Origin of the sequence: Paracoccus fontiphilus (genome assembly GCF_017356265.1) — a bacterium.
In the GTDB taxonomy this organism is placed as follows: domain Bacteria; phylum Pseudomonadota; class Alphaproteobacteria; order Rhodobacterales; family Rhodobacteraceae; genus Paracoccus; species Paracoccus fontiphilus.
In genome coordinates this window covers 1-42,955 of sequence record NZ_JAFNAW010000031.1, presented here as the reverse complement: position 1 = coordinate 42,955, position 42,955 = coordinate 1, and the positions used below count along the sequence as shown (strand labels likewise).

Below are 42,955 nucleotides of genomic sequence, written 5' to 3'. Positions count from 1 at the left end.
GCCCCGGCCCCCGCCGCGAACCGCAACCGTGCGCCGCTGGCCGCCATCGCCGCCGCGCTGACGGCTGCGGTGGTGGGCATCGGCTGGTGGCAGATGGGCGGCGCCCCCGGCGGCCTGCCGCAGGCCGAGGTTGCCGTGCTGGACAGCCTTCCCTCGGGCGAGGCGGTGACGCTTGATGACGGGCGCGACCTGACGATGATCGCGTCCTATCGCACGGCGGCGGGCGATTTCTGCCGGGAATACGAGACCGTGCGAGACGAGGCCCTGACGGTCAGCGTCGCCTGCCGCGACAACGGCATCTGGCGGCAGCAATTCGCCAGCAACCTGGATGCGGGCGACGGCTATGTCCCGGCCTCGGGCGACATCGAGGCGCTGGACACCTGGCTTTCCGAAACCGGCGCGGGCGATCCGCTGACCCCTGCCGACGAAGCCGCCGCCCTGGCCGGGGAATAGATCGCGGCGTCAGGCGTAATCCTGCAACCACAGCAGGAGAACACGCCATGACCGCCGCCACCGAACCCGCCCCGCTGACGCCCCGCCTTCGTCCACGGCACCTTGCCACGACGCTTCTGGCCCTGGCGGCGGTGGCGGCGGGGCTGTTCCTGCCCGGCGACCTGGACCGCGATGCACGGCTGTCGCTGATCGCGGTCGTCCTGGCGATGCTGGGCTGGATCGGCACGCGCCTGCCGGAATCGGTGGTGGCGCTGGCGGTGGTCCTTGGCCTTGTCCTGACCGGCACCCTGCCCGAGGAGGCGCTGTTCTTAGCCTTGGGCAGCGAGCTGGTCTGGCTGCTGCTGTCGGCCTTCGTCATCGCCGCGGTCCTGAAGGATGCAGGCCTTGCCGAGCGGTTGATCGCGCCGCTGCTGGTCCGCCCCCTGCGCTTCGATGTCCTGCTTCTGGCGCTGACCCTTGCCGTGGCCGCGACGGCCTTCGTGCTGCCCTCGACCTCGGGGCGGGCGGCGCTGCTGATGCCGGTGTTCACAGGACTGGCGGCGGCCATGCCGGACCGGCGGCTGATCAAGCCGCTGGCCCTGGTCTTTCCCACCGCGATCCTGCTGTCGGCGGGCGGTTCGCTGATCGGCGCGGGCGCGCATCTTCTGGCCGCCGAAAGCATCCGCGCGGCGACCGGCCTGCAGGTCGGTTACGCGGATTGGGCCGCGCTGGGCCTGCCCTTCGCGCTGCTCTCCTGCCTTGCCGGGACGGTGTTGATCCTGGCCTTGTTCACGCCGGGCAGCCTGCGCCGAAGCCTCATCGCCGCCCCTGCCCCCGCGGCTGTCGCCCCCGGCCTTGCGGCGCGGCAGCGCCGCATCGGGCTGGTTCTTGCGGCGGTGGTCGGATTGTGGCTGACGGCCGGCTGGCACGGCATCGGCATGGCCACGGTAGCGCTGATCGGCGCCCTTGTGCTGCTGACCCGACCCTTCACCCCGCGCAGGACCAAGGAGATGTTTCGCGCCGTCGATGTCGAGCTGCTGCTCTACATGGCGGCGACCGTGCTTCTGGCGCAGGCGATGACCCGGACCGGCGCCGACCGCTGGCTGGCCGGCCGCGCCCTGGCGGTCCTGCCCGACAGCCTGGCCGGCAGCCTGCCCGTTGTCGCCTCGTTGCTGGCGGTGATTGCGGTGCTGGCGCATCTGGCCATCACCTCACGCTCGGCGCGGGCGGCGGTGCTGATCCCGGCGGTGGCCCTGCCGATGGCGGGGCTGGGGCACGATGCCGCGCTGCTGATCCTGGTCGCGGTGATGGGCACGGGCTTCTGCCAGACCATGACCGCCTCGGCCAAGCCGGTGGCGATCTTCGCCAATGCCGAACCGGCAGCCTTCGGGCAGCGGGACCTGTTCCGGCTGGCCCTGCCCCTGATGCCGGTGGTGACGGTCCTGCTGATCGGCTTTGCCCTGGCGATCTGGCCCGCGCAACTGGCCGCCCTGCGGGGCTGAGGCGATTTCCGACAAAAAATCGCCGGGGCCCGGAATAAACCCGCGCCCTTCTTCGTAATCGTTTCAACAGACGGAAAGGACAGACGATGACCCTCACGATCCTGATCGCGCCCTCGGGCTTCAAGGAATCCCTTTCGGTGACCGACGTGACCGGCGCCATTGCCGAAGGGGTGCGCCGCGCCATGCCGGACGCCCGCATCCTGTCCGCCCCCATGGTGGACGGCGGCGAAGGCACGACCGAGGCGCTGGTTCAGGCCAGCGGCGGGCGGCTGCACCGCGCCATCGTCACCGGCCCCGTCGGCGACCCGGTGCCCAGCTTCTGGGGCGAGCTTGGCGGCGACGGCCCGCGCACCGCGGTGATCGAGATGGCCGCGGCCGCAGGCCTGTCGCTGGTGCCGCGCGACCGGCGCGACCCGACGCTGACCACCAGCCGGGGCGTGGGGGAACTGATCGTGCGCGCCATCGACGACGGCGCCCAGCGCATCCTGATCGGCTGCGGCGACAGCGGCATCAACGACGGGGGCGCGGGCATGGCCCGTGCGCTTGGCGCGCGTCTTCTGGACAAGCACGGCAATCCCCTGCCCGAAGGCGGTGGCGCCCTGGCGCGCCTGGCCCGGATCGACCTGTCGGGCCTTGATCCCCGGCTGGACCGGGTCCGCATCGACGCGGCGGTGAACTGGCACAACATGCTGCTGGGCCCGAAGGGGGTCGCCCGCGTCTTCGGCCCGCAGAAGGGCGCCACGCCCGACCAGGTGCGCCTGCTGGACCGGGCCATGGAAACCTGGGCCGAGCAGATCTGGATCGCCACCGGACGCGACGTGGGCGCGGCGCCCGGCGCCGGGGCCTCGGGCGGGCTGGGGGCGGGGCTGATCGCATTCGCCGGCGCCCGCCTGCACCCCCGCTTCGACATCATGCGCGAATACCTGGACTTCGAGCGCCTGCTGGACAGCGCCGACCTGGTCATCACGGCGGAAGGCTCGCTTGACGGGCAAAGCCCCTATGGCAAGGTCCCCTGCGAGGTCGCGCGCCATGCCGCCGCCAAGGGCATCCCCACCATCGCCCTGGCAGGCACCATCGGCAAGGGCGCAAGCGAAACCTTTCAGCACGGCATCGCGGCCTTCGCCTCGATCGTGAAGCGGCCCTGCACGCTGGAGGAAGCGATCCAGAAGGGCGAAAAGCTGCTGCGCCGCGCGGCCGAGGACGCGATGCGGATGCTGCAGGTCGGCCAGCGGCTGGCGCTGCGCTGATCGGCCGTCACCAGGATTTTACCGAAACCGGCTAGGCTGACCGCCGCCGGAACGGACCCGCGCTGCGTTGGGCGGAACAGCGCGGTCCTTGTTCCCCGCCCCTTCTTCAGGAGAGACTGTCATGGCGACCTATCGCGGAAACGACGACGACAACCGTTACAACGGGACCAACGTTGCCGACCTGATCTTTGGCCGGTCGGGCGACGACCGCCTGTCCGGCGGCGCCGGCAACGACACCATCGACGGCGGCGAGGGCAACGATTACCTGTGGGGCGGCGTTGGCAACAACGTCATCTGGGGCGGCTCGGGCAACGACGCCATCTGGGCCGAGGCGGGCAGCGACCGCATCGTTGCCGGAGAAGGCAACGACACGGTGCGCGCGGGCGCGGGCAACAACGCCGTCAGCCTGGGCGAGGGCAACGATGTTGTCGTGACCCTGGGCGGCCGCGACACGCTGGACGGCGGCGAGGGCAATGACCGCATGACCTCGGGCGCGGGCAACGACATCCTGCGCGGCGGCGAGGGCGACGACGTCATGATCGCCCAGGCGGGCTTCGACACCCTGGTGGGCGGCGAAGGCAACGACGTGCTGAACGGCGGGCTGGGCAACGACCGGCTGCTGGGCGGCGAGGGCGCCGACCGCTTCGTCTTCAACGGCGGGATCGACCGGATTGTCGATTTCGAGAACGGCGACGACGACATCGACCTGTCCTTCTTTTCCCAGTTCAACAGCTTTGCCAGCATCCGCGCCGTTTCGACCCAGGTGGGCGACGATGTGGTGATCCGGGCCGGGGCCAACCGCCTGGTGATCGAGGATACGCGTCTGAATCAGCTGGACAACGACGACTTCATCTGGTGACGGGACGCTGAACCTGACGGCCGGGCCGCCGCGCGGCCTGGCCATTGCGATGGCATTGCTGCGACAGGTCTCGGCAAATCGGTGCCAAGAACGGGCCGGGAATCGCGCCCGGACTTGCATTTGCGACGGATGCAAACATTTGATGCCGCGCAAGTGCCAGCCAACCGGATAACCATGTCGATCGACCGTCTTGACCGCCGCCGCGTCCTGCAAGCCGCCTTGGGCAGCGGGGCCTTTTTCCTGTTGCCGCATCTGGCCCGCGCGCAGGAGGGCACCGGGAGCAGCGGCGACAGCCAGCCGTTTTCCTTCGACATGCTTCGCGACATGGCCCGCGATCTGGCATCGGCGCCCTATGTCCCCGAGGAGATCGCCGATCCCCAGATCCTCGACCAGGTGGACTACGACAACCACAACCAGGTGCGCTTCAGACAGGACCGCAGCCTGTGGCGCGGCAAGGGCAACACCTCGCCCGTGCAGGCCTTCTTTCCGGGCATGTATTTCCGCAATCCCGTGCGGATCTTCACGGTCGAAGGCGGCATGGCGACCGAGGTGCCCTTCTCGCTGGACCTGTTCGAGATCCCCGAGGGCAACCCGGCCCGCCTGCTGACCCGCACCAAGGGCTTCGCGGGCTTCCGCGTCCAGGACGCCAGGACCGGGATCGACTGGATGGCCTTCCTGGGCGCGTCCTACTGGCGCACCTCGGGCTATAGCGGGCAGTTCGGCCTGTCGGCGCGCGGGCTTGCCATCGACACCGCGATCCCCGACGGCCCCGAGGAGTTCCCGCTGTTCACCCGCTTCTGGTTGGAGCCTGCGGAAAACGGGGATCTCACCGCCTATGCGCTGCTGGACAGCCCGCGCGCGACCGGCGCCTATCGCATCGAATCGCGGCGCGGGGACGGCGTGACGCAGGACATCAGCGCCACCATCTTCCTGCGCGACACGGTCGAGCGGCTGGGGATCGCGCCGCTGACCTCGATGTTCTGGTTCGGCAAGAACACGCCCCATGTCTCGCCCGACTGGCGCCCCGAGGTGCATGATTCCGACGGGCTGGAGATCCTGGCCAGCAACGGCGAACGCATCTGGCGCCCCCTGAACAACCCGCCGGGGACCATGGTGAACAGCTTCGCCGCGCCGGGGGTCAGGGGCTTCGGGCTGATGCAGCGGGAACGCGACTTCGACCAGTACCAGGACGACGGCGTCTTCTACGACCGCCGCGCCAGCGCCTGGATCGAGCCGCAGGGCGACTGGGGCGACGGTTCGGTGGTGCTGACCGAACTGCGCACGGATGACGAGATCCACGACAACATCGTGGCCTTCTGGCAGCCCGCAGGAGCGACCGCCAAGGGACAGAGCCACGACGTCAGCTATCGCCTGCACTGGGTGCGCGACAATCCGGCGGTCAGCCCCATCGCCCATTTCACCGCCACCCGCATCGGCGCGGGCGGCGTGCCGGGCCAGCCCCGGCCCAAGGGCGTGGTCAAGATCGTCTGCGACTTCGCGGGACCGAACCTGAAGGGCCTGGGCCGCGATGACGGGCTGACCTTGTCGGTATCCACGACGCAGGCGCAGGTGTCGAACACGGCGGTCTATCCGGTGGTCGGGACCGACGGCTGGCGCGCGCTGTTCGACCTGTCCTTTGCCGATACGGGCGACGCGCCCATCGACCTGCGCGCCTATGTCGATCACGGCGGCACGGCGATGACGGAAACGCTGATCCTGCAACTGTTCCCGTCGCAGCTTCGCGACCTGCTGGCCCGCACGCCATAGCGGAGCCCCTGCCCAGCCCCGGACAGGGGCGCGGCATCAGTGCGCCAGCATCTCGGCCACGATCCCGTCCGCATCCAGCGAGGCGGGATAGTAGGTCGGCCAGTTCGTCACCTCCTCCAGCAGGGCGGCGCGGTCGTCGCCCCAATACAGGTGGTAATGGTCCGACGGCTCGGGCGCGATGCGATGGTCGCTGAACTGGATGAACTGCGGCGCGCTTTCGTCGCCCCCGGCTTTCTCGAAGATGAAGCGGACCCCGCGGTTGCCCTTGGCATAGGTCAGGATCTCGTGCCCGTCGGCCTCGTAGCGGCCCTGGACCGATGCGTCGCCGGTGTGGAAGGTGACGGTGTCGCCTTCAATGGTGATCCGGTCCACGTCGGTCTTGTAGCCGGTGTCGTAATAGGCGCGGTATTCGGCGGCGGACTTGTCGCCATGTTCGGCCTTGTGCGCCATCACCGGGTCCAGCGTCCCGTCCGCCAGATAGGGATAGACCGACTGCCAGTCGCCCGCCCAGTCGGACAGGGGACGATCCCGGACCTGCGCGTCCTCGAAATAGCCGTCATGGACCGATTGTCCGGCATGGGAATGGTCATGAGAATGGTCGTGCGAGTGGTCATGGGCTGCCGCCGGGGTGCCAAGGGCCAGCGCGGCCACCAAAGCCGCTGCCGCCATTTGCCAGGTCTGTTCCATCGTTCACGCTCCAAAATGATATGTTATTACGTTTCATTACTGTTGAAGCGAATGCTTGGCAAGGTCTTCGGGCACAAAAAAACGGGGCGAGCCATGCCCGCCCCGCGCCCGTGTTGCTGCGATCCGTTCAGCGATACAGGTCGCCGTATTGGTCGCGCAGCAGGTTCTTCTGCACCTTGCCCATGGTGTTGCGCGGCAGCTCGTCCACAAACAGCACGCGCTTGGGCTGCTTGAACTTGGCCAGGCGCCCCTCCAGCGCCGCCAGCACGTCCGCTTCGGAAAGAGCGCCGGGCTTTGTCGGCACGATCACCGCCGTCACGCCCTCGCCGAAATCGCGATGCGGCAGGCCGATCACGGCGGATTCGGTCACGCCGGGCATGGCGTCGATCTCGGTCTCGATCTCCTTGGGATAGACGTTGTAGCCGCCGGTGATGATCAGGTCCTTGCCGCGCCCGACGATGTGCAGGTAGCCGCGATCGTCGATCTTGCCCAGGTCGCCGGTGATGAAGAAGCCGTTGTCGCGCAGCTCGGCGGCGGTCTTCTCGGGCATCTGCCAATAGCCCTTGAAGACGTTCGGCCCGCGCACCTCGATCATGCCGATCTCGCCTTGCGGCAGCTCGGCGCCGGTGTCGGGATCGGTCACGATGATCTCGGTCCCCGGCAGGGGCATCCCCACGGTGCCCGCGATCCGGTCGCCGTCATAGGGGTTCGAGGCGTTCATATTCGTCTCGGTCATGCCGTAGCGTTCCAGGATCGCATGGCCGGTGCGGGCCTGCCATTCGCGATGCGTTTCCGCCAGCAAAGGCGCCGAGCCCGAGATGAACAGCCGCATGTTCCTGGTGTTTTCGGCCGTCAGCATGTCGTCCTGCAGCAGCCGGACATAGAAGGTCGGCACCCCCATCAGCACGGTGGCCCGGCCCATCAGTTCGAAGATGCGGTCCACGTCGAACTTCGGCAAAAAGATCATCGAGGCGCCGGAGAACAGCGTCACGTTGGTCGCCACGAACAGCCCGTGCGTGTGGAAGATCGGCAGCGCATGGATCAGCACGTCATCGGCGGTGTAGTGCCAGGCGTCGCGCAGCGCCGTCGCGTTCGACACCAGGTTGCCATGCGACAGCATCGCGCCCTTGCTGCGCCCCGTCGTGCCCGAGGTGTAAAGCAGGGCGGCCAGGTCGTCCTTGTCCCGTTGAACGGTCGCGAACTCCGCAGACGCACCGCTGGCGGCATCCGTCAGGCTGCCCTGCCCCTTCGCGTCCAGCGTCACGATCCGCGCGCCCGCCCGCTTGGCCGCGTCCGCCAGCGCCTCGGCCTTGGCGGGGTCGCAGACAAAGACGGCGGGGGTGGCGTCGCCGATGAAATAGTCGATCTCGGCGGGCGTGTAGCCCGTGTTCAGCGGCAGGAAGACCGCGCCCGCGCGCACCGTCGCCAGGTAGAGGATGATCGCCTCGACCGATTTTTCCACCTGCGCCGCCACGCGGTCGCCGGGCCGCACGCCCAGGGACACCAGCGCATTGGCCATCCGGCCCGTGCGCGCGACCAGGTCGGCATAGGTGATGCACTGGCCCTGGGGCGTCTCGATGGCGGTGGCTTCGGGATCGGCGATGCCGGTTTCCAGGATGTCGAACAGGTTGGCGTTCATGGCTTCTCTTTCTTGGTCACGGGTTGTGCGTCGGGCAGGTGGCGGCGCACCGCGCCGGAGGCCGCGATCTCGGTGCGTTCGGCGAAGGCCTCGTGATTGGCCTCGATCCGGTCCAGGTCGTAAAGGTAGTTGACCATCAGCCCATGCGACTGCCTCAGCCCGTTGTCGGACACGTCGCCGCCGAAGTTCAGCCGTTCCAACCGCGCGCCGTTGCCCAGGTGGAAGCGCGCGACGGGATCGACCGCCCGGCCCTTGGCGTCGCGGGCGCGCAGGAAATAGATCGCGGCCGCCGACAGCAGCGGCGCGCGCAGCGCTTCGGCCGCCTCGGGATCGACGTGCCAGCCCGGCTGGTCCAGCGGCTTCAGGGCCGCCTTCAGATCGTCGTCCAGAGACTCGCCGCCTTCCCGCGCCTTGGCCAGCCAGGCGGCGAAGCCCGGCACCGGCGACAGGGTGACAAAGGTCTGGATGTCGGGCAGTTCGGCCTTCAGTTCCTCGACCACCTGCTTGATCAGGAAGTTGCCGAAGGACACCCCCGCCAGCCCCTTCTGGGTGTTCGAGATGGAATAGAACACCGCCGTGGTGGCCCGGTCCGCGTCGATGGGGGTGCGGTCCAGATCCAGCAGCGGGGCCACGGTGTCTGGGATGTCGCGGGTCAGCGCGACCTCGACGAAGATCAAGGGTTCGTCCACCAGTTGCGGATGGAAGAAGCCGTAGCAGCGCCGGTCGGTCGGTTGCAGGCGGTTGCGAAGGTCGTCCCAGTTGCGGATCGCGTGGACGGCCTCGTAGCGGATGATCTTTTCCAGGATCGCGGCGGGGGTGTTCCAGTCGATGTGGCGCAGGACCAGGAAGCCCCGGTTGAACCAGGACGCGAACAGATGCGCGAAGTCGCTGTCCACCCGGCGCAGGGCGGGATTGTCCTTCAGGTGGCGCAGCAGTTCCTCGCGCATCCGCACCAGCGCCGCCGTCCCGCCGGGGGCCAGGTTCAGGCGGCGGAACAGTTCCTGCCGCCGGGGCTCGGCGGCGTTGTGCAGCGCCTCGACGGCCTCGGTGGACCCGGCATCCTGCCGCAGCGCGGCCAGGGCCTTCTCGACCGCCTTGGCGTCGGGGCCGAAGCGGTCTGCCAAGGTCGCCAGGAACTCCAGCTTCTTCGCCTCGTCCGCCTCCTCGAAGGCCATGACCAGGGCGCGGGCCAGGGCCACGCCCGAAGCCTCGCCCCGGCGGGACAGCAGCAGCTCACCCATGTCGGACAGGCCGGGCGGCGCGGTGACCTGCCCCGCCCCGTCGCGCCAGCGCAGCAGGGCGCGGCCCCGGTCGGTCAGCATGTCGAACAGATCGCCGAAGCGGTTTGTCCGGGGGGTCTGCATGGTCTTGGTCACGCGCTCTCTCCTTGGCTAGGGATGCGGCCGGATCAGCCCGGCAGCACGACGAAGATCAGCCACAGCACCACGGGCGCGACGACCGTCACCACCGCGCCATAGTTCAGCAGCTTGCGGAAGAAGGCCTGCTTGTCCACGCCATGCGCGTTGGCCAGGACCAGCGCGCCGTTGGTGGAAAACGGGCTGACGTCCACGATGGTGGACGCGACCGCCATCCCGGCGATGAAGCCGATGGCGCTGACGCCGTTGTCCCCTTGCAGGAAGGGCACCGCCAGCGGGATCAGCGACCCCAGAACGGCGGTCGACGACGCGAAGGCCGAGACCACCGCGCCGATGAAGAACAGCATCAGGGCCGCCAGCAGGGGCGAGGCCATGCCCGCGACCGAATCGCCCACGAAGTCGATGGTGCCCATGTCCTGAAGAACCGCGACATAGGTGGACACGCCGGTGATCAGCATGATCTCGGGCCAGGCGACCTGCGCCATGGCGCGCTTCTGCATGGTCGGGTTCCACAAGGCCAGCGCCAGGCCGATGGTCAGCGCGACAAAGCCGATGTCCAGGTTGAAGGCCAGCACCAGCACCGCCAGCAGGACCAGACCGGCCAGCGTGAAGATCTGGTAGGGCGTGCCGTCGGGCTGGTTGCCCTCCTCGACCTCGGCCACGAGGCGGTTGGAATCGCCGCCGCCCTCGCGGCTGACGCGCTTGGTCAGGGCCTGCGCCTCGCTGTCGCCGAAGATCTGCGGGCCGGTGGCGGCGCGGGCGATTTCCACATGGGGAACGCTGACCGTCTCGATCGTGTCGCGGGCCGCCATCAGCGTGCGGCCGCCCAGGACCAGGAACAGGATCAGCGCCACGGCGGCGTTCACCAGGAAGCTGGCGGCGAAGGTGGTCATGGCCGACAGGGGCAGACCGGCTTCCTGCACGACGCCATTGGTGATGCCGCCATAGATGCTGATGGGTGAAAAGCCCCCGGCCTGCGCCCCGTGGACCACCATCAGGCCCATCAGCAAGGGGCTGATGTGGTAGCGGAAGGCGAAGCCCAGCGCGATGGGCGCCACGATGGCGACCGCGCCGGGGCTGACGGCGCCGACGGCGGTCAGCAGCGCGGAAATCCCGAACATGATCCAGGGGATCGCCCCGATGCGCCCCTTGACCGCGCGCACGGCCATGCGCACCAGCCAGTCGATGGTGCCGTTGTTCTGCGCCAGCGCGAACAGCCAGGTGATGGCCCACCAGCGTCAGGAACAGCCCGCCGGGGAAACCCGCGATGATGTCCTTGGTCGTCTGCGCGGCCAGCAGCGTGCCGACCAGAAAGGCCCCCACAAAGGCCAGAACGCCCATGTTGATGGGCCAGATGGTCGCCACCACGAACATCAGCACAAGCGCATAGATGGATATCAGATGTGGTGTCATGCGGCTTTCCCCTTTTTTCCTGCACAACCGACAGGCGGACCCGCCTCCACACGAATCCTCCTCCCCCTGCCGTTATACGCGCGCCATCCCGTGTTGTATATAACAGAATGGATGATGGATGTTTCCAGACCGCATCGCTATGATGGCCGGAACGGAGGATCTGGCCTTGGCAAGCGTTCCGAATACATTGCGCATCCGGCGTGCCCTGGAGGACGCCATCGTCGAGGGCCGCTTCCTGCCCGGCACGCGGCTGGACCCCGAGGCGCTGGAGCGCGAGTTCGACTGTTCCCGCACCCCCATCCGCGAGGCGTTCCAGCAACTGGAGGCCTCGGGCCTTGTGCGCGTCATGCCCAAGCGCGGCACCTTCGTCACGCAGTGGTCGCCCGAGGAACTGGCCGAACGCTTCGAGGTCATGGCCGAGATCGAGGCAAGCTGCGGCCGCTTGGCCGCCCGCCGCATCAGCGAGGCCGAACTGGAGGCCTTCCGGCGGGTCCACGACGATTGCCGCCGCCTGGCCGAGGCCGGCGAGGTCGAGGCCTATTATGCGCGCAATTCGGAATTCCACCACTGCATCTATCGGGCGACGCATAACGCCTTCCTGACGCAGGAAGCCGCGCGGCTGCACGCGATGCTGCAACCCTATCGCCGGATGCAGCTGCAGGTCCGGAACCGGATGGGCCGGTCCTTCGTCGAACACGACGCCATCGTCTCGGCCATCGAGGCGGGGGACGGGGACCGGGCGGCACAGGCGCTGCGCGATCATGTGATCGTCCAGGGGGACCGCTTCCACGACCTGATCGCGGTGCTGCGGCAGACGCTGGCCTAGGGGGTGGCGGGGTGGAACCCCACCCTACGACTGGTTCCGGCGGCGCCGCATCAGCCGGAACAGGATCGGCGCCCCGGTCAGGACCAGGATCACGCGGATGATGTGGTGGACCACCACGAAGCTGAGATCGGCCCCCGCGATCAGCGCCAGCATCGACATCTCGGCCTGGCCGCCCGGCATGAAGGCCAGGAACCCCTCGACCGGCGGGGCAAGGCCGGTCACCGTCACGAATTCGGTCACGGCACCCGCCAGCACGGCCAGGATCAGCACGAAGACCGCGCCGCCCGCCACGGTTTCGCGCAATTCGCGCAGGGTGACGCCGACGTAGCTGACGCCGATGCTGATGCCGATCAGGAACTGCGCGGCCAGCAGCGCCTCGCGCGGGGGGCGCATGTGCAGCACGCCCGCCAGCGACAGGGCGGCCGCGACGATCAGCGGCCCCAGGATCGCCGCGCCGAACAGGCCGATCCGTTCCGCGGCCTTCCAGCCGACAAGGGCCGCGGCGATCATGATCAGAAGCTCGGACCAGGGGATGTCGGCGGCGGGCTGCCCGACCGGATGGGTCAGTTCCACGCCGTAAACGCTGACCAGCAGCAGCGGTCCGACCACCATGATGACCAGCAGCCGCGTGACATGGACCAGCGAGACCTGGCGCACGTTCGCCCCCGCCTCGGCCCCGAAGATCGTCATGTCGGCCGCCCCGCCCGGCATCGCGGCGTAGAAGGCCGTGACCAGGTCGAAGCCCACGACGCGGCGGAAGAAGGGCACGCCGATCAGGCCGATGGCGGCGATATAGAAGGGGATGATCGCGACCGAGGCCAGCATCGACGGCAGGTCCGCCACAAGCGCGGGCGTGACGGCCGCGCCGATGGCCACGCCCAGCACCGACCGCGCCGCGACGGAAACGGGGCCAAGCCCGATCAGCCGCACCCCGGTCAGGGCCGCGACCAGCGACGCGATCATGGGACCGAACAGGAAGGGCAGCGGCAGGTTCAGCAGCCAGAACAGGGCCGTGCCGACAACGCCGACCGACAGCGTGACCGCCTGCCGCACACGCAAACCGCTTATCATCCCGCCGCACCTTTCCGATGGTTCACGCGCCCCATCGAACAGCCCGAGGGGATGCGCAAGGATGAAAAAGGCGGCCCGGGGGCCGCCTTGTCCGCTCAGACCTCTTCCCGGCCCGAGGCGAGGATGCACAGAAGCGTGATCACCGCCGCCGCCCCCATGTAGTAGCCCACATGGGTCAGGCCATGGTTCTGCTGCAGCCAGGTCGCGGCATAGGGTGCAAGCGAGGCCCCGAAGATCCCCGCGAAGTTGAAGGTGATCGACGACCCGGTATAGCGCACCCGCGTCGGGAAGGGCGCGGCCAAGGCGGCCCCGATCACGCCATAGGTCAGGCCCATCAGGAACATGCCCAGCGTCACGAACAGGTAAAGGCTGCCCTCGCCTCCGCCCATCAGCGGCGCCAGGAAGAACGAGAAGCCGCCGATCAGCACCGTCACGACGATCAGGAACGGGCGACGCCCGACCGCATCGGCCACCTTGCCCGCCAGCGGGATCGCCACGCCGAACACGACCGAGCCGTAGATCTGCATCAGCAGCGCGTCGGTGAAGGCGATCTGGCGCACCTTGACGTTATAGGACAGAAGCCAGGCCGAGCAGATGTAGAACAGCACGAAGGTCACCAGCGCGACGAAGGTGCCCAGGAACAGGCTGCGCTTGTGGTTGCGGAACAGTTCCACCACCGGGACCGAGACGCGTTCCTCTTTCTTCACCGCCTCGGCGAATTCGGGCGTCTCGGTGATCGACAGGCGGACCCAGAGGCCCATCACGATCAGCACGATCGAGGCCAGGAAGGGCAGCCGCCAGCCCCAGGCCAGCAGGTCGTCCTGGCTCATGAAGTGCAGAAGCACCCAGAAGAAGCCCGAGGACAGGAACAGCCCGACCGGCGCGCCAAGCTGCGGGAACATCCCGTACCAGCTTCGCTTGCCCTCGGGCGCGTTTTCGGTCGCCAGCAGGACCGCCCCGCCCCATTCGCCGCCAAGGCCGAAGCCCTGGCCGAACCGGCACAGCGCCAGAAGCGCGGGGGCGGCGACGCCGATCTGGGCATAGGTCGGCAGCAGGCCGATCACGACGGTGGAAATCCCCATCGTCAGCAGCGCCGCGACCAGCGTGGCCTTGCGCCCGATCCGGTCGCCGAAATGGCCGAAGACGATGGCGCCGAAGGGCCGCGCGAAGAACGCGATGGAAAAGGTGGCGAAGGACGCCAGCAGCGCCGTGGTCGCGTCGCTGGCCGGGAAGAACAGGGTCGGGAAGACCAGCACGGCGGCAGTCGCATAGACGTAGAAGTCGAAGAACTCGATCGTCGTGCCGATCAGGCTGGCCAGCAGCACCCGCGCCGGAGAGTTGACGCGTTTGCCGCCGCGCGCCGCGACGGGCGCCGATATCGTCTGATCAGTCATCGTTCAGTGGTCCGCTTGTCATCAAAAGGACGCCGTTCGCATCGCGAAAGATGCCGGCGCCGACCCGCGCTATCGCAAACAGTGCGCGGACGGAATGCCGATCATGCGGAAAATTGCGCGGGCATAGCTGCCTTGCATTGCGGGATTACCGGAGGGCGGCCTCGGCCTCGGCCAACTTCCGCAGGATCTCGCGGACTTGGTAGGGCTTGCTGACCACGGGCGTCGCCCCATAGTCCGACGAGGCGCCGAAATCCGCCCCGTAGCCGGTCGCGAAGACGAAGGGGATGCCGCGCCCGCGCAGGCATTCGGCGACCGGCAGAGAATCCTCGTCCGCCAGGTTCACGTCCAGAACGGCGAGGTCGGGCGGGTCCTGGTCGATCATCGACAGGGCCGCCTCCACCGTGGCGGCGCGCCCCGTGACGTGCAGGCCATGGTCCTGCAGGTCGGCTTCCAGGGACATGGCGATCAGGGTCTGGTCCTCGACCAGCAGGATGCGCCGTCCCGCCAGGGGCAAGGCAGAGGGCGCGCCGGGAGCCGGGGCGGCGGGGCTGGCCCGAAGCGGGGCCTCGACGGTTTCGCGCACAAAGCGGGCGGGCAGCATGAACTGGGCCGCGACCCCGGTCGGACGGAACTCGATCCGGCTTTCGCCGTCCAGGTCGAACGGCAGCGACTGCTCGATCAGGACCGAGCCGAAGCCGGACCGGGTCGGGGGCGTCAGCCCCTCCAAGCCGTCCTCGGTCCAGTCCACGCGGCAGTTCCCGGCGCCATCGACGTGCCAGGCGACGGCAAGATGCCCATCCGGGCGCGACAAGGCACCGTATTTCGCGGCATTCGTCGCCATCTCGTGAAAGATCAGCGCCATGACGGAAAAGGCCCGGGCATCCAGCGCGACGGCGGGGCCGTCAAGGCGCACCGCCCTGCCCTCGCCCGAATAGGGTCCAAGCTCGGCCGCCAGAAGATCGCCCAGCAGCCCGCCCTCGTCGTCGCGGACCACCTGGTCATGGGCAAAGGCCAGCGCCTGGATGCGGCCGCGCAGGGCGTTGGCATAGCCGTCCAGCGTCTCGCCGTCGTCGGGCTTGCGGCTGACCAGCGACTGGATGACGGCCAGGATGTTCTTGACCCGGTGGTTCAGTTCCCGGTTCAGCACGCGCTGCCGGATGTCGGCGCGGGTGCGTTCCTCGGCCAGCATCTCGCTGTTGAACAGCAGCACCTCGACCACGGCAAGGCGCAGGGCTTCGGCGAAGCGGCGGTCCGCCTCGGTCCAGGGATGGCACCTGTCGCGGACGGTTTCCTTCCAGACCGCGAAGCTGCCCCGGGGCGTCAGGCGGGTGCCGAACTTGCCCGTCTCATAGGTCTTGGTCGGGTCCCCGGCCCAGTCCAGGGTCTGGACGGCCTCCCTGCGGAAGTAGAACAGGAAGTCGCGGGGCATCTTCGACAGCGGAATGATCATCACCCCCGCCGCCAGCGCGGTCAGGTCCGGCGCGTCCGGCAGCAGGTCCGACAGGCAGTTGGTGTGGAAGACGCTGCCTTCCGACAAGCCGCCCGCCAGGGCCAAGATGGGGTCCGCCTGCGTTTCCGAGGGCGCACAGCCCGCTGCCGACCAGACGCCGTCGAACCACAGCGCGACCCCGTCCGAGGGGATCAGGTCTCCCAGTTCCCGCAGGCGGCCCTGCAGCGCGGGACCCACCTCCTCGGACCTGACGGCGTTGACCAGCAGGTCGTCAAGCGCGCGCCGGGCCGTCAGTTCTGCGTCGCGGGCGTGTCTGCGGTGCAGCGCGTCCAGGTGCATCGAGAAGAACTCGCCCACCATCTCGGCGGCGGCGCGGTCGGCCATGCTCAGGACCTTGGGCGAATAATGGTGGCAGGCGATCAGCCCCCACAGCGCCCCGTCGATGATGATCGACACCGACATCGAGGCCGCCACCCCCATGTTGCGCAGGTATTCGCAATGAATGGGCGAGACGCTGCGCAGATGGGCATAGGACAGGTCCAGCGGATCGGCCAGCGGATCGAGGCCCAGGATCGGCACCGGCGCGAACGAGGCGTCGCCGATCACCCGGATCGGGTTCTGCACATATAGCGCGCGGGCCTGCTGGGGAATGTCGCCGGCGGGGAAATACTGGCCGCGAAAGCTTTCGTGCCGGTCCAGCTTCGCCTCGGCCACGACCTTGCCCGCGCCATCCTCGCCCAGCTGGTAGACCATCACCCGGTCATAGCCCAGTTGCGCCTGCATCAGCATGGCCGACTGCTCGACCAGCTGGGCGACATCCTGGGTCAGGCGCAGCCGCTCGATGACGGTGCGCGACATGCTGATGACCTGGCCCAAGCGCGGCGAGACCGGCTCGAACTCGATGATGGTGCGGTTGTCATAGCGGTGGATGGTGACGTCGAAGCCGGTGCCGTTGACGATCAGGTCGAAGACCAGGGCCGGGCGCGGGCGGTTGCCGGACACGGCCAGCGCGTTCAGAAGCGTGTGGGTGGCCTCGGCCCCGATCACGTCGGCCAGCCGCTGGTCCAGCGGATCGACGGCCAGCTTCAGCAGGCTCGCGGCGTTTTCGGAACGGAACTGGACGGTGCGGGCCAGGTGGTCGCAGGCCAGCAGGCAACCATGCGGCTGGATGCTGCCGGGAATGTGGATCGGCTCGCGATCGCAATTCGTCAGGTTGATCGGCTTGCCCGCCAGCGCCAGATCGGACACGGGAGGCTGCATCATGCGACTGCCCTCGGACCATAGGACCGCAGCGCCAGCGCGAAGACGTCGCGGGCGGCCGCGCCTGCCTCGGCCGCGGGGAAATCGCCCGCCTCCAGCCATTCCAGGAAGCGGCGCCAGCGCGTGTTCGACGCCGTCTGCGCGGCCAGGTGCCGCGCGCCATGATCCGCGGTATAGCCCAGCGCCGCCGCGCGCCGCGCCAGCAGCCGTCCGCCAAGCGCCGATCCCTCGAGGACGTAGCAGGCGGCGGCCCTGGCGGCGGGCGTCGGCAGCGGCAGCGGATCGGCGGCGGGCGGAACGGGCAGGCCCAGATCGGCCAGATCCCGGGCGATCAGGGGAACCAGCGGATCGACCTGCCAACCCGCATCCTGCAAAAGGCTCGGCTCGATGGCCGCACGAAAGCCATGGCTGCCCGTCAGGAAGGCGCCATAGGCGGCAGCGTCGCCGAAAACCCCGACTTCTCGGTCCAGCGTATCGTGCAGGTCGCGCGTTTCCGTCATCAACGCGCGACGAAGGGTGCCGTCATGCATCACCGATCCGCCAGAATGGTCATATTCGCCCAGACATAGCGGTCATTGCCAAACGGCCGCAATACCGCTTTTCCCGCCTGCGGATTAGCGAATGTTAGTCCGACCGGACGTCAGTAACCTTTTGTCCGGTCCACCAGATGCAGGATGGGGCGGCCTGACAAGGCGCGGCGCAGGTTCTCGACCGCCACGAGCGCGGCGGTCTCGACCCGCGTCTCGGCGGCGATATGGGGCGTCACGATGACGCGAGGATGGGACCAGAACGGATGATCCGGGGGCAGCGGCTCGACCCGGAAGACGTCCAGGACGGCCCGGCCCAGGCGGTTGCCGTCAAGCGCCGCCAGCAGGGCATCGTCGTCCAGAACCGTGCCGCGACCGGGGTTGATCAGCCAGGCGCCTTGCGGCAGCCGCGCCAGTCGGGCCGCATCCAGCAGGCCGCGCGTCCGGGGCGTATCGGGAAGAAGGTTGATCAGGATCTCGGTCCGCGACAGGGCGCGGTCCAGCCCGTCCGGCCCGAACACCTGAACGCCCCGGATCGCCCGTCCCGACGCGCTGAAGCCCGCGACGGGAAAGCCGATCCCTTGCAGCATCGCCGCGACGCTGCGTCCCAGTTCGCCCATGCCCAGGATCGTCACCTGCCGCGCATCCGCGAGCGGCGGGGTCAGGCCGTGGCGCCAGACGCCGTCCTGCAGATAACGGTCCATGCCCAGATGCGCGCGCATGGCCCAGCCGGTGCAGTATTCCGCCATGCCGCGCGCCAGCCCCGGATCGACCATCCGCGCCAGGGGCTGGGTCAGCGTGGGATTGGTGACGATGCGTTCGACCCCGGCCCACAGGCTTTGCACCAGCCGGGCGTTCACGAAGGGCGACAGGTCGTCGACGGGACCGCCGGGCGCATAGATGATCGCGTCGATGCTGGCGGCGTCGGCGGTCGCAGCATCGGGGCGCAGCAGCTCCATCTCGGGCGCAAGCCGGGTCAGGATGGGCGCCCATTCGGGCCACAGCGCATCGGGGGCGGCGAACAGGACGCGCATCATCGTGGCTCCGTCATCGTGGCCGGTGGACATGGGCGGCCTGCACCAGCCCGAAGCCCAGCATCAGGATCATCAGCGACGTCCCCCCATAGCTGACCAGCGGCAGCGGAGAGCCCTTGGCGGGAAGCATTCCCATGACCGTCGCCATGTTGATCGAGAAATACAGGAAGAACGTGCCGCTGATGCCCACGGTGATCAGCGCGGCGAAGCGGTCGCGGTTCGACAGCGCGGAATACAGGCAGAAGCCGATGATCAGCGTGTAAAGCCCCAGCAGCGACATGGCGCCGACGAAGCCGAACTCCTCGGCCAGCACGGTGAAGATGAAGTCGGTGTGCTTTTCGGGCAGGAAGTTCAGCCGCGACTGCGTGCCCTGCATGAAGCCCCTGCCCGACCAGCCGCCCGACCCCAGGGCGATCTGGCTCTGGATGATGTTGTAGCCGGCACCCAGGGGGTCGGCGGTCGGGTCCAGGAAGGTGTCGATGCGGCGGAACTGATAGTCCTTGAGCAACTGCCAGTCGGTCCCCCGGCTTTCCAGCACGGTGGCGACCAGGCCCACGCCGGCGGCGATCACGACGGCGAAATACCACAAGGACACGCCCGCCGCGAACATCACGATGCCGCCCCCGGCCACCAGCATGATCGAGGTGCCCAGGTCGGGCTGGATCAGCACCAGGCCGGTCGGCGCCAGGATCAGGACGACCGGGATCAGCACCCACAGGGGATGCGACACCCGCCGCTGCGGCAGCCAGTCGTAATAGGCCGCCAGCAGCAGCACGAGCGAGATCTTCATCAGCTCGGACGGTTGCAGCCGGATCGGGCCGATGTCGATCCAGCGCTGCGCGCCCATGCCGATGGTGCCCACCAGTTCCACGGCGACCAGCAGCAGGAAGCAGCAGACATAGGCCGGGATCGAGATCCCGCGCCAGAACCACATCGGCACGAAGGCCAGCGCGATCATGATGACCATGCCGGCGGCGAAGCGGTACATCTGCGGCTCGGCCCAGGTCTCCACGCGGCCGCCCGCGACCGACACCAGCATCAGGAACCCGATCGAGGCCACCGCCGCGATCAGAAAGACCAGCGGCCAGTTCAGATACAGGATCTTGCGAAGCCCCGTCGGGGTCTGGGCAACGGAATAGTTCAGATAGGACATGGCGATCAGGCCCGCGTCAGGCGCGGCGCTTCCGGCGTGAACAGGTGCATGGCGTTGTGGCGTTCCTCCATCGCGTCGCGCTGGTCCCCCGGCACGGCGTCCAGCGGCGGCAGCCCCCCCGCAAGGGCGAACAGCAGGATGTCGCGGGCCACCGGCGCCGCGACGGCGGAGCCGCCGCCGCCATGTTCCACCACCACCGACACTGCATAGCGCGGCGCGTCATAGGGGGCATAGCAGACGAACAGCGCATGGTCGCGGCGTTCCCAGGGCAACTGGTCGTTCGACACCACGCCCCGCGCGCGTTCGGCGGCGGTGATGTTGCGGACCTGGCTTGTGCCGGTCTTGCCCGCCATGCGCCAGTCCTCGCGGACGATGCGCGACCGCCGGGCGGTGCCGGTCGCGGAATTCATCACCTCGTCCATGCCCAGGCGCGCCACGCGCAGAAAGGCGGGGTTCACGTCCAGAACGGGGAAGTCCGGGACCGGCTGCTGCACGCCGTCGATGGCCCGGACCAGCCGGGGCCTGATCTCGCGCCCCGAGGCGATGCGCGCGGTCATCACCGCCAGTTGCAGCGGTGAGGCCAGCACATAGCCCTGCCCGATCGAGGCGTTCAGGCTGTCGCCCACCTGCCAGGCCTGCCCGTGCCGCGCCTGCTTCCAGGCCCGGTCGGGCGCGATCCCCTCGGCCACGGCGGACATGGGCAGGTCGTGGCGCTGGCCCAGCCCCAGCTTGCGGGCCATGGCGGCGATGCGGTCGATGCCGACCTTCTGCGCCAGTTCGTAGTAATACACGTCGCAACTGTGCGACAGGCTGGTCACGGCGTCGACGGTGCCATGGCCGCCCTTGCGCCAGCAATGGAAGCGGCGCCCGCCCGCGGTGGTGTAGCCGGGGCAATAGAAGCGCGACCCGGCATTGATGACCCCCGCTTCCAGACCCGCCAGCAGCGTGACCATCTTGAAGGTCGAACCCGGCGGATAGACGCCCTGCACCGTCTTGTCGGCCAGCGGGCGGTGGTCGTGGTTCATCAGCGCCTTGTAGTCGGGCGATGAAATGCCGCGCACGAACTTGTTCGGATCGAAGGAAGGCGAGGAACAGATCGTCAGGATGTCGCCCGTCTGCACGTCCATGACGACGGCGGCCGCGCTTTCCTCGCCCATGCGCTGCGCGGCATAGTTCTGCAGCCGCGCGTCGATGGTCATCTGCACGGTCGCGCCCTGCTCGCCTTCCTGGCGCGACAACTGCCGCATCTCGCGGCCTGCGCTGTTCACCTCGACCCGGCGCTGGCCCGCCTTGCCGCGCAGGTGATCCTCCATCCGCGCCTCGAAGCCGACCTTGCCCAGCTGGAACTCGGGCAGCATCAGGACGGGATCGGGGTCCTCGATCTTGGACAGGTCGTAATCGCTGACGGGGCCGACATAGCCCAGCACATGCGCCAGATCGCCCGCGCGGGGATAGACACGCGACAGCCCCGATTCCGGCGTGACGCCCGCCAGCGCGGGCGCATTGACCGCGATGGAGCTGAACTGTTCCCAGCTCAGGCGGTCGGCCAGGACGATGGGGGTGATCGCGCTGCGCCTGGCGAATTCGTCCAGCAGCTCGGCCATGCGGGCGTCGCTGATGGGGATCAACCGGGCCAGGCGGCGCAGCACGGGTTCGACCTCGCCGCCCGCCTCCTCGCGGGTCAGGGTGACGCGGTAGTTCTGCTCGTTCCCGGCGATCACGATGCCGTTGCGGTCGTGGATCAGACCGCGCGCGGGCACCAGCAGGCGGATCTTGATGGAGTTGCCGTCGGCCAGCATCCGGTACTGCTCGGCGTGTTCGACCTGCATCGACCGCAGCTTCAGGGCCAGGGTCGTGACCACGCCCAGCTGGATGCCCGCCAGCATCAGCCCGCGGCGGCCGATCCGGCGGCCGTTCCCGTCGTTCTGCCGGGGCGTGTCGGTCATCGCGCGGCCCCCATCTGCTCGGCCTCGGTAAAGGTGACGCGGCGCAGGCCGATCAGCGCCCGCGCGGCCAGGACCACCAGCGGATAGGCGGCGACGGTGGCGATGAATTGCAGGATCACCTGACCCAGGGCCGGAACCGGCATCATGAACAGCACCTGCACGATACGATAGGACAGCATCATCACGCCGATCAGGATCGTGACGCGCAGCCATTCAACCATGAACGGCCCATCCCGCCAACGGGCCTCACGCAAGCGTGCGGCCTCGGACCCCAGCAGGACGATGGCGGGCCATAGGCCCAAGGGATGGAACAGCACGATGTCCTGGACCACGAAGACCAGCGCGATCACCGGCGCGGCCAGCTGGTCGGGGCGGCGCAGCACCCAGGCCAGCGTCAGGCACAGGCCCAGGTCCGGGCCGGGCAGCCGCACGTCCCCCGCCGACAAGGGCAGAAGGCGCAGGAACAGCAGCGCCGCCATGGTCGCGCAGAACAGCAGCGTGCCGATCAGCCCCTGCCGGCTCATCACTCGGTCCCCGTGGCCAGCGGGTCCGATGTCGCCGCCGCCTCGACGGGCGAGGTCGGCATCTGCGGGCCGATGAACCCCTGGTCGCCCGGCGTGATGACGGCGCCGCTGTCCACCACGGTTTCCGCCGGATGGGACCGCAGCACGCGCAGGAATTCCAGCCGGCCGTAGTCGGCGGCCATGCGCAGCCGCATCCGCCCGTCGCTGCCCTGCACCACCTGCCCCGCCAGAAGCCCCGGCGGGAACACCCCCCCGTCGCCCGAGGTGACGACCCGGTCGCCGGGACGCACGTTGTCCGGCGTCTCGATGAAGTCCAGGAAGGGCTGCGGCGTGTTGTCACCCGTCAGCAGCGCCCGTTCGCCCGAAGGCTGGACGGACACCGGGATGCGCGAGGACGGGTCGGTCAGCAGCACCACGCGGCTGGTCCGCTTGCCCACGCCCGAGATGCGGCCGACAAGGCCAAGCCCGTCCATGGTGGCCCAGCCCTCGACGATGCCGTCGTCGGTGCCCACGTTCAGCAGCACCGACTGCCGGAAGGCCGAGCCGCTGTCCACCATCACCATGCCGGTGACGCTGGTCAGCGCCGGGTCGATGCGGACCTTGTTCAGTGCCATCAGCTTGGAGTTTTCCTGTTCAAGCTGGACGGCGGCTTCCTTCCAGGCCTGCATCTTCTGCAGCTCGCGCCGCAGTTCCTGGTTCTGCTGGTAGATGCGGGCATAGGACTGGAACCCGCCGATCATCTGGCCGGCCTGCGTGACCGGGGCCAGCGCCCATTCGAAGGACGGCACCACCCGGTCGATGATGGCGATTCGCATCCGTTCGGCGCGCGGGCTGTCGATCCGCCAGAACAGGAACAGCGCGATCAGGACAAGCGCCATCAGCGCGATCAGCACGCGCCGGACGGGTGTGGCGAAATCTGGTCCCTTGCGTGCCATTCACGCAGCCCCTTTCCGGGCCGCCTCTCAGCTGTCGTAGTCGATGACGTGGCGCAGCTGCTTTTCGTATTCAAGCGCCTTGCCGGTGCCAAGCGCCACGCAGTTCATCGGCTGGTCGGCCAGGGTGATGGACAGGCCGGTCTGCTCGCGCAGCGCCAGGTCCAGGTCGCCCAGCATCGCGCCGCCGCCGGTCAGGATCACGCCCCGGTCCACGATGTCGGCGGCCAGATCCGGGGGCGTGGCCTCCAGCGCGACCATCACGGCCTCGCAGATGGCCTGCATGGGTTCGGCCAGCGCCTCGGCCACCATGGCCTGGCTGATCTCGATTTCCTTGGGGATGCCGTTCAGCAGGTCGCGGCCGCGCACCATGATCGTGGCGCCGCGCCCGTCGTCGGGCATGCGGGCGGTGCCGATGGCGGTCTTGACGCGTTCGGCAGTGGACTCGCCGATCAGCATGTTCTGGTTGCGGCGCAGATAGTTGATGATGGCCTCATCCATGCGGTCGCCGCCGATGCGGACGGACCGGGCGTAGACCACGTCGCCCAGCGACAGCACCGCCACCTCGGTCGTGCCGCCGCCGATGTCCACGACCATCGACCCGGTCGGCTCGGTGATGGGCATCCCCGCGCCGATGGCCGCCGCGATGGGTTCCGCGATCAGCCCGGCCTTGCGGGCGCCCGCCGACAGGACCGACTGGCGGATGGCGCGCTTTTCCACGGGGGTCGCGCCATGGGGCACGCAGACGATGACCTTGGGCTTGGAAAAGCCGCTGCGCTTGAACACCTTCTTGATGAAGTGCTTGATCATCTGCTCGGCGCTGTCGAAATCGGCGATGACGCCTTCGCGCATGGGCCGGATCGCCTCGATGGAACCGGGGGTGCGGCCCAGCATCAGCTTGGCGTCCTCGCCCACGGCCAGGACCTGCCGCTTGCCGTCCTTGACGTGATAGGCCACGACCGAGGGCTCGTTCAGGATGATGCCCTTGCCCTTGACATAGATCAGCGTGTTCGCCGTCCCGAGGTCGATTGCGATGTCGGTCGAAAACAAACCGCCGAATGCCATGCCCGTATCCTTTTCGCGCCGGTTTCACCGGCTGTGCCCGTTTTTGTGCGCTGACAGCGCTGCCACGACGCTGAATCGACAGGCGCGGCAGTGCCCCCATATAAAAGCCTCGGCGGCGGCGGGGAAGCCCTGTTCCCCGCATCGGCGAAACCGGGCATCATCACGATTCAGCCGAGGTCCGACAGCAGAAAAGGCGCCCGTGACCCGCACGAGCGCCCTTGCCATCGCCGCACGCGCCTCAGCGTTTCCTGCGGCGGCGCAGCAGTGCCATTGCGGCAAGGCCCGCCGGCAGCAGCGCCGCGCCCGCAGGCAGCGGCACGGGCGCGGGCTGCGCTTCGGACAAGGCATTGCCCGGCACGCTGATGTTGTAGTTCAGGCTGCCATGGGTGCCGTAAAGCGACAGATACAGCAGCCCGTCGAACTTCTCGTCCAGGCTCAGCGTGTAGGTAAAGTCGTTCCCGCGGGTCGCATGGGTCATGTCGACTTTGCCGATCTTCATGCCCTCCCAGATGCCGTAGCGGGGGGCGAAGGTCTGGTAATGGATCTCACCGCCGGCCGAGAACGACCAGTCCCTGTCGCCGATCGGCGCCTTGGGCGAAAACGTGAGCGTGACGGTCTGCGCCCCGCCCTTCAGTCTGAAGCCTAGGATGTCGTAGTCGTTGTGGCTGCCCCAGCTGCCCGAGATACCGTCGACCCCGGCGGCGATCATCGTGGGCTTTTTCCAGTCGCCCGAAAACTCGTCGGCCCCGAAGCCTTCCTTCAGCGTGGCGGCGCCGACCGCGCCTGCCGACAGCATGGCAGCCGCCATGGCGAGACAGATAACCCGCATCTTCATCCTCGTGAACACGCGCCACAACCGGCGCAAACCATAACCGAAGATGCGGCAGCCTCATGCCTGCCACATCGACACATTCGCCGTCAGTTTTCCTGATGATCGAAGTGACACGTTTTTCGCATCGACTGACGTGCCGGTCAACGTGGCACCACACGCGATGCGGGTGTCTTTTTGTACAGGGTTAATCCGGCAGGTGCGGGGCGCAGGCAGGCGCGCCCCGCAGCATGCGTCGTCAGTGCGAATACATGCTGATTTCCTTGCCGTCCTTGCCCGCACGCGTGCGGCGGACGATCAGGTGGTTCAGCGCGCCCACATAGGCTTTCACGCTGGCCAGGATCGTGTCGGTGTCGGCGGCCTGACCGTTCACGATGCGGCCGTCCTCCTCCATCCGAACACTGACGGTCGCCTGCGCGTCGGTGCCTTCAGTAACGGCATGGACTTGGTACAGCTTCAACGTGGCGTTGTGCGGGAAGATCTGCTTGACCGCGTTGAAGCAGGCATCGACCGGGCCGTCGCCGGTGGCATGGACCGTCTGTTCCTGTCCGTCGACGATCATGGTCAGGTCCGCCGACTGCCCGTCGCTGCCGCAGACCACGCGCAGGTGCTTGACCTGCAGGTGGTCGTCGCCGGTATTGGCCGAGGCATCCTGGACCAGCGCCACGATGTCATCGTCGTATACCTCTTTCTTGCGGTCGGCCAAGGCCTTGAAGCGGACGAAGATGTCCTTCAACTGGTTGTCGCCGACCTCGTATCCCAGATCGGCCAGCTTGGCGCGCAGGGCGGCGCGGCCCGAATGCTTGCCCATGGCGATGTTGGTTTCATTGAGGCCGATGTCGGCGGGGCGCATGATCTCGAAGGTCTCGACGTTCTTCAGCACGCCGTCCTGGTGGATGCCGGATTCGTGCAGGAAGGCGTTCTTGCCGACGATGGCCTTGTTGAACTGGACCGGGAAGCCCGAGACCTGCGCCACCCGGCGCGAGATGCCGATGATCTTGGTCGTGTCGATGCCGGTGTCGTAGGGCATGATGTCGTGGCGCACCTTCAGCGCCATCACCACCTCCTCCAGCGCGGTGTTGCCGGCGCGTTCGCCCAAGCCGTTGATGGTGCATTCGATCTGGCGCGCGCCGGCTTCCACGGCGGCCAGGGCGTTGGCGGTCGCCATGCCCAGGTCGTTATGGCAATGGGTGGCAAAGACCACGTTTTCCGCCCCCGGCACGCGCTCCAGCAGCATCCGGATCAGGTCGGCCGATTCGCGGGGCGCGGTATAGCCCACGGTGTCGGGGATGTTGATCGTGGTGGCGCCCGCCTTGATGGCGATTTCCACCACGCGGCACAGGTAGTCGTGTTCGGTCCGCGTCGCGTCCATGGGCGACCATTGCACGTTGTCGCAGAGGTTGCGGGCATGGGTCACGGTCTGCTCGATCCGCTCGGCCATCTGGTCCATGTCCAGGTTCGGAATGGCCCGGTGCAGGGGCGAGGTGCCGATGAAGGTATGGATGCGGGGGCGGCGGGCGTGACGCACGGCCTCCCAGCAGCGGTCGATGTCGGGCAGTTGCGCGCGGGCGAGGCCGCAGATCACGCTGTTCTTCGCCTGTTTCGCGATGTCGCTGACGGCGGCGAAGTCGCCTTCCGAGGCGATGGGAAAGCCCGCCTCGATGATGTCCACGCCCATCTCGTCCAGCATGGACGCGATTTCCAGCTTTTCCTCGTGGGACATGGTGGCGCCGGGCGACTGTTCGCCGTCGCGAAGGGTGGTGTCGAAAATGAGGACGCGGTTCTTGTCGGTCATGACTGGTGCTTTCTTACGGGGTCTGTCTGCGGGAAACCCGGGCACTTCCTGGCTGAGCGGCGGCCCGGAAGACCCGCTCAGCGCAGCGTAAGAAGCAGCAGACCGCGGAGGTTCACGGCCACGCGCGCGCCGAAGGGCGCGGTCGGGGCGGTGGGAATGTCCAGCATCCGGGTCATGGCCGGGACTATGCCGCGTGCCATGGCAAATGAAAAGCGGAAATCACGCCCGGCCCGCTACGCGGCCCAGATCCTCCATCAGCCGCCGCAGCCGGTCCTTGTCCGGCGCGGGCAGGCCTTCCAGCCCCCTTGCGCAGGCAAGGCGCAATTGCGCCTCGGCTGCCTGGCGCGCGGCGTCCGGTCCGATGCGGGTCAGCGCGTCCAGGGCCTTCAGCAGACGGGTCAGCACGTCGATCTGCCCCGCCGCGTCGCGGCCGATCAGGCGGAAGGCGTCGTCATGGATGTCGTCGTAGCGCAGCGGCGGCACGCGCAGGCGGGGGTATCTGGCCCGATGCAGTTCGGCCTTGTGCCAGCCTTCGGACCACAGGGTCAGCAGCCGCGCCTGACGGCCGATCACGTCGATGGCGGTGCCGGGGTCGTTCACGGCGGGGGACAGGGCGCGCAGGGCGACCTCGGCCAGGGCAATGATGCCAAAGCGCGGGTCCTGGTCGAAGGACCGGGCCCTGGCGATGGTGAAGGCCCGGCGGATCGCGGCGGCCAGATCCTCGGTGAGGGGCTGCCCCTGGATCACGGCCAGCGGGGTGCCGTGATAGAGGAACGCGCCGGGCAGGACGCGGATGTCCAGGTGAAGGTCCTGCTTATCGCACAGGTCCGACAGCGCGGCGGTGTCGATGAATTCGACATAGCCCACCTGATCCGACAGGACGGCGGGTGCGGCCGGCGCGTCGGGGGGCAGCGGGCGCCCGCCCAGGAAGGGCAGGTCCAGCCGCGCCTCCATGGACCGGCGGGTGGCGTTTTCCAGCCGGTCGATGGTGTCGCCCACGCGGCCCAGCTTGGTCAGCTGGTGAATCCAGCGCAGCAGCGCCAGCACGATCAGGACGATCACCAGAACGGTGGTCACGAACAGCAGCGCCCGCCCCTGCGGGCCATAGACGCTGACCCGCAGCGCCACGAGGCCGACGATGCTGAACAGGAACGACCCGATGAAGGTCGCCAGCACCGACTGGATGAAGTCGTCCTCGGTCAGCAGGCGGGTGGCGCGCGGCGTCGCGTTCGACGTGGCAGACCCGTAGGCCGAGGTCAGCGCCGTGACCGAGAATGTCGTGACCGCCAGCATGGACGAGGCGATGACGTTCAGCAGGCTGTCGATCGCCTCGGCGCTGATGTCGATGGGCAGCGGCCAGGGCAGCAGCGAGGCCAGCGTGGCGGCGATGGCCGCGAACACCCCCAGCACCGCATAGAACGACACGCGGACCCACAATGTCCGGCGCAGCCGCGACAAGATCCAGCGCAGCCGGGACATGGCTCAGGGGCCCCACCGCACCCTGGTCAGGTCGTTGGCCTGGGTGGGCGCGTTTTCCCACAGGCCCTCGATCCGCGCATCGGCCACCCCGGTCTTGGCAAGCTGGAACAGGAAGGCATTGACATGATCGCCCGCGATCATCTCTTGCGCCTGCTTCAGCAGGTCGCTTCGCTGATCGGGCGTGACCGCCGCCTGCAATTGGTCCATCAGCGCGACGAACTCGGGCCGGGCATAGTGGAAGTAGTAGTCGGGCCGGGCGTAGATGTCGATGTCCAGGGGTTCCGTGTGGCTGATGACCGTCAGGTCGAAATCGCCGCCCTTGAAGACCGATTCAAGCCACTGCGCCCATTCCATGTTGGCGATCTGCGTCTGGATGCCGACTGCAGCAAGCTGGGCCTGCACGATCTCTCCGCCCCGGCGGGCATAGGGCGTGGGCGGCAGGGCAAGGCGCAGGGTGACGGGGCCGGTGCCCGCCTCGGCCAGCAGGGCCTTGGACTTTTCGGGGTCGTAGGCAGAGCTTTCCGTCAGATCGACGTAATCGGGATGATGGGGCGCGAAATGGCTGCCGATGGGGGTGCCGTATCCGAACATCGCCCCGTCGATGATGTCCTGACGGTTGATCGCATGGGCGATGGCCTGGCGCACCCTGATGTCGTTCAAGGGCGCGCGGGCGTTGTTCATGGCCAGGATCGTCTCGCCCTCGGTCGTGCCGACCATGACCTTGAAGCGGGGATCGGCCTGCAATTGCGGCAGCGTCTCGGGGGCGGGGAAGTTCGGAAAGGCGTCCACATCGCCTGCCATCATCGCGGCAAAGGCCGCCGAGGGGTCGGGGATGAAGCGGAAGATCGCCGTATTCAAGGCGGGCTTCTCGCCCCAGTAGCCGTCAAAGGCGGACAGCACGATCCGGTCGCCCTGCACCCACTGCTCCAGCCGGAACGGGCCGGTGCCGACGGGCTTCGTGGCAAGGCTGCCAGCGCTGGCGGGGTCAACCATCACCGCATCGCCCCAGGCCATCTTGAAGGGAAAGTTGCCATCGGGCGCGGCCAGCGTCACGCGGACGGTGCGAGGGTCCACGGCCTCGACCGACTGGATGCCCTGGAACAGCACCTTCTGCGCGTTGGTCGAATCGGGCGCCCGGGCGCGTTCCAGCGTGAAGACCACGTCGCTGGCGTCGAACGCCGCGCCGTCGTGGAAGGTCACGTTGTCATGAAGGTGGAAGACGTAGGCACGGCCCTCGTCCTCGACATCCCAGCGTTCGGCCAGGGCAGGCTCGATGGTGCCGTTGGGGCCAAAGCGGGTCAGCCCCTCGAAGACATTGGCATAGACGACCTCGTCGGTGGCCGCCGCCGCCCCGCCGGTAGGGTCGAGGTTCGGCGGCTCCAGCACCATGCCAAGGGTGATGGCGTCCTGGGCGGCCGCGGGCAGCGCCAGCAGGACCAGCGCGGCCAGGGGTTTCAAGGCTTGGATCACGGACGTCCCCTTCCGCGTTTCGGCATCAACTGCTGCGCGGCCCCGGCCCCCAGCAGCCACAGCGAGGTCACGACAAGGCCCCAGTTGGCCCAGCTGTCGGGATGGAAATCGACCCAGGCCGCGCGGGCGGCAAAGACGCACCACAGCACCGTCATCGGCAATGAGACCGCCCGCCAGCGTTCCGTCCGCACCGGGTGGATGAACTTGATGGGCAGGAACATCGCCACCGTCAGCGCCACGATGATCGTCAGGATCACCATCCAGTGCGGGTCGGTCGCGAACAGCACCAGCACCACCATGTTCCAGCAGCCCGGAAAGCCCGAGAAGGAATTGTCCTTGGTCTTCATCCGCGTATCCGCGAAATAGATCACGCTGCCATAGACGATCACGATGATCGCGAACCAGCCGGTCCAGCCAGAGAGAAGCCCCGACTTGAACAGCGCATAGGCCGGGATGAACACATAGGTCAGATAGTCGATGATGAGATCCATCAAGACGCCGTCATAGTTCGGCGAATGGATCTTGACGTCATAGCGCCGCGCCAGCGGGCCATCGACGCCATCGACGACCAGGGCCACGACCAGCCACAGGAACATCAGCGACCACTTGCCCTCGACCGCGGCAAGCATGGACAGCATCGACAGCACCGCGCCGGTGGCGGTCAGCAGGTGGACGGACAGGGCTTTGTGTTGCGTCTTCATGGCCCGGTTCTGGCAGCTTGGCGGCGCTCACGCAACCGTGCTTGCCCCTCAGCGCAGGATCGGCGGGCCTTTCGGGCGCTTCGGCGGCTCGGGCGCCTCGACCGTCAGGTCGAAGCGGAGGATGCCGGGGGGCAGGGTCGCGTCGGTGAAGCTGACATCGACGCCGCCGGGCTGTTCCGGCAGAAAGGCCAGCGCCTCGGCCAGGGCCTTGGCGATGGCGGGATGATGGGCGGGATCGGCGCCTGCGATCAGGACGACATGGCCGTCCCCGGCGCCGGCAAGGGCCGCGCCCGCGATCAGGCCGCGCATGTCGCCCAGGCGTTCGGCCAGGGGCTGCGCCAGGGCTTCGACGACCTCGGCCGCGGGCGAACCGAGGCGCAGCCGGGCCTCGGCCGCCTGGGGGGCGGCGGCAAGCGCGCCGGTCAGCCAGTCCAGCATCGCGGCGTCCAGCAGCATCTCGGACGGCTGGCCCGGATTGACCAGCAGCCCCGCCCCTTCGGCCTTCAGCAGGCCTGCCAGCACCCGCCCAGGCATCGCGGCATAGGCCACGGGGCCGCCGAAGAACCCGGCCAGCCGGTCCTCGGTGTCGCAGGCCAAGGCCACGGGGCCGCCTTCCAGCGGGAAGATGCGCAGTTCCACCTGGTCGCCCGCCGACTCGGCCACCAGGGCCACGGCCAGTTCGGTATCGGCCAGCCGCGACAGCATCCGCGCGCGCTGGGGCGCGTCGGCATCGTGGAAGGGAGTCGTGGCAAGATCGTCAAGCGCGGTCATGGCAAGGCCTTTTGCAACGAAAGCGGGCACCGCCCTGCCCTAATTGCGCCACGCCCCCCCGGCAAGCCCAAGCTGACGCAACCGTGATTCCCTGCGGCGGGGATGGCGCCACATATATCCGCCATGAACCGCCGCACCCTTCTGCTGACCGCCAGCCTGTCACCGCTGCTTGCCGCGCCCGCCCTGGCGCAGGCGGGCCTTGTCCCGATCCTCGACGATGCCGCGCGGCTGGAAAACCTGCGCGCCGTCGCCGTGTGGCGCGGCGGAGAGGAGATCGCCGCCCGCGGCTATGGCGGCTTCACCCCCGACCGGCCGACCAACATCAAGTCGGCCTCGAAGTCGATCGTTTCGGCCCTTGCCGGGATCGCCATCGACCGGGGCGAACTGCAAGGCCCGGACCAGCCGATCGCGCCGATCCTGCAGGGCGACCTGCCCGCCGACCCCGACCCCCGGCTGGCCGCCGTGACGCTGGGCAACCTGTTGTCCATGCAGGCGGGACTGGAGCGGCAGTCGGGCGCGAACTACGGCGCCTGGGTCAGCAGCCGCAACTGGGTGCGCGCCGCGCTGGCGGCGCCCTTCACGCAGGACCCGGGCGGACGGATGCAGTATTCCACCGCCTCGACGCACCTTGTGTCGGCGATCCTGACGCGGGTGACGGGCCGGTCCACGCTGGATCTGGCCCGCGACTGGCTGGGCGACGTGCCCGGCTTCGCCATCGCCGGCTGGGAACGCGATCCCCAGGGCATCTACCTGGGCGGCAACCAGATGGCGATGAGCACGCGGTCCCTGCTGGCCTTCGGCGCGCTTTATGCGGACGGCGGCCGCGCGGGCGGGCAGCAGGTCGTGCCCGAGAGCTGGATCGCCGAAAGCTGGCAGCCGCGCACCGCGTCGATCTTCAGCGGCCAGGGCTATGGCTATGGCTGGTTCTTGGGCGAGGCCAGCGGCCGCCCGGTCCGCTATGGCTGGGGCTATGGCGGACAGATGATCTATGTCTTCCCGGCGACCGAGCGGCAGCCCGCGATGGCCATCGCCATGACCTCGGACCCCGACCAGCCGTCGGCGCGGACGGGATACAGGAACGACCTGCACATGCTGGCGGACCGGATCGTGCAGGCGGCCTGAACCGCCTGTCGGGGATCAGTCGATGATGTCCGCCGCCTGGAAGTTGCCCAGATTGCCCAGCAATTGCCCGATCAGCGAGATCTCGGTCACGCTGCCCTCGGTCACGCGGCGCGACAAGGTGACGACGCGGCCACGCTCCAGCCCGAAGCGCTCGACATTGGTCACCACGCCGCCGGGGGCGAAGGACACGGCCACGACCTCGCGGTTGATCTCGCGCGGCTCCAGCGCGCCGTAATGGCGCCAGCGCGAGCCGACGTAATACCAGCCCGACCCGGTCAGCAGCCCCTGGGCCGAGGGGCGGCCGATCAGGCCCTGCAGCTCGTCCACGGTGGCCTGGCCGACCACGACCTGCGACAGATCCTCGGGCGCGGGGATAAATCCGTGGTTGCGATAGACAGGCGCGCAGGCGGCAAGGCCAAGAACGGCCACGAAAGCCAGAATCAATGCAGTCCTGATGGCTTTCATTCCGTCTTTCCTTTGATCGGGCTGTTGACGCGGCCCGCCCGGCTTAGCAAACTCGGGCACCGCGCTCAAGAATGACAATCCCGTCGCGGGTTTGGCGCCGATCACACCGGCGGCAATGCCCCGCCGACACCGCCCCGAGGCCCCCATGTCCAGCCCCCAAGCCCAGCCCGAACGCCTGCGCACGGCCCATCTGAACCCGCGCGCGCCGACGCCCTTTGCCCTGACGCCCGACGACGAACGCTGCGCGGCCATCGCGGCGGAACTGGGGATCAGCGCCCTGTCGAAGCTGACCTTCGAGGGCGACATCCGCGCCGAGGGGGGCGATGCCTGGGCCCTGACCGGCAGGCTGCGCGCCCGCGTGACCCAGCCCTGCGTCGTGACCCTGAAGCCGGTCAGGACCATGCTGGACGAGGAGGTGGAACGTCACTACTCGCCCCATGTCTCGACGCCCGAGGGCGACGAGATCGAGATGCCGGACGACACGCTGGAGCCCTTGGGCCAGTTCATCGACCTGGCCGCCGTGATGATCGAGGAACTGGCCCTGGCCCTGCCGGAATACCCCCGCGCCGAAGGGGTCGCCTTCGAGGCCGCCCCCGAGGAAGCCGCGCCGGACACCCGCCGCCCGTTCGAGGGGTTGGACAAGCTGCTGCGCGGCCGCGACGCGGACTAGGGCCGAATCCCTTGCGCCGACCGTTGCCCCGGTGCCACATCCGCAGGGGTTTTCCGCACTGCCATGCGCTTGACGCTGGCGAAAACCGCCGGCGCGGGTGCAATTAGCCGGGCCTGCCCCGCCGCAAAGGGGTTGCGGGCAGGGCCGTCATGGCGTATCTGCGCGGTTCATTTACGAATTCCATCCCCCCGGGTGCGCAAGAACGCCTGCGCGTTGCACCCCATACAAACCCGAGGTTGTGACATGGCTGTCCCTCAGAATCGCGTTACCCGGTCCCGCCGGAACATGCGCCGCGCCCACGATGCCCTGGTCGCTGGCAACCCCAACGAATGCTCGAACTGCGGCGAACTGAAGCGCCCGCATCACGTCTGCCCGTCCTGCGGTCACTACGCCGACCGCGAGGTCGTGGCCCAGGCGAACGAGATCGACCTGGACGACGACGCGGCCTGATCGGGCTTGGCATCCGCGCGAGATGACCGACCGTGACGTGACCAAGCCTGGACTGCACGCCTCCGGCCACGGGGGCAGCGTGGTGATATCGGTCGATGCCATGGGCGGTGATCGCGGCCCTGCGGCGGTTGTCGCGGGCATGGCCGAAAGCGCGGCCGTAAACCCGGAAATCCGGTTCATCGTGCATGGCGACGAAGCAGAGCTTCGCCGCCTTGTCGGCCGTAAAAAGGCCCTTGCCGGGCGGTGCGACATCCGCCACGCTGGGGGCGTCGTCACGATGGACGACAAGCCCAGCCAGATCGTGCGCAAGGGCGACGGCACCTCGATGTGGTCGGCCCTCGAATCGGTCAAGACCGGAGAGGCAGGCGCCGCCGTCAGCTGCGGCAACACCGGTGCCTTGATGGCGCTGTCGATGCTGCGCCTGCGCAAGCTGCCGGGCGTGAACCGCCCTGCCATCGCCTGCCTGTGGCCTTCGACCAATCCGCAGGGCTTCAACATCATGCTGGACGTGGGCGCCGACATCCGCGCCGACGCGCATGATCTTCTGCAATATGCCCTGATGGGCGCGTCCTATGCCCGCAACGGCCTTGGCCTGAGCCGGCCACGCGTCGGCCTGCTGAACGTGGGGACCGAGGAACACAAGGGCCGCGCCGAACTGAAGCAGGCGCAGGACATGATCCTTGCCGCCGCGGACGCGGGGCAGTTCGACTATGTCGGTTTCGTGGAAGGCGGCGACCTGCCCTCGGCGCGCGTGGATGTGATCGTCACCGACGGATTCACAGGCAACATCGCCTTGAAGACCGGGGAAGGCACGGCCAAGCTGGTCGGCACCCTTCTCAAGGACGCCTTTGCGAATTCGATCATGTCCAAGTTTGCCGCCGTTCTGGCGATGACCTCTCTCAAGCGCCTGCAGAAGCGGATCGACCCGCGCCGTGTGAATGGCGGAATCTTCCTGGGCCTGAACGGCACCGTGGTCAAATCCCACGGCTCGGCCGACGCGACCGGCGTGTCGGCGGCGATCAAGCTGGCCTTCACCCTGGCGAAGTCGGGCTTCCAGGACCGGCTGGCCGCCCGCGTGGCGCAAGCCGCCGCCGCCGCCCCGGGCGCCGAGGCCGCATCGTGACGCTGCGTTCCGTCATCCGCGGCACCGGACATTACCTGCCCGAGCGTGTCGTCCCGAACAGCTGGTTCGAGGAACGGCTGGACACCACCGACGAATGGATTCGCACCCGCACCGGGATCGAGCGGCGTCATTTCGCAGCCGAAGGCCAGGCCACCAGCGACATGGGCCTGCGCGCCGCCCGCGCTGCGCTGGACAAGGCCGGGCTGCGCCCCGACGACATCGACGGGATCGTGCTGGCGACCTCGACCCCCGACTACACCTTTCCGGCCTCGGCCACGATGATCCAGCACGGCCTGGGCATGACCCATGGCTTTGCCTATGACGTCCAGGCGGTCTGCGCGGGCTTTGTCTTCGCGCTTGCCAATGCCGATGCGCTGATTCGCGGCGGCATGGCCAAGCGTGTCCTGGTCATCGGCGCCGAGACGTTCTCGCGCATCATGGACTGGACGGATCGCAGCACCTGCGTCCTGTTCGGCGACGGCGCGGGCGCCGTCGTGCTTGAAGCGCAGCAAGGCGATGGCAGCAGCAAGGACCGCGGCATCCTGGCCAGCGACCTGAACAGCGACGGCCAGTACCGGGACCTTCTGTATGTCGACGGCGGCGTCGGCACCACCGGCACGGCAGGCCAGTTGCGGATGCAGGGCAACCTCGTCTTCCGCCACGCGGTCGAGAAGCTGGCCAAAACCGCCAAGATCGCGCTGGACAAGGCCGGGCTGACGCCGGCGGACGTGGACTGGCTGGTCCCCCACCAGGCCAATGCCCGCATCATCACGGCGACGGCCCAGAAGATGGGGCTTCCCGCCGAAAAGGTCATCCTGACCGTCGCCGATCACGGCAACACCTCGGCGGCCTCGATCCCGCTGGCGTTGTCGGTGGCCGATGGCCAGGGCCGCTTCCGCGAAGGTGACGTGATCGTGACCGAGGCGATTGGCGGCGGCCTCAGCTGGGGATCGGTCGTCCTGCGCTGGTAGGTGCCTATTTCAGCTGCGAATCCTTGCTGCCGCGCCGGTTGAAGCCTGCTGCGGGACGCCAGGCCCGGTCGCGGCCCGACTGACATTCGACACAAAGCTGCACGCCGGGAATGGCGCGGCGCCGGGCTTCCGGCATCGGCTCGTCGCAGTCGACGCAGGCGGTGGCGCTTTCGGCGGCAGCGGCGCCGCCTGCGCGACGGCGCGCGCGGGCAATGGCCTCGGCCGTGCTGACGTCGATCTGGTCATTGACGGCCTCGTCGCGGGCCCATCCTCCGGCCATCCTGCCCTCCTTCGGTGTCGGACAAAGATAGGATTGCCATGGTTGTTTGCAAAGCGATCCGCTCGCGCAATCGGATGGCGTCCGCGATTCTCGGAACGAAAAGACGGCGCTTCTCGTTGACAGGCGGAAGAATCCGCACCATCCTTGTGAAATCAAAGGGGAAAAGTCATGAGTGACAAGACGCTGACCCGGATGGATCTTGCTGAAGCCGTGTTTCGGGACGTCGGCCTGTCACGTCACGAGTCCGCGCAACTGGTCGAATCGGTGCTTGAACACATCTCGGACGCGCTGGTCCGGGGCGAGCAGGTGAAGATCTCGTCCTTCGGCACCTTCAGCCTGCGCGACAAGAACGAGCGGATCGGCCGCAATCCGAAAACGGGCGAGGAAGTGCCGATCACCCCCCGGCGCGTGCTGTCCTTCCGCCCCTCGCATCTGATGAAGGATCGCGTGGCGGCGGGGAACAAGGGCTAGGGGCCTGCGAACTGAATGACGAAGGGCGCAGACGCATTCCGGTCGATCGGCGAGGTGGCAAGGCTTCTGGGCGTGGCACCGCATGTCCTGCGCTATTGGGAAACGCAGTTTCCCCTGCTCAAGCCGATGAAGCGCCCCGACGGGCGGCGCTACTACCGCCCCGAGGACGTGCGGCTGGCGGCGGGGCTGTGCACCGTCCTGCGCGACGAGGGGCTGACGATCCGGGGCGCGAAGAAGCTTCTGGCCCGCGATCGCGGAGCCTCGGTCCGCGAGCGTGGCGTGGTCCGGCTGAGCGAGCTTGTCGAACCGCCGGTCGAGGCCGCAGACCTTGAGGATGAAGGCGTCGATCTGGCGGTCGAGGACATGGAGGACGATTTCGACCTCGCGCCTGCGCACGAGCCGCGATCCCGCCTGCGCAGGCGCCATGCCCCCGCGTCCCAGCCGCTGTCCGACCGTGCCCCTCAGGAAGGGCGGCCCGCCGGATGGCTGGCCGACATGGTCACGCTGAACGCCCGGCTGCGCGATCTGCGCCCCGTGGATACCGCCGCACCCTGTCGCCGGGCGGCCTTGTCGCGTCTGCGCGATGCCCTGGCGCGGATTTGCTGACAGACAAGGCTGCCCAAGCGCAGATTTCCGCCTTGTGGCCCTTGTGCATGGCCGCCGGATCGCTCTATACGGTGCGCGTCGGGCCGTGGCGCAGTCTGGTTAGCGCGTCCGTCTGGGGGGCGGAAGGCCGCGAGTTCGAATCTCGCCGGCCCGACCAATTCGAAAACGTCCATCCCTGCCGGGGTGGGCGTTTTCGCATGAAAGGACCGGCATGAACGGCGTTCTTCCCGACAGCGGCATCCGCAGCCTGATCCAGTCCGGCGCGATTGCCGCCGATCCGGCCATCATTCCCGAACAGATCCAGCCCGCCAGCCTCGACCTGCGGCTGGGCCGTGTCGCCTATCGCCTGCGCGCCAGCTTCCTGGCCGGCCGCGGGCGTCGGGTGATGGAGCGGCTGGCAGACGTGCAGATGCACCAGATGGACCTGACGAACGGTGCGGTCCTCGAACGCGGCTGCGTGTATCTGGTCCCGCTGATGGAACGCGTGTCATTGCCCGCCGGGCTGACGGCGGTGGCGAATGCCAAGTCCTCCACCGGCCGGCTGGACCTGCTGACCCGGCTGGTGGCGGACGGCGGCACGGAATTCGACCGGCTGTCCGAAGGCTACAGCGGCCCCCTTTATGCCGAAATCTGCCCCCGCAGCTTTTCGGTCCTTGTCCGCCCCGGCATGCGCCTGAACCAGTTGCGGCTGCGGCAGGGCCAGGCGGTGCTGTCGGACGACCAGTTGCGCGCGCTGAACGACCGCGAACCCCTGGTAGGCGGCGAGGCATTGATCGACCAGGGCCTGGGCTTCTCGGTCGATCTGCGCCCCTCGGCGGGCGATCTGGTCGGCTATCGCGCCCGTCCGCACAGCGGCGTGATCGACCTGGACAGGATCGGCGCCTATGACGCCCGCGAGTTCTGGGACGAGTTGCGGACGACGGATGGCCGCCTGATCCTCGATCCCGGCGCCTTCTATATCCTTGTCAGCCGCGAATCGGTGGCGATCCCTGCCGACTACGCCGCCGAGATGGCGCCGTACCTGGCCATGGTCGGCGAATTCCGCGTCCATTACGCAGGCTTCTTCGATCCCGGCTTCGGCATCGGCGAGGCTGGCGCAGGCGCGCGCGGCGTCCTCGAGGTCCGCTGCCACGAGGCCCCCTTTGTTCTGGAACACGGCCAGGTCGTCGGGCGCCTTGTCTACGAACGCATGGCCGCGCGGCCCGACCGGCTCTACGGCGCGGGAATCAAGTCGAACTACCAGGGCCAGGGCCTGAAGCTCGCCAAGCAGTTCCGCTGAACCCCGGCTTATTTGCCTTGGTCCAAATATCCTCGGGGCTTCGAAGCGCCCGGAAAAAGGTCCGGTAGACCTTTTTCAGCGAAGAAGGGGCCGGAAGGCCCGAGCGGGGGGCGAAGCACCCCCGGCTTGGGGCGCTACAGCGGCCCTGATTGCCACAGCCGCACCTTCAGCCCGCCATGGGCGACGACCGGCCCCGACTCCAGCGGCAACCCGGTGGCCTTCGCCAAGGCGCCCTCGCTGGTCACGATCCCCACCCGCCAGCCGCTGAAACGCTCGCGGAAGACCTGCCCCATCGCGGCGTGCAGGCCGAACAGCGGTCCCTTGTTGCCGATGCGCGCGCCATAGGGCGGGTTCACGATGACGATCCCCGGCGGGCAGTCAGGCCGCTGCACCTCGCCGATGGCACGGCACTCGAACCGGGTCAGGCCCGCGACCCCCGCCCTTTCCGCATTCTGCGCGCTCATGCGGATGGCGCCCGCATCGCGGTCGCTTCCGAAGAACTGCGCCGACGCAGGGCGCGTCGCGATGCCAGAGCGCATGGCCTGCCAGGCAGCGGGATCGAAGCTTGCCAGTTGCTCGAATCCGAACGGGCGGCTGCGGCCGGGCGCCAGGCCCGCCGCGATCTCGGCGGCCTCGATGACAAAGGTGCCGGAACCGCACATCGGGTCCAGAACCGGCTGGCTGCCGTCAAAGCCCATGGCGCGCAGGAACATCGCGGCCATGGTTTCGCGCATGGGCGCCTTGGCGACGGCTTCCTTGTGGCCCCGCTTGTGAAGCGACTCGCCGGTCGTATCCAGGCTGACGGTGACAAGGTCGTCCTCGATCCGCACCTTGACGACCAGGGCGGCGTCGGGGGCCAGGGGCGCCCCCAATTCCTCGGCGATGGCGCGCTCGATGCGCTGGGTGGCGGCGCCCGCATGATAGATGCGGCTGGCCTTGCAGGTGGTTTCCACGCGAACCGGCACGTCGGCCCGCAGGACCGACGCCCAGGGGAACTTGCGCGCCCGCTTGTCCAGTTGCGCCAGATGCAGCGCGCGGAAGCTGCCCACGCGGGCCAGCACGCGCGTCGCGCCCCGCAGCCACAGGTTCGCTCGCCAGACATCGGGCCAGCCGCCCGTGATCGTCACGCCGCCCGGCTGCACCACCGGCTGCCAGCCCAGGGCCGCCGCCTCGGCGGCCAAGGGCGCTTCCAGGCCCGGCGTCGCCACCAGGAAAATCTCGAATCTGTCATCCATCGCGCAGCCCTAGCCCGGCCGCGCCGGAAAGGCGAGTGTCAGCGCCCGATGCGGCGGGTCAGCCGGGCCGCCTGGCGGGCGCGCTTGACAGCCGTGCACATGTCACGCGCCTGCTTGGCCGAGACCTTGGCGGGCTTGCCGCCGGATTTCGCGACCCGGTCGATGCCCTTGTTGATGCCCCAGTTCACGGCGCGGCGGGTGACCATGCGGGTCAGCATGTTGATGATGGAATTCAGGCTCATGGGATCAATCGTCCTCGAACAGGTCGTCTGCGGGTGCGGTCGCGGGGATATCGTCATCCTCGTCCCCCAAGGCAAGGGGAACGTGCAGGCCGGGGGCGGGCGGGCGCGATTCCAGAAGACCCGCCGCGCGAAGTTCGGCAAGACCCGGCAGGTCGCGGGCGGATTCAAGGCCGAAGTGGTCCAGGAACGCTTCGGTCACGACAAAGGTCGCGGGGCGGCCGGGGGTCATCCGGCGGCGGCCGATGCGGACCCATTCCATCTCGATCAACTGGTCCAGCGTGCCGCGCGACACGGCCACGCCCCGGATCTCCTCGATCTCGGTGCGGGTGACGGGCTGGTGATAGGCGATGATCGCCAGCGTCTCGATGGCAGCGCGGGACAGGCGGCGCTGTTCCACCGTTTCGGTCTGCATCAGGAAGGACAGGTCGGGCGCGGTGCGGAAGGCATGGCCGTCGCCGATCCGTTCCAGAACGACGCCGCGACCGGCATAGGTCCGGCGCAGGCCGGCCAGCGCCTCGGCCGGGTCGCAGCCGGGGGGCAGGCGTTCCGCCAACTCGCGCACCGTCAGCGGACGCGCGGAGGCGAACAGGATGGCCTCGACCATGCGTTCCTGTTGCGCCATGGGCGGCGGCGGGAAATCGGCGGAAGGGGGGACAGGATCGGTCACGACGGGTCGGTATCGGTCTTGCGGCGAAAGCTGATGGGGGCGAACGAGCCTGTCTGCCGTATCTCGATCCGGCCCTGCCGCGCAAGCTCCAGCGAGGCGGCAAAGGTCGCCGCCGTGGCCGACCGCCGCCGCGCCCCCTTGGCTTCCCAGCCGTCGGGCAGGAAATCGGACAGGTCCATCCAGTCGCCCACATAGCCGATCATGCCGCGCAGCCGATCCAGCGCCTGTTCCATCGTGAACACGTCCTTCCGGTCGAAGGCATAAGGGCGAAACTCATCGCGGGTCTTCATCCGCGCATAGGCACGCATCAGGTCGATCAGCCCCGCCTGCCATTCGGTGCGCCGCGTCCTGGCCACGGTTTCCGGCATCCCGCGCCCGAACCGGCTGATCCCCAGCCTGTCGCGGCCCATCAACTGCGCCGCCGCCTGCCGCATGGCCCCCAGGCGTTCAAGCTGAAAGGCCAGGTGCGCGGCCATGTCCTCGGCGGATGGTCCCTCGGCCTCGGGGTCGGGGGGCAGCAGCAGGCGCGACTTGAGGAAGGCCAGCCAGGCGGCCATGACCAGATAGTCGGCGGCCAGTTCGATCCGCAAGGCGCGGGCCTGCTCCACGAAGGCCAGGTATTGCTCGGCCAGGTGCAGGACCGAGATCCGCATCAGGTCCACCTTCTGCGTCCGGGCGAGCGTCAGCAGCAGGTCCAGCGGCCCCTCATACCCCTCGACATCCACGATCAGCGCCTCCTCGGCACGCCGCTGCGCGACGCTGTCGCCCGAGGGGACGGCGCGCAGATAGGGGATGTCGGATGGGGTTCGGGTCATGGATCGTCCGCCTTGGGCAAGGCGGCAAGCTCTACCGGGGCGGCGGCCCTGTCAAGCAGCGGCTCAGGCGATGGCCGTTGTCAGGCTGCGCCATTCGGCCAGCAGCGCGGCGGGATCGTCGTCCTGCGGCGCGCGGCGCTGCGCCAAAGCCGCCTCGGCCCGGCGGTGGGCATCGGGGGTCAGAGGGCCCGCGGCGGCGACCACCGGCTCCATGCCGGCGATTGTGCCGTTGCAATGCAACACTAGGTCGCAGCCGGCGGCGATCGAGGCGGCGGCGCGTTCTGCCTCGGTCCCCGACAGGGCGTTCATGGTGATGTCGTCGGTCATCAGAAGCCCGTCGAAGCCGATGCGGTCGCGGATCAGGCCGATCATCCGGCGTGAGGCCGTGGCGGGGGCGTCGTCCAGCAGGGTGAACCGGATATGCGCGGTCATGCCCATCGCCAGGTCGTTCAGCGCGCGGAAAGGGGCGAAATCCATCGCATCCAGGTCATCCGGCGTCGCCGTGACCGTGGGAAGGTCGTGATGGCTGTCGGCGATGGCCCGGCCATGGCCGGGCATGTGCTTCATCACCGGCAGGACGCCCGCCGCCAGCATCCCGTCCGCGGCCGCGCGGCCGAGGGTGGCCACGCTGTCAGGGTCCGCGCCAAGGCAGCGGTTGCGCAGGAAGGGGTGGGTGTCGGCCTGCGCCACGTCCAGCGTGGGCGCGCAGTTGCTGTCGATGCCGACGGCGCGCAGTTCGCGCCCGATCAGGTGATAGCGCAGCCACATGGCGCGCGGGCCCGCCCCCGCCTGATCCAGCGGCGCGGGCCAGTCGGTCCAGTGGGGGCCGCGCAGGCGCTGCACCCGGCCGCCTTCCTGGTCCACGGTGATGACCGCGTCGCGGCCCACGGCATCGCGCAGGTCGCCCGTCAGACGGCGCAACTGGTCGGGGCTTTCGACATTGCGGCCGAACAGGATGAAGCCCCAGGGATCGGCCGCGCGGAAGAAGTCCCGCTCGGCCGCGGACAGTTCCGTCCCGGCGATACCGCCGAGGATCGTGGCGTTGCAGGCCATCAGCCGGGCATCAGTTCAGGGCAAGGCAGTCCGTGCCCGCCGATTTCAGCGCGGCGCAGAACTGGCGTGCCTCGGACAGCGAATCGAAGCCCGCGACGCGCAGCCGCCAGAAGGTGCGGCCGTTCGACTGGTGCTGCTGGATCACCTGCTGCTTGCCGCCGAAGACGACATGCTTGCCCATCAGCCGGTTCCATTCGCTGGCGGCGATGGCATTGCTGTCAAAGGCGCCAAGCTGGACCTGCGGGCCGCTTGCCTGCGACGCGGCGGGCGCGGCTTCAGGGCGGGCTTCCGGCGCCTGGGTCGGGCGGCTTTCGGCGGCCACGGGGCGCGCGTCGGTTGCGGTGGTGCCGGCCGAGG

At 68.5% G+C, this 42,955-nt stretch carries 42 protein-coding genes, 1 tRNA gene and 2 pseudogenes; 15 read left to right on the top strand and 30 right to left on the bottom strand.

Annotation, left to right across the window (positions count from 1 at the left end; genetic code table 11):
• The 5 genes and pseudogenes from J0F76_RS12035 to J0F76_RS12015 all read left to right on the top strand — a co-directional run.
• A pseudogene (locus J0F76_RS12035) lies at window positions 1-453 on the top strand (anti-sigma factor family protein); the annotation flags it as partial.
• A gap of 47 nt (window positions 454-500) precedes the next feature.
• The gene (locus J0F76_RS12030; RefSeq protein WP_207469723.1) at window positions 501-1,934 is read left to right on the top strand and encodes an SLC13 family permease; all 1,434 of its coding nucleotides are present in this window, start codon (window positions 501-503) and stop codon (window positions 1,932-1,934) included.
• 86 nt (window positions 1,935-2,020) lie between these two features.
• Window positions 2,021-3,181: a glycerate kinase family protein gene (locus J0F76_RS12025; protein ID WP_207469722.1), complete on the top strand. Its 1,161-nt coding sequence runs from the start codon at window positions 2,021-2,023 to the stop codon at window positions 3,179-3,181.
• Window positions 3,182-3,302: 121 nt separating this feature from the next.
• Entirely contained in the window at window positions 3,303-4,040 is a 738-nt protein-coding gene (locus J0F76_RS12020) for a calcium-binding protein (RefSeq protein WP_207469721.1), read from the top strand.
• A 174-nt stretch (window positions 4,041-4,214) separates the two neighbouring features.
• On the top strand, window positions 4,215-5,807 hold the full coding sequence (locus tag J0F76_RS12015; RefSeq protein WP_207469719.1) for an OpgD/OpgG family glucan biosynthesis protein: 1,593 nt from the start codon (window positions 4,215-4,217) through the stop codon (window positions 5,805-5,807).
• A gap of 36 nt (window positions 5,808-5,843) precedes the next feature.
• Here J0F76_RS12015 and J0F76_RS12010 read toward each other — a convergent pair whose 3' ends face one another.
• The 5 genes and pseudogenes from J0F76_RS12010 to J0F76_RS21175 all read right to left on the bottom strand — a co-directional run.
• On the bottom strand, window positions 5,844-6,494 hold the full coding sequence (locus tag J0F76_RS12010) for a metal-binding protein ZinT (protein WP_207469717.1): 651 nt from the start codon (window positions 6,492-6,494) through the stop codon (window positions 5,844-5,846).
• A 127-nt stretch (window positions 6,495-6,621) separates the two neighbouring features.
• The gene (locus J0F76_RS12005) at window positions 6,622-8,133 is read right to left on the bottom strand and encodes a malonate--CoA ligase (RefSeq protein WP_207469716.1); all 1,512 of its coding nucleotides are present in this window, start codon (window positions 8,131-8,133) and stop codon (window positions 6,622-6,624) included.
• The gene (locus J0F76_RS12000) at window positions 8,130-9,509 is read right to left on the bottom strand and encodes a malonyl-CoA decarboxylase domain-containing protein (RefSeq protein ID WP_207469715.1); all 1,380 of its coding nucleotides are present in this window, start codon (window positions 9,507-9,509) and stop codon (window positions 8,130-8,132) included. Before J0F76_RS12000 ends, J0F76_RS12005 begins: the two co-directional genes overlap by 4 nt.
• A gap of 32 nt (window positions 9,510-9,541) precedes the next feature.
• Window positions 9,542-10,678: an SLC13 family permease gene (locus tag J0F76_RS11995; RefSeq protein WP_278250424.1), complete on the bottom strand. Its 1,137-nt coding sequence runs from the start codon at window positions 10,676-10,678 to the stop codon at window positions 9,542-9,544.
• 121 nt (window positions 10,679-10,799) lie between these two features.
• A pseudogene (locus J0F76_RS21175) lies at window positions 10,800-10,883 on the bottom strand (hypothetical protein); the annotation flags it as partial.
• A 178-nt stretch (window positions 10,884-11,061) separates the two neighbouring features.
• On the opposite strand from J0F76_RS21175, the gene J0F76_RS11990 reads away from it, so the two are divergent.
• The gene (locus tag J0F76_RS11990; RefSeq protein ID WP_423227371.1) at window positions 11,062-11,748 is read left to right on the top strand and encodes a GntR family transcriptional regulator; all 687 of its coding nucleotides are present in this window, start codon (window positions 11,062-11,064) and stop codon (window positions 11,746-11,748) included.
• Window positions 11,749-11,772: 24 nt separating this feature from the next.
• Here the strand turns inward: J0F76_RS11990 and J0F76_RS11985 are convergent, their stop codons facing one another.
• The 17 genes from J0F76_RS11985 to J0F76_RS11910 form a co-directional block, all read right to left on the bottom strand.
• Window positions 11,773-12,819 (bottom strand): AbrB family transcriptional regulator, encoded by a 1,047-nt coding sequence (locus J0F76_RS11985; protein WP_207469714.1) that lies wholly within the window; start codon window positions 12,817-12,819, stop codon window positions 11,773-11,775.
• Window positions 12,820-12,914: 95 nt separating this feature from the next.
• Window positions 12,915-14,213 (bottom strand): MFS transporter, encoded by a 1,299-nt coding sequence (locus J0F76_RS11980; RefSeq protein WP_207469713.1) that lies wholly within the window; start codon window positions 14,211-14,213, stop codon window positions 12,915-12,917.
• A 145-nt stretch (window positions 14,214-14,358) separates the two neighbouring features.
• On the bottom strand, window positions 14,359-16,926 hold the full coding sequence (locus tag J0F76_RS11975; protein WP_207469712.1) for an HWE histidine kinase domain-containing protein: 2,568 nt from the start codon (window positions 16,924-16,926) through the stop codon (window positions 14,359-14,361).
• Window positions 16,923-17,453 carry a biliverdin-producing heme oxygenase gene (locus tag J0F76_RS11970; protein ID WP_207469710.1) on the bottom strand — a complete coding sequence of 177 codons (531 nt, stop codon included), beginning with the start codon at window positions 17,451-17,453 and terminating at the stop codon, window positions 16,923-16,925. The genes J0F76_RS11975 and J0F76_RS11970 overlap by 4 nt, the downstream gene beginning before the upstream one ends.
• Window positions 17,454-17,563: 110 nt before the next feature.
• Window positions 17,564-18,517 (bottom strand): 2-hydroxyacid dehydrogenase, encoded by a 954-nt coding sequence (locus tag J0F76_RS11965; RefSeq protein ID WP_242690162.1) that lies wholly within the window; start codon window positions 18,515-18,517, stop codon window positions 17,564-17,566.
• Entirely contained in the window at window positions 18,498-19,637 is a 1,140-nt protein-coding gene (rodA, locus tag J0F76_RS11960; RefSeq protein ID WP_207469709.1) for a rod shape-determining protein RodA, read from the bottom strand. The genes J0F76_RS11965 and rodA overlap by 20 nt, the downstream gene beginning before the upstream one ends.
• Window positions 19,638-19,642: 5 nt before the next feature.
• Window positions 19,643-21,583, bottom strand: coding sequence for a penicillin-binding protein 2 (gene mrdA, locus J0F76_RS11955; RefSeq protein ID WP_207469708.1), 1,941 nt, complete (start codon window positions 21,581-21,583; stop codon window positions 19,643-19,645).
• The gene (locus J0F76_RS11950; protein ID WP_207469707.1) at window positions 21,580-22,107 is read right to left on the bottom strand and encodes a rod shape-determining protein MreD; all 528 of its coding nucleotides are present in this window, start codon (window positions 22,105-22,107) and stop codon (window positions 21,580-21,582) included. The genes mrdA and J0F76_RS11950 overlap by 4 nt, the downstream gene beginning before the upstream one ends.
• Window positions 22,107-23,042: a rod shape-determining protein MreC gene (gene mreC, locus J0F76_RS11945; protein ID WP_207469705.1), complete on the bottom strand. Its 936-nt coding sequence runs from the start codon at window positions 23,040-23,042 to the stop codon at window positions 22,107-22,109. The genes J0F76_RS11950 and mreC overlap by 1 nt, the downstream gene beginning before the upstream one ends.
• 27 nt (window positions 23,043-23,069) lie before the next feature.
• Window positions 23,070-24,104 carry a rod shape-determining protein gene (locus J0F76_RS11940; protein ID WP_207469703.1) on the bottom strand — a complete coding sequence of 345 codons (1,035 nt, stop codon included), beginning with the start codon at window positions 24,102-24,104 and terminating at the stop codon, window positions 23,070-23,072.
• A gap of 238 nt (window positions 24,105-24,342) precedes the next feature.
• Complete coding sequence (locus J0F76_RS11935; RefSeq protein WP_207469702.1) at window positions 24,343-24,933, bottom strand: VPLPA-CTERM sorting domain-containing protein; 591 nt, start codon at window positions 24,931-24,933, stop codon at window positions 24,343-24,345.
• 238 nt (window positions 24,934-25,171) lie between these two features.
• On the bottom strand, window positions 25,172-26,728 hold the full coding sequence (locus tag J0F76_RS11930) for a 2-isopropylmalate synthase (RefSeq protein WP_207469701.1): 1,557 nt from the start codon (window positions 26,726-26,728) through the stop codon (window positions 25,172-25,174).
• A 77-nt stretch (window positions 26,729-26,805) separates the two neighbouring features.
• The gene (locus tag J0F76_RS21170) at window positions 26,806-26,928 is read right to left on the bottom strand and encodes a hypothetical protein (RefSeq protein ID WP_278250423.1); all 123 of its coding nucleotides are present in this window, start codon (window positions 26,926-26,928) and stop codon (window positions 26,806-26,808) included.
• Window positions 26,929-26,947: 19 nt separating this feature from the next.
• A complete protein-coding gene (locus tag J0F76_RS11925; protein WP_207469700.1) occupies window positions 26,948-28,207 on the bottom strand; it encodes a DUF2254 domain-containing protein in 1,260 nt (419 codons plus the stop codon).
• A gap of 3 nt (window positions 28,208-28,210) precedes the next feature.
• Window positions 28,211-29,677, bottom strand: coding sequence for an ABC transporter substrate-binding protein (locus tag J0F76_RS11920; protein ID WP_341351590.1), 1,467 nt, complete (start codon window positions 29,675-29,677; stop codon window positions 28,211-28,213).
• Window positions 29,674-30,378 (bottom strand): CDP-alcohol phosphatidyltransferase family protein, encoded by a 705-nt coding sequence (locus J0F76_RS11915; RefSeq protein ID WP_207469699.1) that lies wholly within the window; start codon window positions 30,376-30,378, stop codon window positions 29,674-29,676. Before J0F76_RS11915 ends, J0F76_RS11920 begins: the two co-directional genes overlap by 4 nt.
• Before the next feature lie 48 nt (window positions 30,379-30,426).
• On the bottom strand, window positions 30,427-31,149 hold the full coding sequence (locus J0F76_RS11910) for an SseB family protein (protein WP_207469698.1): 723 nt from the start codon (window positions 31,147-31,149) through the stop codon (window positions 30,427-30,429).
• A gap of 123 nt (window positions 31,150-31,272) precedes the next feature.
• Between J0F76_RS11910 and J0F76_RS11905 the strand changes: the two genes are divergently transcribed.
• Window positions 31,273-32,271 carry a serine hydrolase domain-containing protein gene (locus tag J0F76_RS11905; protein ID WP_207469696.1) on the top strand — a complete coding sequence of 333 codons (999 nt, stop codon included), beginning with the start codon at window positions 31,273-31,275 and terminating at the stop codon, window positions 32,269-32,271.
• Between the two features lie 15 nt (window positions 32,272-32,286).
• On the opposite strand, the gene J0F76_RS11900 is transcribed toward J0F76_RS11905, so the two are convergent.
• The gene (locus J0F76_RS11900; RefSeq protein ID WP_207469695.1) at window positions 32,287-32,736 is read right to left on the bottom strand and encodes an outer membrane protein assembly factor BamE; all 450 of its coding nucleotides are present in this window, start codon (window positions 32,734-32,736) and stop codon (window positions 32,287-32,289) included.
• Between the two features lie 145 nt (window positions 32,737-32,881).
• On the opposite strand from J0F76_RS11900, the gene J0F76_RS11895 reads away from it, so the two are divergent.
• From J0F76_RS11895 to J0F76_RS11880, 4 genes are all read left to right on the top strand, one after another.
• Window positions 32,882-33,406: a YceD family protein gene (locus tag J0F76_RS11895; RefSeq protein WP_207469693.1), complete on the top strand. Its 525-nt coding sequence runs from the start codon at window positions 32,882-32,884 to the stop codon at window positions 33,404-33,406.
• Window positions 33,407-33,649: 243 nt separating this feature from the next.
• Window positions 33,650-33,856 (top strand): 50S ribosomal protein L32, encoded by a 207-nt coding sequence (gene rpmF, locus J0F76_RS11890; protein ID WP_167623051.1) that lies wholly within the window; start codon window positions 33,650-33,652, stop codon window positions 33,854-33,856.
• Window positions 33,857-33,878: 22 nt separating this feature from the next.
• Window positions 33,879-34,979, top strand: coding sequence for a phosphate acyltransferase PlsX (gene plsX, locus J0F76_RS11885; RefSeq protein ID WP_207469692.1), 1,101 nt, complete (start codon window positions 33,879-33,881; stop codon window positions 34,977-34,979).
• A complete protein-coding gene (locus J0F76_RS11880) occupies window positions 34,976-35,950 on the top strand; it encodes a beta-ketoacyl-ACP synthase 3 (RefSeq protein ID WP_207469691.1) in 975 nt (324 codons plus the stop codon). Before plsX ends, J0F76_RS11880 begins: the two co-directional genes overlap by 4 nt.
• Window positions 35,951-35,954: 4 nt before the next feature.
• Here J0F76_RS11880 and J0F76_RS11875 read toward each other — a convergent pair whose 3' ends face one another.
• Entirely contained in the window at window positions 35,955-36,230 is a 276-nt protein-coding gene (locus J0F76_RS11875) for a DksA/TraR family C4-type zinc finger protein (protein ID WP_207469690.1), read from the bottom strand.
• A gap of 168 nt (window positions 36,231-36,398) precedes the next feature.
• On the opposite strand from J0F76_RS11875, the gene ihfA reads away from it, so the two are divergent.
• The 4 genes from ihfA (at window position 36,399) to J0F76_RS11855 (ending at window position 38,586) form a co-directional block, all read left to right on the top strand.
• Entirely contained in the window at window positions 36,399-36,701 is a 303-nt protein-coding gene (gene ihfA, locus J0F76_RS11870; RefSeq protein ID WP_207469689.1) for an integration host factor subunit alpha, read from the top strand.
• Window positions 36,702-36,716: 15 nt separating this feature from the next.
• Window positions 36,717-37,307, top strand: a complete 591-nt coding sequence (locus tag J0F76_RS11865) for a MerR family transcriptional regulator (protein WP_207469688.1) — start codon at window positions 36,717-36,719, stop codon at window positions 37,305-37,307.
• Between the two features lie 79 nt (window positions 37,308-37,386).
• Window positions 37,387-37,464: transfer RNA gene (locus J0F76_RS11860), tRNA-Pro, on the top strand.
• Between the two features lie 54 nt (window positions 37,465-37,518).
• Window positions 37,519-38,586, top strand: a complete 1,068-nt coding sequence (locus J0F76_RS11855; RefSeq protein WP_207469687.1) for a 2'-deoxycytidine 5'-triphosphate deaminase — start codon at window positions 37,519-37,521, stop codon at window positions 38,584-38,586.
• Window positions 38,587-38,720: 134 nt separating this feature from the next.
• Here the strand turns inward: J0F76_RS11855 and J0F76_RS11850 are convergent, their stop codons facing one another.
• The 6 genes from J0F76_RS11850 to J0F76_RS11825 form a co-directional block, all read right to left on the bottom strand.
• Entirely contained in the window at window positions 38,721-39,821 is a 1,101-nt protein-coding gene (locus J0F76_RS11850; protein ID WP_207469686.1) for a THUMP domain-containing class I SAM-dependent RNA methyltransferase, read from the bottom strand.
• A 38-nt stretch (window positions 39,822-39,859) separates the two neighbouring features.
• Window positions 39,860-40,063 carry a hypothetical protein gene (locus J0F76_RS11845; protein ID WP_207469684.1) on the bottom strand — a complete coding sequence of 68 codons (204 nt, stop codon included), beginning with the start codon at window positions 40,061-40,063 and terminating at the stop codon, window positions 39,860-39,862.
• A gap of 4 nt (window positions 40,064-40,067) precedes the next feature.
• Window positions 40,068-40,685, bottom strand: a complete 618-nt coding sequence (gene scpB, locus J0F76_RS11840) for an SMC-Scp complex subunit ScpB (protein WP_207469724.1) — start codon at window positions 40,683-40,685, stop codon at window positions 40,068-40,070.
• Between the two features lie 41 nt (window positions 40,686-40,726).
• Window positions 40,727-41,545 (bottom strand): segregation and condensation protein A, encoded by an 819-nt coding sequence (locus J0F76_RS11835; protein WP_207469682.1) that lies wholly within the window; start codon window positions 41,543-41,545, stop codon window positions 40,727-40,729.
• 63 nt (window positions 41,546-41,608) lie between these two features.
• A complete protein-coding gene (gene nagZ / locus J0F76_RS11830; protein WP_207469680.1) occupies window positions 41,609-42,598 on the bottom strand; it encodes a beta-N-acetylhexosaminidase in 990 nt (329 codons plus the stop codon).
• A 10-nt stretch (window positions 42,599-42,608) separates the two neighbouring features.
• A partial coding sequence (locus tag J0F76_RS11825; RefSeq protein WP_207469678.1) for an SPOR domain-containing protein occupies window positions 42,609-42,955 on the bottom strand: 347 nt, incomplete at its 5' end.

Excerpts from the sequence above, each read along its gene's own strand:
- J0F76_RS12030 (WP_207469723.1), top strand. The coding sequence starts at position 501 with ATGACCGCCGCCACCGAACCCGCCCCGCTGACGCCCCGCCTTCGTCCA.
- J0F76_RS12025 (WP_207469722.1), top strand. The coding sequence starts at position 2,021 with ATGACCCTCACGATCCTGATCGCGCCCTCGGGCTTCAAGGAATCCCTT.
- J0F76_RS12020 (WP_207469721.1), top strand. The coding sequence starts at position 3,303 with ATGGCGACCTATCGCGGAAACGACGACGACAACCGTTACAACGGGACC.
- J0F76_RS12015 (WP_207469719.1), top strand. The coding sequence starts at position 4,215 with ATGTCGATCGACCGTCTTGACCGCCGCCGCGTCCTGCAAGCCGCCTTG.
- J0F76_RS12010 (WP_207469717.1), bottom strand. The coding sequence starts at position 6,494 with ATGGAACAGACCTGGCAAATGGCGGCAGCGGCTTTGGTGGCCGCGCTG.
- J0F76_RS12005 (WP_207469716.1), bottom strand. The coding sequence starts at position 8,133 with ATGAACGCCAACCTGTTCGACATCCTGGAAACCGGCATCGCCGATCCC.
- J0F76_RS11995 (WP_278250424.1), bottom strand. The coding sequence starts at position 10,678 with ATGGCCGTGCGCGCGGTCAAGGGGCGCATCGGGGCGATCCCCTGGATC.
- J0F76_RS11990 (WP_423227371.1), top strand. The coding sequence starts at position 11,062 with ATGATGGCCGGAACGGAGGATCTGGCCTTGGCAAGCGTTCCGAATACA.
- J0F76_RS11985 (WP_207469714.1), bottom strand. The coding sequence starts at position 12,819 with ATGATAAGCGGTTTGCGTGTGCGGCAGGCGGTCACGCTGTCGGTCGGC.
- J0F76_RS11980 (WP_207469713.1), bottom strand. The coding sequence starts at position 14,213 with ATGACTGATCAGACGATATCGGCGCCCGTCGCGGCGCGCGGCGGCAAA.
- J0F76_RS11975 (WP_207469712.1), bottom strand. The coding sequence starts at position 16,926 with ATGATGCAGCCTCCCGTGTCCGATCTGGCGCTGGCGGGCAAGCCGATC.
- J0F76_RS11970 (WP_207469710.1), bottom strand. The coding sequence starts at position 17,453 with ATGCATGACGGCACCCTTCGTCGCGCGTTGATGACGGAAACGCGCGAC.
- J0F76_RS11965 (WP_242690162.1), bottom strand. The coding sequence starts at position 18,517 with ATGTCCACCGGCCACGATGACGGAGCCACGATGATGCGCGTCCTGTTC.
- rodA (WP_207469709.1), bottom strand. The coding sequence starts at position 19,637 with ATGTCCTATCTGAACTATTCCGTTGCCCAGACCCCGACGGGGCTTCGC.
- mrdA (WP_207469708.1), bottom strand. The coding sequence starts at position 21,583 with ATGACCGACACGCCCCGGCAGAACGACGGGAACGGCCGCCGGATCGGC.
- J0F76_RS11950 (WP_207469707.1), bottom strand. The coding sequence starts at position 22,107 with ATGAGCCGGCAGGGGCTGATCGGCACGCTGCTGTTCTGCGCGACCATG.
- mreC (WP_207469705.1), bottom strand. The coding sequence starts at position 23,042 with ATGGCACGCAAGGGACCAGATTTCGCCACACCCGTCCGGCGCGTGCTG.
- J0F76_RS11940 (WP_207469703.1), bottom strand. The coding sequence starts at position 24,104 with ATGGCATTCGGCGGTTTGTTTTCGACCGACATCGCAATCGACCTCGGG.
- J0F76_RS11935 (WP_207469702.1), bottom strand. The coding sequence starts at position 24,933 with ATGCGGGTTATCTGTCTCGCCATGGCGGCTGCCATGCTGTCGGCAGGC.
- J0F76_RS11930 (WP_207469701.1), bottom strand. The coding sequence starts at position 26,728 with ATGACCGACAAGAACCGCGTCCTCATTTTCGACACCACCCTTCGCGAC.
- J0F76_RS21170 (WP_278250423.1), bottom strand. The coding sequence starts at position 26,928 with ATGGCACGCGGCATAGTCCCGGCCATGACCCGGATGCTGGACATTCCC.
- J0F76_RS11925 (WP_207469700.1), bottom strand. The coding sequence starts at position 28,207 with ATGTCCCGGCTGCGCTGGATCTTGTCGCGGCTGCGCCGGACATTGTGG.
- J0F76_RS11915 (WP_207469699.1), bottom strand. The coding sequence starts at position 30,378 with ATGAAGACGCAACACAAAGCCCTGTCCGTCCACCTGCTGACCGCCACC.
- J0F76_RS11910 (WP_207469698.1), bottom strand. The coding sequence starts at position 31,149 with ATGACCGCGCTTGACGATCTTGCCACGACTCCCTTCCACGATGCCGAC.
- J0F76_RS11905 (WP_207469696.1), top strand. The coding sequence starts at position 31,273 with ATGAACCGCCGCACCCTTCTGCTGACCGCCAGCCTGTCACCGCTGCTT.
- J0F76_RS11900 (WP_207469695.1), bottom strand. The coding sequence starts at position 32,736 with ATGAAAGCCATCAGGACTGCATTGATTCTGGCTTTCGTGGCCGTTCTT.
- J0F76_RS11895 (WP_207469693.1), top strand. The coding sequence starts at position 32,882 with ATGTCCAGCCCCCAAGCCCAGCCCGAACGCCTGCGCACGGCCCATCTG.
- rpmF (WP_167623051.1), top strand. The coding sequence starts at position 33,650 with ATGGCTGTCCCTCAGAATCGCGTTACCCGGTCCCGCCGGAACATGCGC.
- plsX (WP_207469692.1), top strand. The coding sequence starts at position 33,879 with ATGACCGACCGTGACGTGACCAAGCCTGGACTGCACGCCTCCGGCCAC.
- J0F76_RS11875 (WP_207469690.1), bottom strand. The coding sequence starts at position 36,230 with ATGGCCGGAGGATGGGCCCGCGACGAGGCCGTCAATGACCAGATCGAC.
- ihfA (WP_207469689.1), top strand. The coding sequence starts at position 36,399 with ATGAGTGACAAGACGCTGACCCGGATGGATCTTGCTGAAGCCGTGTTT.
- J0F76_RS11865 (WP_207469688.1), top strand. The coding sequence starts at position 36,717 with ATGACGAAGGGCGCAGACGCATTCCGGTCGATCGGCGAGGTGGCAAGG.
- J0F76_RS11855 (WP_207469687.1), top strand. The coding sequence starts at position 37,519 with ATGAACGGCGTTCTTCCCGACAGCGGCATCCGCAGCCTGATCCAGTCC.
- J0F76_RS11850 (WP_207469686.1), bottom strand. The coding sequence starts at position 39,821 with ATGGATGACAGATTCGAGATTTTCCTGGTGGCGACGCCGGGCCTGGAA.
- J0F76_RS11845 (WP_207469684.1), bottom strand. The coding sequence starts at position 40,063 with ATGAGCCTGAATTCCATCATCAACATGCTGACCCGCATGGTCACCCGC.
- scpB (WP_207469724.1), bottom strand. The coding sequence starts at position 40,685 with ATGGCGCAACAGGAACGCATGGTCGAGGCCATCCTGTTCGCCTCCGCG.
- J0F76_RS11835 (WP_207469682.1), bottom strand. The coding sequence starts at position 41,545 with ATGACCCGAACCCCATCCGACATCCCCTATCTGCGCGCCGTCCCCTCG.
- nagZ (WP_207469680.1), bottom strand. The coding sequence starts at position 42,598 with ATGGCCTGCAACGCCACGATCCTCGGCGGTATCGCCGGGACGGAACTG.